Annotated in this window: 50 protein-coding genes and 2 pseudogenes (1 of these 52 running past the window's edge); 13 read left to right on the top strand and 39 right to left on the bottom strand. The window is 43.6% G+C overall.

What is annotated here, in order from left to right:
• The 7 genes from J2Z28_RS27435 to adhE form a co-directional block, all read right to left on the bottom strand.
• Positions 1–59, bottom strand: the beginning of a protein-coding gene (locus tag J2Z28_RS27435) for a cache domain-containing sensor histidine kinase (RefSeq protein WP_211085313.1). Its footprint begins 1,777 nt before the window's first position; 59 of the gene's 1,836 nt are visible here — the first part of the coding sequence; its start codon is at positions 57–59; its stop codon lies off the left edge, out of view.
• Between the two features lie 32 nt (positions 60–91).
• Positions 92–922, bottom strand: coding sequence for a carbohydrate ABC transporter permease (locus J2Z28_RS27430; protein WP_211085312.1), 831 nt, complete (start codon positions 920–922; stop codon positions 92–94).
• The gene (locus tag J2Z28_RS27425) at positions 922–1,806 is read right to left on the bottom strand and encodes a carbohydrate ABC transporter permease (protein WP_211085311.1); all 885 of its coding nucleotides are present in this window, start codon (positions 1,804–1,806) and stop codon (positions 922–924) included. The genes J2Z28_RS27430 and J2Z28_RS27425 overlap by 1 nt, the downstream gene beginning before the upstream one ends.
• Before the next feature lie 51 nt (positions 1,807–1,857).
• Positions 1,858–3,225, bottom strand: coding sequence for an ABC transporter substrate-binding protein (locus tag J2Z28_RS27420; protein ID WP_211085310.1), 1,368 nt, complete (start codon positions 3,223–3,225; stop codon positions 1,858–1,860).
• Positions 3,226–3,448: 223 nt separating this feature from the next.
• Entirely contained in the window at positions 3,449–4,201 is a 753-nt protein-coding gene (gene pflA / locus J2Z28_RS27415) for a pyruvate formate-lyase-activating protein (RefSeq protein ID WP_211085309.1), read from the bottom strand.
• An 89-nt stretch (positions 4,202–4,290) separates the two neighbouring features.
• Positions 4,291–6,549, bottom strand: a complete 2,259-nt coding sequence (pflB, locus tag J2Z28_RS27410; RefSeq protein WP_211085308.1) for a formate C-acetyltransferase — start codon at positions 6,547–6,549, stop codon at positions 4,291–4,293.
• Between the two features lie 792 nt (positions 6,550–7,341).
• Positions 7,342–9,954, bottom strand: coding sequence for a bifunctional acetaldehyde-CoA/alcohol dehydrogenase (gene adhE / locus J2Z28_RS27405; RefSeq protein ID WP_211085307.1), 2,613 nt, complete (start codon positions 9,952–9,954; stop codon positions 7,342–7,344).
• Between the two features lie 430 nt (positions 9,955–10,384).
• Between adhE and J2Z28_RS27400 the strand changes: the two genes are divergently transcribed.
• Positions 10,385–11,101, top strand: coding sequence for a Crp/Fnr family transcriptional regulator (locus J2Z28_RS27400; protein ID WP_036614443.1), 717 nt, complete (start codon positions 10,385–10,387; stop codon positions 11,099–11,101).
• A gap of 89 nt (positions 11,102–11,190) precedes the next feature.
• On the opposite strand, the gene J2Z28_RS27395 is transcribed toward J2Z28_RS27400, so the two are convergent.
• The 6 genes from J2Z28_RS27395 to J2Z28_RS27370 all read right to left on the bottom strand — a co-directional run bounded on the left by J2Z28_RS27395 (position 11,191) and on the right by J2Z28_RS27370 (position 16,688).
• Positions 11,191–11,904 (bottom strand): hypothetical protein, encoded by a 714-nt coding sequence (locus J2Z28_RS27395; RefSeq protein ID WP_017687552.1) that lies wholly within the window; start codon positions 11,902–11,904, stop codon positions 11,191–11,193.
• 197 nt (positions 11,905–12,101) lie between these two features.
• On the bottom strand, positions 12,102–12,833 hold the full coding sequence (locus J2Z28_RS27390) for a hypothetical protein (protein WP_053061615.1): 732 nt from the start codon (positions 12,831–12,833) through the stop codon (positions 12,102–12,104).
• Between the two features lie 191 nt (positions 12,834–13,024).
• Positions 13,025–13,321: a winged helix-turn-helix transcriptional regulator gene (locus J2Z28_RS27385; protein WP_074096966.1), complete on the bottom strand. Its 297-nt coding sequence runs from the start codon at positions 13,319–13,321 to the stop codon at positions 13,025–13,027.
• Positions 13,322–13,652: 331 nt separating this feature from the next.
• On the bottom strand, positions 13,653–14,381 hold the full coding sequence (locus J2Z28_RS27380; protein ID WP_017687549.1) for a ThuA domain-containing protein: 729 nt from the start codon (positions 14,379–14,381) through the stop codon (positions 13,653–13,655).
• Between the two features lie 24 nt (positions 14,382–14,405).
• A complete protein-coding gene (locus J2Z28_RS27375; RefSeq protein WP_017687548.1) occupies positions 14,406–15,374 on the bottom strand; it encodes a sugar phosphate isomerase/epimerase family protein in 969 nt (322 codons plus the stop codon).
• A 201-nt stretch (positions 15,375–15,575) separates the two neighbouring features.
• Complete coding sequence (locus J2Z28_RS27370) at positions 15,576–16,688, bottom strand: Gfo/Idh/MocA family protein (protein ID WP_211085306.1); 1,113 nt, start codon at positions 16,686–16,688, stop codon at positions 15,576–15,578.
• Positions 16,689–16,878: 190 nt separating this feature from the next.
• Between J2Z28_RS27370 and J2Z28_RS27365 the strand changes: the two genes are divergently transcribed.
• Positions 16,879–17,697, top strand: coding sequence for an AraC family transcriptional regulator (locus tag J2Z28_RS27365; protein ID WP_211085305.1), 819 nt, complete (start codon positions 16,879–16,881; stop codon positions 17,695–17,697).
• 25 nt (positions 17,698–17,722) lie between these two features.
• Here the strand turns inward: J2Z28_RS27365 and J2Z28_RS27360 are convergent, their stop codons facing one another.
• Complete coding sequence (locus J2Z28_RS27360; protein ID WP_036614451.1) at positions 17,723–18,037, bottom strand: hypothetical protein; 315 nt, start codon at positions 18,035–18,037, stop codon at positions 17,723–17,725.
• Between the two features lie 32 nt (positions 18,038–18,069).
• A complete protein-coding gene (locus J2Z28_RS27355) occupies positions 18,070–19,008 on the bottom strand; it encodes a Gfo/Idh/MocA family protein (RefSeq protein ID WP_211085304.1) in 939 nt (312 codons plus the stop codon).
• A 199-nt stretch (positions 19,009–19,207) separates the two neighbouring features.
• On the opposite strand from J2Z28_RS27355, the gene J2Z28_RS27350 reads away from it, so the two are divergent.
• Together J2Z28_RS27350 and msrA are read left to right on the top strand one after the other, a co-directional pair.
• On the top strand, positions 19,208–19,819 hold the full coding sequence (locus tag J2Z28_RS27350; protein ID WP_211085303.1) for a TVP38/TMEM64 family protein: 612 nt from the start codon (positions 19,208–19,210) through the stop codon (positions 19,817–19,819).
• A gap of 181 nt (positions 19,820–20,000) precedes the next feature.
• Entirely contained in the window at positions 20,001–20,963 is a 963-nt protein-coding gene (msrA, locus tag J2Z28_RS27345) for a peptide-methionine (S)-S-oxide reductase MsrA (RefSeq protein WP_211085302.1), read from the top strand.
• A 59-nt stretch (positions 20,964–21,022) separates the two neighbouring features.
• On the opposite strand, the gene J2Z28_RS27340 is transcribed toward msrA, so the two are convergent.
• The gene (locus tag J2Z28_RS27340; protein ID WP_076216967.1) at positions 21,023–21,823 is read right to left on the bottom strand and encodes a lipid II flippase Amj family protein; all 801 of its coding nucleotides are present in this window, start codon (positions 21,821–21,823) and stop codon (positions 21,023–21,025) included.
• Between the two features lie 427 nt (positions 21,824–22,250).
• Between J2Z28_RS27340 and J2Z28_RS27335 the strand changes: the two genes are divergently transcribed.
• Positions 22,251–22,721 (top strand): DUF2188 domain-containing protein, encoded by a 471-nt coding sequence (locus J2Z28_RS27335; protein WP_211085301.1) that lies wholly within the window; start codon positions 22,251–22,253, stop codon positions 22,719–22,721.
• Between the two features lie 184 nt (positions 22,722–22,905).
• On the opposite strand, the gene J2Z28_RS27330 is transcribed toward J2Z28_RS27335, so the two are convergent.
• Positions 22,906–23,640, bottom strand: a complete 735-nt coding sequence (locus J2Z28_RS27330) for a YitT family protein (protein WP_036614465.1) — start codon at positions 23,638–23,640, stop codon at positions 22,906–22,908.
• A 950-nt stretch (positions 23,641–24,590) separates the two neighbouring features.
• Here J2Z28_RS27330 and J2Z28_RS27325 point away from each other — a divergent pair.
• Both J2Z28_RS27325 and J2Z28_RS27320 read left to right on the top strand, forming a co-directional pair.
• A complete protein-coding gene (locus J2Z28_RS27325) occupies positions 24,591–25,628 on the top strand; it encodes a nucleotide-binding protein (RefSeq protein WP_051447360.1) in 1,038 nt (345 codons plus the stop codon).
• Entirely contained in the window at positions 25,625–25,858 is a 234-nt protein-coding gene (locus J2Z28_RS27320; protein ID WP_017687536.1) for a hypothetical protein, read from the top strand. Before J2Z28_RS27325 ends, J2Z28_RS27320 begins: the two co-directional genes overlap by 4 nt.
• Positions 25,859–26,450: 592 nt before the next feature.
• Here J2Z28_RS27320 and J2Z28_RS27315 read toward each other — a convergent pair.
• Positions 26,451–30,014: an S-layer homology domain-containing protein gene (locus tag J2Z28_RS27315; protein ID WP_211085300.1), complete on the bottom strand. Its 3,564-nt coding sequence runs from the start codon at positions 30,012–30,014 to the stop codon at positions 26,451–26,453.
• Between the two features lie 446 nt (positions 30,015–30,460).
• Here J2Z28_RS27315 and J2Z28_RS27310 point away from each other — a divergent pair, with 446 nt between their 5' ends.
• Complete coding sequence (locus J2Z28_RS27310) at positions 30,461–30,844, top strand: YhjD family protein (protein WP_211085299.1); 384 nt, start codon at positions 30,461–30,463, stop codon at positions 30,842–30,844.
• 163 nt (positions 30,845–31,007) lie between these two features.
• A complete protein-coding gene (gene cysK, locus J2Z28_RS27305) occupies positions 31,008–31,964 on the top strand; it encodes a cysteine synthase A (protein WP_211085298.1) in 957 nt (318 codons plus the stop codon).
• A gap of 489 nt (positions 31,965–32,453) precedes the next feature.
• Here cysK and J2Z28_RS27300 read toward each other — a convergent pair whose 3' ends face one another.
• Positions 32,454–34,436: an ATP-dependent DNA helicase gene (locus J2Z28_RS27300; protein WP_211085297.1), complete on the bottom strand. Its 1,983-nt coding sequence runs from the start codon at positions 34,434–34,436 to the stop codon at positions 32,454–32,456.
• A 187-nt stretch (positions 34,437–34,623) separates the two neighbouring features.
• On the opposite strand from J2Z28_RS27300, the gene J2Z28_RS27295 reads away from it, so the two are divergent.
• Positions 34,624–36,216, top strand: a complete 1,593-nt coding sequence (locus J2Z28_RS27295; RefSeq protein ID WP_211085296.1) for a catalase — start codon at positions 34,624–34,626, stop codon at positions 36,214–36,216.
• Positions 36,217–36,769: 553 nt separating this feature from the next.
• Positions 36,770–38,146, top strand: a complete 1,377-nt coding sequence (locus J2Z28_RS27290) for a right-handed parallel beta-helix repeat-containing protein (RefSeq protein WP_211085295.1) — start codon at positions 36,770–36,772, stop codon at positions 38,144–38,146.
• A 139-nt stretch (positions 38,147–38,285) separates the two neighbouring features.
• Here the strand turns inward: J2Z28_RS27290 and J2Z28_RS27285 are convergent, their stop codons facing one another.
• From J2Z28_RS27285 to J2Z28_RS27230, 12 genes are all read right to left on the bottom strand, one after another.
• Positions 38,286–38,567 (bottom strand): DUF6809 family protein, encoded by a 282-nt coding sequence (locus tag J2Z28_RS27285; RefSeq protein ID WP_053061616.1) that lies wholly within the window; start codon positions 38,565–38,567, stop codon positions 38,286–38,288.
• 523 nt (positions 38,568–39,090) lie between these two features.
• Positions 39,091–39,459, bottom strand: coding sequence for a mCpol domain-containing protein (locus J2Z28_RS27280; protein WP_211085294.1), 369 nt, complete (start codon positions 39,457–39,459; stop codon positions 39,091–39,093).
• Positions 39,452–40,078, bottom strand: a complete 627-nt coding sequence (locus J2Z28_RS27275; protein ID WP_211085293.1) for a Cap15 family cyclic dinucleotide receptor domain-containing protein — start codon at positions 40,076–40,078, stop codon at positions 39,452–39,454. The genes J2Z28_RS27280 and J2Z28_RS27275 overlap by 8 nt, the downstream gene beginning before the upstream one ends.
• A gap of 578 nt (positions 40,079–40,656) precedes the next feature.
• Positions 40,657–41,127 carry a Mov34/MPN/PAD-1 family protein gene (locus tag J2Z28_RS27270; RefSeq protein ID WP_211085292.1) on the bottom strand — a complete coding sequence of 157 codons (471 nt, stop codon included), beginning with the start codon at positions 41,125–41,127 and terminating at the stop codon, positions 40,657–40,659.
• A 12-nt stretch (positions 41,128–41,139) separates the two neighbouring features.
• A complete protein-coding gene (locus J2Z28_RS27265) occupies positions 41,140–42,897 on the bottom strand; it encodes a ThiF family adenylyltransferase (RefSeq protein ID WP_211085291.1) in 1,758 nt (585 codons plus the stop codon).
• A complete protein-coding gene (locus J2Z28_RS27260) occupies positions 42,881–43,846 on the bottom strand; it encodes a CBASS cGAMP synthase (protein ID WP_211085290.1) in 966 nt (321 codons plus the stop codon). The genes J2Z28_RS27265 and J2Z28_RS27260 overlap by 17 nt, the downstream gene beginning before the upstream one ends.
• Positions 43,846–44,835: a CBASS cGAMP-activated phospholipase gene (locus tag J2Z28_RS27255; protein ID WP_211085289.1), complete on the bottom strand. Its 990-nt coding sequence runs from the start codon at positions 44,833–44,835 to the stop codon at positions 43,846–43,848. The genes J2Z28_RS27260 and J2Z28_RS27255 overlap by 1 nt, the downstream gene beginning before the upstream one ends.
• Positions 44,836–44,950: 115 nt before the next feature.
• Entirely contained in the window at positions 44,951–45,496 is a 546-nt protein-coding gene (locus J2Z28_RS27250; protein ID WP_211085288.1) for a hypothetical protein, read from the bottom strand.
• Positions 45,497–45,552: 56 nt separating this feature from the next.
• Positions 45,553–46,452 (bottom strand): hypothetical protein, encoded by a 900-nt coding sequence (locus tag J2Z28_RS27245; protein WP_211085287.1) that lies wholly within the window; start codon positions 46,450–46,452, stop codon positions 45,553–45,555.
• 783 nt (positions 46,453–47,235) lie between these two features.
• Entirely contained in the window at positions 47,236–47,757 is a 522-nt protein-coding gene (locus J2Z28_RS27240) for a GNAT family N-acetyltransferase (protein ID WP_211085286.1), read from the bottom strand.
• Between the two features lie 249 nt (positions 47,758–48,006).
• On the bottom strand, positions 48,007–48,462 hold the full coding sequence (locus J2Z28_RS27235; protein WP_211085285.1) for a hypothetical protein: 456 nt from the start codon (positions 48,460–48,462) through the stop codon (positions 48,007–48,009).
• A 19-nt stretch (positions 48,463–48,481) separates the two neighbouring features.
• Complete coding sequence (locus tag J2Z28_RS27230; protein WP_244988565.1) at positions 48,482–49,663, bottom strand: WXG100 family type VII secretion target; 1,182 nt, start codon at positions 49,661–49,663, stop codon at positions 48,482–48,484.
• A gap of 647 nt (positions 49,664–50,310) precedes the next feature.
• Between J2Z28_RS27230 and J2Z28_RS27225 the strand changes: the two genes are divergently transcribed.
• Positions 50,311–50,874 (top strand): DUF4879 domain-containing protein, encoded by a 564-nt coding sequence (locus J2Z28_RS27225; RefSeq protein ID WP_211085284.1) that lies wholly within the window; start codon positions 50,311–50,313, stop codon positions 50,872–50,874.
• Between the two features lie 203 nt (positions 50,875–51,077).
• On the opposite strand, the gene yaaA is transcribed toward J2Z28_RS27225, so the two are convergent.
• The 4 genes from yaaA to J2Z28_RS27205 form a co-directional block, all read right to left on the bottom strand.
• Positions 51,078–51,830: a peroxide stress protein YaaA gene (gene yaaA, locus J2Z28_RS27220; protein WP_211085283.1), complete on the bottom strand. Its 753-nt coding sequence runs from the start codon at positions 51,828–51,830 to the stop codon at positions 51,078–51,080.
• A gap of 214 nt (positions 51,831–52,044) precedes the next feature.
• Positions 52,045–52,923 (bottom strand): prohibitin family protein, encoded by an 879-nt coding sequence (locus tag J2Z28_RS27215; protein WP_211085282.1) that lies wholly within the window; start codon positions 52,921–52,923, stop codon positions 52,045–52,047.
• On the bottom strand, positions 52,901–53,059 hold the full coding sequence (locus J2Z28_RS27210) for a hypothetical protein (RefSeq protein WP_165789856.1): 159 nt from the start codon (positions 53,057–53,059) through the stop codon (positions 52,901–52,903). The genes J2Z28_RS27215 and J2Z28_RS27210 overlap by 23 nt, the downstream gene beginning before the upstream one ends.
• Positions 53,060–53,602: 543 nt before the next feature.
• Entirely contained in the window at positions 53,603–54,325 is a 723-nt protein-coding gene (locus J2Z28_RS27205) for a restriction endonuclease (protein ID WP_211085281.1), read from the bottom strand.
• A 166-nt stretch (positions 54,326–54,491) separates the two neighbouring features.
• On the opposite strand from J2Z28_RS27205, the pseudogene J2Z28_RS31880 reads away from it, so the two are divergent.
• Positions 54,492–55,039 (top strand): annotated as a pseudogene (locus J2Z28_RS31880) (IS30 family transposase); the annotation flags it as partial.
• A gap of 100 nt (positions 55,040–55,139) precedes the next feature.
• On the opposite strand, the gene J2Z28_RS27200 reads toward J2Z28_RS31880, so the two are convergent.
• The 4 genes and pseudogenes from J2Z28_RS27200 to J2Z28_RS27185 all read right to left on the bottom strand — a co-directional run.
• Positions 55,140–55,547, bottom strand: coding sequence for an Imm7 family immunity protein (locus tag J2Z28_RS27200; protein WP_076216989.1), 408 nt, complete (start codon positions 55,545–55,547; stop codon positions 55,140–55,142).
• Between the two features lie 22 nt (positions 55,548–55,569).
• Positions 55,570–56,334, bottom strand: a complete 765-nt coding sequence (locus tag J2Z28_RS27195; RefSeq protein ID WP_342357559.1) for a restriction endonuclease fold toxin — start codon at positions 56,332–56,334, stop codon at positions 55,570–55,572.
• A gap of 30 nt (positions 56,335–56,364) precedes the next feature.
• Positions 56,365–56,736 (bottom strand): WXG100 family type VII secretion target, encoded by a 372-nt coding sequence (locus tag J2Z28_RS27190; protein ID WP_211085279.1) that lies wholly within the window; start codon positions 56,734–56,736, stop codon positions 56,365–56,367.
• Positions 56,737–56,828: 92 nt separating this feature from the next.
• Positions 56,829–57,671: pseudogene (locus J2Z28_RS27185) on the bottom strand (DUF5704 domain-containing protein); the annotation flags it as partial.

Genomic DNA, 57,671 nt, shown 5'->3' with positions numbered 1-57,671 from the left:
CACATCGGTACAATAATCAGCAGCAGAAATGCCAAGGCCAGCTTCATTCGCAAGTTCATATCCCGTTCTCCCTATTCACTGGTTCATGGTATTAACCTTTGACACCACCTGCAGTTACTCCTTCTATAATTTTCTCCTGGAGTATAGCGTAGATCACAAGTACAGGTACAACGCTGTATACAATACCTGCTGACATCTGTGCATAGTTCATCTGATATTGATCCCGAAACTGGACCATGCCCACTGGCAGCGTACGCAATTTATCGGTGGATAAAAAATAGTTGGCGAGCAAAAATTCGTTCCAGTTGCCGAGGAAATTAACAATAAAAACCGTAACAATGGCTGGAACTGTAAGAGGTATCACTATTTTAGCAAAGATACCCGGGGCCCTCAAGCCGTCCATGACCGCCGCTTCCTCAATCTCCCCAGGCAGAGAACGCATAAAAGCTGCCAGGATAATAATTGTAAAGGGGATCGCATTGGCCACATAGGGCACGATCAATGCCAGATGTGTATCCAATATGCCCATTTTGCGAACAAGCAGATAAATAGGCAGCATAAGTGCATTGTTAGGAATAAGCATACCCGCCAGAATCAGGCTGTACAGAAACAGACTCCATCTCCGGTGTCTCATCCGGGTTACCGCAAAAGCAAACATGGCACCGAGCGCAATCGTACACGCCGATGATAAAATCGAAATGTACAGGCTGTTCCAGAAATACGTGCCAATCTTGGCATTCACCCAGGCCTCCACGTAATTGTTAAACTCCCATGTTGTAGGCAAACCGAATGGATTCAGGGCGATTTCATTGTTATCCTGCTTGAAGGAAGAGAAAATTACAAATAAAAAGGGAAACAAAATCGCGATTAAATACAACATTAACAACACATGAGGTATACTGCTTCTTATGCTTTTTGCCATCAATATTCCACCTTCTCGCCCCGCCTCGCCACCAGCAGTTGATACACCGCAGTGAGCACAAGCGTCAGAGCAAAGATCAGCACTGCAATGGTATTGCCATAACCATATTTGAAGTTGGTAATCGCATATTTGATCATGTATGTCGCCAGAACCTCGGTGGACCCAGCGGGCCCACCTTTGGTCATGACAATCACGATGTCGGCTGCTTTCATGGCACCTGCAATGGACAACATGATCACCACTGAAATGATCGGCCGGATCAGCGGCAACGTAATTCGCATTGCACGTTGTACTGCCGTTGCCCCATCAATTGCAGCCGCTTCATCCAGATCACGGGGAATCGCCAGTATGGCCGCCAACACCATGACAATGTAAAATCCCGTCCACTGCCAGGCGTTGGTCACCAAGATCGACAACATGGCAAATCGGTTATCCGATAACCAGTAGATTGGATCGATGCCCAGCACATGAAGTATTTTGTTTAATAGTCCGATATTCGGTTCATAGATGAATCCCCATAAAATACCGATAACGGCTGTCGACATGATGGATGGTAAAAAAACAGCGGTTTTATACAGACCTTTCAGCCTTTTCACATTGGCAATCAGAAGTGAAAACAGGACGATCAGGGGTACTTGAATCAGTACCGAAAATCCGATGAAAAAGCCGTTATTCCGTGTGGAAATCCAAAAACGTTCATCGGTCAGTGCCTTCACATAATTGGATAAACCCACAAAACGTGGCTCAGCCGATACCCCATTCCAACTCGTCAGACTGTAATACAGGGAGCTACCAATAGGGTATAGAAAGAACATTACAAACAGAATTAGGGCTGGCATTACAAACAACGTATAGATTAACGGGCTGCGGAGTGAAGTATTCATGGTCAGCCTCCTTCAGTCACTTCAACGATCGCAGTTTCAACTTGAATTGGTTTATTCCACTGAGGCGTTTGCTTCCTCTTGCACCTTTTGCAACTCTTCTGCCATTTTCTCTGGGGTGGTCTGCCCACCAATCAACTTCTGGATTTGCAGATTACTAATTTCTGTCGTCACATCGGCCTGAACGAGTGCATCAAATGCCGGGAACGACGTCTTGGACGCATTAAGCACAGCCACAATTTCTTTCATCAGATCATCGGTAATGCTATCGGTCAGCACTTTCTCGTCCAGCTTCATGGCAGGCAACACACCATCTTCCACAAGGCCGCGGATCTGCATATCTTCATTGTAGAAATTTTTGATAAAAGCTTTCACTGCGTCCAGCTTCTGCGGGTCATCCGCAACTGCTGCCGAGAATCCGTATCCATTGTTCACATCACGCATCAAAGACGTCTGATCTCCTGCTCCGTTCTCTACCGGAGGCATATTGAAGAATCCAACCTTGCCAATGAGCGATTCACCGCTCTGACCTTCCTTAAATACAGATGATTTCCATGTTCCGTCATACATCAACACCGCTTCTCCGCTCGTAAATTGCGTGGTATATTCGGCATACTCAAAGCCCAGTTCACCTTTTTTGAAATAACCCTTATCCACCCATTCCTTATGTTTGGCAAAACCTTGCACAACACCCGGATCGGTCCACTTCGCTTCACCTGTTGCAAACTTTGCGGTGATCTCTGGTCCGGCATACCGGGACCACAGGTGGTTGGTTAACATAAGCGGTACCCAGCCCGCCTTAGATGCGGAAGCAAGCGGCACTTTGCCATCGGCCTTGATCTCTGCCAGTATATTGTCCAGTTCAGCCATGGTCGTTGGGGCTTTCCATCCTTTTTGTTCGAAGTACTCTTTATTATAGAAAAAACCTTCGCCCGAACCGCCAATCGGCAGTCCATATACTTTGCCTTCATACGTAAATGGCTCAAGCGATGTAAACTGGTCCTGAATGCCCAGCTCTTGCAGGATTGGGGTCAGATCAAGCAGCATACCTTCCTTGGCATAAACTTTGGAATCCGGGCTACCGAACAGTTCAAATATATCCGGCGGGTTGCCTGCCGCCATCTCTCCGCGAAGCTTTTCCTTACGATTCACATCGGATTCGACGCCATCCAGCGTAAAGGTCAGATTGGGTATCTCTCCCTCAACTTTGTCCACAACATCCTGCAGAATGGCCAGTCTTTTCTGTTTGTCGGCTCCCACCTGCGTGTGGCGGAGAAGCATTTCAACCGGTTCCTTACTTGTTTCCTCCACAGGTGTATTGCCTGCGCCTTGCTGTGGCTCGTTACTTGAGCTTGCACATCCCGCCAAAGTCCATGAAGTGATAAGCAATAATGAAAGTAGTAATGTCATTCTTTTTTTCATCTGGTTGACCCTCCTCAAGATATTGAGCATTTGGCTTTACACTCTGATTATAAAAAGCCGGAGCTTACATCGTAAGGATGACAATTCATCAATGGAGGGATAAAATCCTTCACTGGACCCATAATATTACATTTACAATGGATAACAGCAAAAAAACAGCCCCTGCGAAACATGTTCGCAAGGACTGCTTGGTTGATTATTTTTATTATATATAAAGGTCAGATTACTTACCTGAACAAGCCACGCCAGCCGTTTCCTGGCGACCTTGTTCGATCAGGCGATACGCCCGCTCCACTTCTTCTTCACTTGGTGAAGGAACTCCATCCAGTGGATATACTTTACCGAGCGCCTCCCATTTGTAGATCCCCATCTGATGGTATGGAAGAATTTCGAACTTCTCGACACCATTTAATGTTCCAATAAACCGTCCGAGGTTAAGCAGATCCTCTTCCTCGTTATGAATGCCAGGAACATACACGTGGCGTATCCACATTTTCCGACCTTGATCCGATAACCACTTGGCCGTTTTCAACGTTCTCTCGTTGGATTTGCCTGTCAGCTTGATATGTTTCGCGTCATCAATATGCTTGAGGTCCAGCAGAACCAGGTCTGTGTGATCCAACAGATCGTGAATCCGTTCCGGTTCGTTAAACCCGTTGCTATCCAGTGTCGTATGCAATCCCCAGCGCCGCTTCACTTCCTTGAAGATTTCGGCTACAAAGTGAGCCTGTAACGTTGGTTCTCCACCAGATATCGTGAGCCCGCCTCCGGAGCTGCGGTAGTAAGACAGGTAAGGCTCAATTTCAGCCAGTACCTCCTCAAGCGTCATTTCTTTTCCGCCATCCAGCGCCCATGTATCAGGGTTGTGGCAATACTGACACTTCAGTAGACATCCTTGCATAAAAAGCACAAAGCGGATGCCTGGGCCGTCAACCGTCCCGAAAGTTTCGAGTGAATGAATATGTCCGTTAACCATGCTGCCTCTTCCTTTCTGTATCCGCATCCGCTGTGCGTTTAATATGATTTGGAATGCCTAGCTCTAGCGGTCTTCTACTTGCAAATTATTTACATCGAACCATGGAACGTACGGTTGATGACATCCAACTGTTGTTCACGAGTCAATTTAATGAAGTTAACGGCATATCCGGATACCCGTATAGTCAGTTGTGGATAGTTTTCCGGGTGATCCATCGCATCAATCAGTTGCTGACGATCAAATACGTTAACGTTCAGGTGATGAGCGTTTTGACCGAAGTAACCATCCATCATCGCAGTCAGATTGGATTTACGTGTAGTCTCCTCTTTACCCAATGCTTTTGGCACGATGGAGAAGGTATTGGAAATCCCGTCAAGACTGTGTTCATAAGGCAATTTGGCTACCGAGCCAAGGGATGCCAGTGCACCTTTTTTGTCACGACCATGCATTGGGTTTGCACCTGGAGCAAATGGTTCACCTGCTTTACGACCATCCGGTGTAGTCCCTGTTTTTTTACCATATACCACGTTGGAAGTGATCGTCAGAACGGATTGTGTTGGAACTGCGTTACGGTAAGCTTTGTGCTTGCGAATCATGCCCATGAAGTTCTCGACCAGTTCAACAGCAATGCTGTCTACGCTGTCTTCATTGTTACCGTAACAAGGGAAGTCTCCTTCGATTTCGAAATCAACAGCGATGCCTTGTTCGTTACGAATTGGTTTTACTTTGGCATATTTAATTGCACTCAGTGAATCTGCTGTAACCGACAGACCAGCGATACCACAAGCCATCGTACGTACAATATCACGGTCATGTAATGCCATTTCGATACGCTCATAGCTGTATTTATCGTGCATGTAGTGAATGACGTTGAGGGTGTTCATATACAGCTTAGCCAGCCACTCCATCATTGGTTTGAAGCGTTTCATAACCTCATTGTAATCCAGCACTTCGCTAGTGATGGCAGGATACTCAGGTCCAACTTGTGCTCCGGATTTCTCGTCACGACCACCGTTGATCGCATACAGGAGAGCTTTTGCCAGGTTGGCACGAGCGCCGAAGAATTGCATTTGTTTCCCGATCTTCATAGCCGACACACAGCAAGCAATACCGTAATCGTCACCGTAGATTGGACGCATCAGATCATCATTTTCATACTGGATTGAGCTGGTTTCGATGGATACTTTACTGCAATAATCTTTGAAAGCTTCTGGAAGTTTCGTGGACCAGAGAACAGTCAAGTTCGGTTCTGGTGCAGGACCCAAGTTGTGCAGTGTATGCAGGAACCGGAAGCTGTTTTTGGTTACACGTGTTTCACCATTCACGGACATACCACCGATGGACTCAGTCACCCATGTTGGATCTCCACTGAACAGTTCGTTGTAATCCGGTGTACGCAGGAATTTGACAATCCGCAGTTTCATTACAAAATGGTCAACCAATTCCTGAGCCTGTTCTTCGGACAGAATCCCTTCTTGCAGGTCACGTTCAATGTAGATATCCAGGAAAGAAGATACACGTCCCAGTGACATCGCAGCACCGTTCTGTTCTTTGATCGCAGCGAGATAACCGAAGTACAACCATTGGAACGCTTCTTTTGCTGTTGTCGCTGGCAAGGACATATCGAACCCGTGCATATCGCCCAATTGTTTCAATTCTTGCAATGCACGAATCTGTTCAGACAATTCTTCCCGCAGACGAATGACATCTTCATCAATAACATCAACTTCGAGTGCATTCAGTTCACCTTTTTTGTTACGAATCAGGAAGTCTACCCCGTACAAAGCTACACGACGATAGTCACCGATGATCCGGCCACGGCCGTAAGCATCTGGCAGACCTGTAATAATTCCTGCTTTACGCGCTGCACGCATGTCGGAAGTATAAGCATCGAATACACCCTGGTTGTGTGTTTTGCGAATGTTTGTAAATATATCAATGACGCCCTGTGGCATTTCAAAGCCATATGCCTCACATGCGTCAATCATCATGCGAATTCCGCCTGTTGGTTGAATGGAACGTTTGAACGGAGCATCGGTCTGAACGCCGACAATCTGCTCTTTGGATTGATCCAGATAACCGGGTTGGTGAGAAACAATAGTTCCTGGTGTGTTCACATCAACATCAAGGACACCGCCATTATCCCGTTCTTTTTTGGTCAGATCAGATACGATCTCCCACAATTCTTTGGTATTCTGAGTTGCACCTGCGAGAAATGCTTCGTCGCCGTAATACGGAGACAAGTTGTGTGCCAGAAAATCATTCACATCTACGGATTTGGTCCATGTTCCTTTGGTAAAGTTTCTCCAACCTGTTTGTTGTTTGACATCTTTTTCAATCACCGACATCGTAATCCCTCCACTAATTTGGATTTCTGGACACATAACATCTTGCTTCATTCGTAGCATTGTGTGCCCAGAGCCGCGCTTAATGTGAATTGTTTCACATAAACCGGAACATGTTCTCTCTACTTGGGAACCGGAACCGCGGGATGAATGTTTTTCTTACATTTTCAGTATACGACTTGGGGCTTTCATCATCTGTGATTTTTGTCACAAAGCCAGTGAACTAACTCACTCCACCTGCGCTGTGTCCTATTGAACCCTATTTAGTTTCACACTTAGCCACTGCGCGGGCAGAACAACTTCCGATCGCTGTTATCCCCGGATTTTTTCAATTTTATATGTCAAAGGGGAAAATCCGGGGATAAAGGCGAACGCTCCGCTTCTTCAGTTTTTTCTGCCCTCTCCGTTATTGTGTGAACATCTGGCTCAAACAGCCACCTCACGGATTCCGTGTAACCTCTATAAAACCCTTTGCTCCTCTATGCTCGGAGCAAATCAAATCTTAGATTAAATCCTGAAAAACAGGTGCTTCGCTCTTCTGTTTTTCTGCCCACTCCGTTATTGTGTGAACATCTGGCTCAAACGGCCACATCACGGATTCCGTGTAACCTCTATAGAACCCTTTGCTCCTCTATGCTCGGAGCATACCAAATCTTAGAATAAACCCTGAAAAACAGATGCTTTGCTCTTCTGTTTCTCTGCCCTCTTCTTTATTGTGTGAAAGACGGCAATCGGGGCTCCCCTCTCGGGGAACCCTGATCTTCTTGCCGTAAGGCACGCTTCGTTCTAAATTTGTTATTCAAACTTTCCGTAGAAAGCGTTGCGGTATACATCAGCCAGTTCAGTTACCAGCGGCAACTTCGGATTGGCAGTTGTACATTGGTCTTCGAAGGCACGGTCTGCCAGATAATCTACATGTGCTTCAAAGTCTTTTGCATCAAATCCAATTTCCTGGAACGATTCTTCAATGCCCAAGATTTTGTTCAGGTTACGGATGGCATTGATAAGACTGGTTACCCCTTCTTCTGTCGTGCGAGCAGGCAATCCCAAGATGCGGGCGATTTCGGCATATCGCTCATCCGCTACAAAGTGTGAATATTTCGGGAACGATGCAAATTTGGTCGGTTTTTTTGCGTTGTAACGAATAACGTGCGGCATCAGGATTGCATTGGTGCGTCCGTGTGCGGTGTGATACTGACCGCCCCATTTGTGCGCCAAGCTGTGGTTAATGCCCAGGAATGCATTGGCAAACGCCATACCTGCAATCGTGGAAGCATTATGCATTTTTTCACGTGCCAGTTTATCGCCTTGCAGCGCAGATTGCTCCAGGTATTGGAACACCAGTTGGATTGCTTTGATCGCAAGTCCATCCGTGTAATCATTCGCCATGACAGACACATAAGCTTCAATCGCATGCGTCAATACGTCCATACCTGTATCGGCAACCGCTGTTTTAGGCAGGGAGTATACAAACTCCGGATCGACAATCGCTACGTCTGGTGTCAGCTCATAATCGGCCAATGGATATTTGGTGTTACCTTGATTTTTATCTGTGATAACCGCGAACGATGTCACTTCAGAACCTGTACCGGATGTGGTTGGGATCGCTACAAATTTCGCTTTTACGCCGAGACGTGGATATTTGTAGATCCGTTTGCGGATATCCATGAATTTCTGTTTCAGATCGTTAAAGTCCGTGTCCGGATACTCATAGAACAACCACATGGCTTTGGCAGCATCCATCGGTGATCCACCACCGAGTGCGATAATGCAGTCCGGTTGGAAGCGGCGCATCATTTCTGTTCCGCGATCTACCGTCGTTGTGGACGGATCGGGCTCTACATCGGAGAATACTTCGATCGCTACCGGCATTTGACGTTGACGCAGATAGTGTTCTACCTTTTCAACATATCCAAGCTTCACCATCATGGCATCCGTAATAATTGCCACACGTGTGATGTCAGGCATTTTGGCAAGATACTGTGTTGCCCCTTTTTCGAAGTAGACTTTGTTCGGCACTTTGAACCATTGCATATTCACGGTACGGCGAGCCACCCTTTTCACATTGATTAAGTTCACAGCGGTTACGTTGGAAGAAGTCGAGTTACGTCCGTATGATCCGCATCCCAGTGTCAACGACGGCATGTTTGTGTTGTAGATATCCCCGATGGCACCGTGTGTGGATGGTGAGTTCACAATAATCCGTCCTGTTTGCAGACGATCTGCGAATTTGCCGATCACTTCTTCATTTGTTGAGTGGATAACCGAGGAGTGACCCATGCCGCCAAAAGCAACCACTTCTGCTGCACGTTCAATTCCCTCTGCTGCCGTTTTAACTTTGTAACAAGCCAGCACCGGGCTTAATTTCTCAGCCGACAATGGGAATTTTGTACCTACTCCTTCAATCTCGGCCACGAGAATTTTGGTGCCTGCTGGAACTTCAATACCGCACAATTTTGCAATGCTTACCGCAGATTGACCAACAATCGCCGGGTTCACCGCACATTTCTCGGCATTAATCGCACCTGCTGTCAATTTTGCTGCTTCATCTTTGTTAACAAAGTAACAGCCATTTGCGATCATTTTTTTCTTCACTTGATCAAAGATCGGTTCTTCAATGATGACCGCTTGCTCGGAAGCACAGATCATGCCGTTATCGAAAGACTTGGACAGGATCAAATCCGTCACTGCCTGATTGATATCCGCGCTTTTCTCGATAAAGCAAGGAACGTTACCCGGTCCTACGCCCAGTGCAGGTTTACCACAGCTGTACGCTGCACGTACCATGCCTGATCCGCCTGTTGCCAGAATGAGAGCCACATCATTGTGATTCATCAGTTCGTTTGTACGATCCATGGAAGGATCATCAATCCACTGAATACAATCCGCTGGTGCACCATGTTTCACAGCCGCTTCCAGTAGGATTTTAGCAGCTTCCCGGCTACAATTCTGTGCAGATGGGTGGAAACCAAAGATGATCGGGTTACGCGTCTTGATGGAAATCAATGCTTTAAACATCGTCGTTGATGTTGGGTTCGTGACGGGTGTAATACCCATGATGATGCCGACCGGCTCCGCAATTTTCTGGAAGCTTTCATACTCGTTATCTTCAATCACACCTACGGTTTTATCATACTTGATGCTGTGGTACACATATTCTGTTGCAAATATATTTTTGGTGATTTTATCCTCATACACTCCGCGGCCTGTTTCTTCTACGGCCATCTTGGCGAGCATCATGTGTTTATCCAGACCCGCAAGCGCCATCGCTTGCACAATCCGGTCAATCTGCTTCTGGTCCATCTTCATGAATGCGGCGTGTGCTTTATTCGCTTTGTCGATTAACGTTTGAATATACTGACCTGCTGTCGGTTCTTTTGCTGGGGCGACTTCGTTCTTTACAGCCATCTCCCTCATCCTCCTAAAGGTTCGTATTAGTTTGTCTCTCTCGTTTACATTCACATCGTAACATGACAATAAACTTAATTATGTGATTTTTTTCACAAAGTATAACAAATTTAATTTAAGTTTTGTAGTGTCCTTCATACGACCATTTTCACTTCCTATTTAAAATATAGGGCTGTAAAATTCATCCTCTCCATCGAAAGTGAATTTTATCACAATGTTTGAAATTTCGTCATTTTTGCCCCCTTTCCTTCCCCCTCAAACGGTAAGATTAGGTATATACTGAACTTAAAAATTGAACCACCGCAATTTGTACCGTCCTTCCTCCCGGCCGAGATGACCCTGATCAGGACGGCAACGGTTTGCGGCGAACCTCGGAGGCTACTGCTTACTACAGAAGGTCGTCCGATGGACATAAAGGGGAGATAGACTTATGAGAGAACTAACAACTGTACTGGAAAAGCGCGGTAATACTAACTGTTTCTCGGAAGCAAATTTCAACCATCTGCTGGTTACCATGAAAGATAGAACCTATCCGGAAGGTACACATCTGTACTGGGAAGGCGACATCTCTGACAAACTTTATTATATGAAACGGGGCCGTGCCCAGATCACCAAATCCACGGATGAAGGCAAGGAACTGATCATGTACATGTATCAATCCGGTGATATGATTGGGCAGGCTGATCCCTTCTTTGGCTCTAAACACAGCTTCTCAGCGGAAGTATTGGAGGACAGTGAGATCGGTGTACTGGAGCATAAAGACCTGGAGATGTTAATCTGCCAGCATTGTGACTTCGCGATCGATTTTATGAAATGGATGGGCATCCACCACCGGTTGACACAGACCAAATTCCGGGATCTCATGTTATATGGCAAACCGGGTGCACTTTGCTCCACCCTCATTCGGTTGTCGAATTCGTATGGTGAGCCTCATGGAGAGCATGTCATTATTCACAAAAAAATTACCCACACGGACCTGTCCAATATGATTGGAGCCACTCGTGAAAGTGTAAACCGCATGTTAAGCGACCTACGTAAGAAAGATGGGATTGAATATGACAATGGCATGATTGTCATCAAAGATCTGAAGATGCTGCAAGGGATCTGTCACTGTGAGCTTTGCCCGAACGAGATCTGTCGTATTTAATATTTGACTATGCTAATCGGAAATTGCTTATATATATTTAATGAAAAAAAGCCCAGTTCTCTAAAAAGAGATTGGGCTTCTTGGTATACTTAGGATGCATTGGTCAATTCAAGCTTTACCGCATCACGTGGATTCAATTTCATGTCCAGACCATTTTCCATTAATTCTTTGTCATTCACCATAATGACCCACCGCTCATTCATACGAGGCGTGACATTCTCGACCGAAACGACAAATTTGTTATTCTCCGACATTCTTACAATGCCGCTGGACTTCAACACATCACGAACTGTGCACTCCTGAACGTAGACGCCGGCATATTGACGATTAAGGGTTGGCATAATGTTTCCACCGCTAACCTTGAGTAACGTTGTCTGATATGCAACGCCATCCCCCCCACTGTCAGCGGCTTTCACGTAAATGATCACTTCATCTTTGGCATGAAGCTCCATGTCCCAATCTTCCTGTTCAATATCCTTGCCGTTTAATTTGACAGCCCAGCTCAGCGAAGAATCCAGAGAAACTTCACCCACGGATTGAATCCGCTTGCCATCTGCCGTAAAATCAACCAGTCCGCTATTGAGTAATGCTTTTTTGAGTGTCAAACCCTCACTAAAATCTCGCTTAATGGACTTTGTTGCATCAGGCAAAAACGTACTGCCATCTACAGCCACTGTGATTGTATTCGCTGTTTCTGTCTCTTTGACAATTGGCTGCTCAGAAGGCTGTGTCTCACTACAACCAGCCAAGATCGCCAGTAGGAGCAAACATACACCTATGTAACCGGGGATTTTCTTCATCATGTAGGTAACACCACCCTGCGTAAAATCATTCACCCTGTTGTCCATAACCTCTATTATGGCACAACTTTCGGCAAAAAAAAGTGTCAAAGCCGTTACTTTTATAGGGTACCGCCTCCAAATAAGGCTTGTACAAGAAAGAGAGCCTGCACACAGGCTCTCCAATCTATATCATTTTTATGTTCTCATTGGTTACGTTATCATTGGACACTAGCCTGCATGTATGTCCGTCCTCCATCTCCATCTTTCAGATATGGATTAAGCCCGAAGAACTGCTCCTCAGATACATATACACCTGTCAGCAATCGCCCTTCAAGCAATCCACCATCCACCTGTACGCAAAATGTAGGTGCATCTACATACTCCTGATACAACGGAATCTGACCATATTGTTGATGTACCTTGAATACCTTGCCTTGCTCATGCAAAGGCCGTTCCGAGAAATAGGTAGGCACAATATAACGGGCAATGACATCCAGTTCCTGCACGCTATAAAAGGGTTCATCACCAAGCCATGGTGCAAACATTCGAATCTTCTCATATTGAGACCAGACAACCGCCTGAATCAGCATTTCTGCCTGAACCAATCGACCTTCTCCCACATCCAGAACCAATTGCTTTCCATGGATTGTTTCTTCCATCTGAGACATCGTTGAATCAGGTTGTCCCAGCTCACATCCGATACACTTCCAGCCCCTGGACGTTTGAATCCATTTTTGCAGCACCGCCGGAGCTAATTTCGGACCATCGCTGTTCACAGAATGCGTATTCACTTCGGCAAAATCATCTTTAACCGAACGCGAATATGCTGTGCGCTTAAACAACTCCGCAGCTTTTTTGTAGATTAGATGTACCTGAATGGATGCGCTCTCAAGTTCCGCAATATCTTTTTTGCCGTAGCGTACTTTACGGGATAAGCTTTCTTCTCTCATGACAAGTGGGCCTCCTTCGCTCCGGCCGTCTGTGGCCATTTTCTATAGATTATACTACAACTCATGACAACATGTGCATAGCCCAAGAGAAAAACGCCGATCAACATAATACTTAAGACAAAAACCCCTGATTTCCACGGAAATCAGGAGTCTATGTCACTCATGCAACGAAAGTGGGTGATGCTTATGCGTTAGTCAACCCACTGCTCAGCCCAGTCTTGAATTTGATTCATGACAGGCTGGAGCGCTCTACCTTTATCCGTCAGTTCATATTCAATACGAACTGGCGTCTCGGGATAGACGTGACGAACCAGAATACCTTCACTCTCCAGATCTTTCATCCGTTCGGATAACATCTTATCACTCATGGATGGAATCAGATTGGAGATATCCTTGAATCGCTTCGAACCACTCATCAATGTTTGAATAATTAAACCATTCCAGCGCTTGCCCAAAAAAGAAAACGCCGTCTCAAAACGCGGACACATCCGCAAGTCTTGACCTTCCACATTAATCACCTCTTTAGAGATCACTCAAATCAACTTACATTTTGTTAGTATATTTCATAATAACATATTTAAGCTTCAAAGAAAACGCCTGCAACTAAAAAGTTTAAATTTTAGAAGCATATCATCCAAAATGGATCATACATCCCAGTATACATTACACGCTACGTCGTCACCATGGGAAATATCGTATAACTTCGCCATAGTACTATCTTACCCAAAAAGAACCCAGCTGCCACAGTCATCAATGACTCGGAGAAGGGTTCTTTTTGAATAAAACTTATAATTTCCATTACACGATTGAGTTAGTGAATTAGACCAGCACGCCACCAAATGGTCTTACAGGTTCGCTCTTGCCAAATTCCGGCTTAAAGCTGCGGGCAGGATATGCCCATTTCACAGCATTGCTGATCACTCTTAATATTTCCGGTTTGTAATAGGTCGGATACGTCTCATGACCTGGTCGGAAATAAAAGATTTTACCTTCACCACGCCGGAACGTACATCCGCTCCGGAATACTTCCCCACCCTGGAAGTTGCTCACAAACACCAGTTCATCCGGTACTGGAATATCGAAGAATTCACCGTACATCTCTTCTTTTTCCAATACAATCTTGCCTTCGATGCCATCCGCAATCGGATGAGATGGGTTAACACACCATACAATTTCCTGCTCGTCAGCTACACGCCACTTCAGATCGCAGCTTGTTCCCATCAGCGCTTTGAATGGTTTGGAGAAATGACCTGAATGGAGCACAATCATCCCCATGCCGTTCAGCACTCGCTGCGCAACCTTCTGTGAGATCTCATCGCTTACGCGATCATGTGCCATATGTCCCCACCATATGAGCACATCTGTGGAATTCAGCACTTCATCACTTAATCCGTGTTCAGGCTGATCCAGTGTAGCTGTACGAATAGCAAAGCCTTCGCCGCCAAGTCCGTCAGCCAGTGCTCGATGCAGACCATCCGGGTAGACTTCCCTTACTTCATCGTGAATTTTCTCATGGACAAATTCATTCCAAATGGTGACGTTGATCATATTCAATTTCCCCCTAGTGTAGCTCTAAACCCACCACATGTCGCCCAGCGGTTCTTCGATCAATACTTGCTGGAGATTTTGCACGGCTTTAGAGAATCCTTCTTCAACCGACATCAGACCGTCTTCGTGCTCAATACTTACTACATAATCATATCCGACCAGACGCAAGGCACTCATAATATCTGCCCAAGTCTTGTTATCATGTCCATAACCAACCGAGCGGAACTGCCAAGCACGATCCAGCATATTGGTATAGTCCTGCATATCCGTTACACCGTGTTTGTTCACGTTTACCGGATCAATTGTTGTATCTTTTGCATGGAAGTGATGGATGGCTCCTTCACGTCCCAAGATGTGAATTGCCTGAACCGGATCAATACCTTGCCACCACATGTGACTTGGGTCCAGATTGGCTCCGATCACTTCACCTGCTGCTTCACGCAATCTCAGCAAGGTAGCTGGAGTATGAACGGAGAATCCACCGTGCAGCTCCAATCCAACTTTTACGTTACGATCTGCTGCAAATTTACCCCACTCTGTCCAGTAAGGGATCACTTTGTTCTCCCACTGCCACTTCAGGATCTCCTGGAAGTCATTTGGCCATGGTGCAACAGGCCAGTTCGGATATTTAGCATCCTCATGGTCTCCCGGACAACCGGAGAATGTATTCACTACAGGTACTTCCAGCTTCTCAGCCAGTTCTACCGATTTAACAAAATCATCGTGAAATCCTTTGGCAATATCCTTTTGCGGATGTAGCGGGTTACCGTGACAGCTGAGTGCACTGATCGTCAAACCGCGTGATTCCACTGCATTTTTGAAGTTTTTCAATGCTGTAGGATTGCTTAACAACTCATCTGGCTTACAATGTGCATTGCCTGGATGTCCGCCTGTTCCGATCTCTACTGCTTTTAATCCCTTGGATGCTACATAATCCAGAGCATCCTCCAATTTACGTCCTCCGAATAGTACCAAAAATACGCCGAGTTTCAAGTGCGATTCCTCCCTGGATTAGATATCGTATGATTGCTGAATTCATGAATATTGAACTGTATACCATTACCGTTCAGATCACATGCCTGTTTGATTAGTGTGGAAAATCGAGAGTGTTTCTATCCTGAAATTGAACGTAAGAATACTGGTTATTCTGCTTCACTCGTAAGAGCATCAAGCTTCGAACACTTATTACTCAGACTAGTGGGATTCCACGGTTTCAATCTCAGTTTGAACTGTGCGAGTTACTGCAAAAGAATCATAGCTGCTCTCCAGATGTATGTGCTTGCCTTCGAGTGAAGAACGCTGGAATGAATGCATGGCTTCCAGAACGTGATAAGCAAGCTTGCCACTGGCTTTGTGTTCCCGTCCGGCACGAATGGATTCAACCATTTCGGTTACGCCGATGCCTCGTTCGTTTTGTCCACTTTCGAAGACTGGTTTGACCGTCTCCCAAGTGTCTTGACCGTATCTGCGAACCTTCACTTCCCCGTTAAAATAATTGGGGTCCGGTACACTAAGCGTACCTTCTGTACCATAGATTTCAATACGTGGCAGATCCGAAGCTCCGCGAATATCGAAACTGGTAATCATGGTTGCAATGGCACCTTCTGCAAAATCAATGGTTCCTGCCAAGTGGGTAGGCGTCTCTACTTGCAGCGCTGTACCTTCCTTTGGCCCAGAGCCAATCTTGCGATCTGCAATCTGTATCCCTGCCGAGGCACTGATTCTGCGAATCGATCCAAGCAGCGTAATCAGAGCGGTCAGGTAGTAGGGTCCCATATCAAACATCGGTCCGCCACCTGCGACATAAAAGAACTCCGGATTAGGATGCCAAGCTTCTGGTCCTCCACCCATAAAGAATGAAGTCGCTGCAACCGGCTTGCCAATGAGCCCATCCTCAATGGCTTTACGAGCTGTCTGTATGCCTGAACCAAGGAAGGTATCCGGTGCAGAACCAACATACAATCCCTTTTCCTCAGCCAACTCAACAACCTTGCGACCATCCTCAAGAGAAATTGCCAGCGGCTTCTCGGCATACACATGTTTGCCTGCTTCGAGTGCAGCCAGATCGGTCATGGCGTGACTTCCAGGAACCGTAAGGTTCAACACAAGTTCAATTTCGTTATTTTGCAGCAACTCATCTACATTGTAAACGTTTGCGATATTAAATTCATCTGCCCGTTCCTGAGCGCGTTCACGAATCAAATCCGCAACAGCCACGACTTCAATGACCGGGTTGTTTTTGAGATTTTCCAAGTAGATGGCGCTGATGTTACCACACCCGATGATGCCTGCTTTCATTTTCTCCACTGTGATGTTCATCTCCTTACGCATGGTGAAAATCTGCGTTTGAATGGTTGAGATACATATGTTTTGTTGGATGTTTCCTGTTCCTTAAATCTAATACTATGGTATTCCGTTTCAGCTTCAATTAAAATGAATAATATGATTGAAACATGAACTATCTGGTCATAATTTTCAAATTGCAAGGAGTATGCCCATGCCGACAGACCAAACCTGCCAAGTTCTTACAGCAGGCTTTTCATTTCATCGTAAACCCTACGCTATGGTGCAGCCTGAAGGGGTGAAGAACTACCTGTTAAGACTGCAAACAGACGGACGTTGCCGTGCACGCATAGACGGGGACATGTCCCTGGTGGATGCGGGCGATCTGCTTCTTTTTGATCCTGACGAACCCTATGAGCTGAGAATAGACAATGAAACCAATCCGATGGGAGAACGACTGGTGGAGAGTGGCGACTATCACATCTTCTTTAATGGTTCCTGGGTGGATGAGTGGTGGAAACGTCACACACGGCCGACCCGAATTAAAGTCGAACTGACGGAAAGCCTCTTGGTCCTGTTTCGACAGCTCGTACTGGAGCAACGCCGCATCTCCAATCCTTATCCGGAAATTTCAAGTTATTATATGCGGATTTTATGTCTCGAAGTGGATCGTCTACTCTCGGAGCATCCGACGATAACCAATACCAATTACGTGGCTTATGAGATCAAAAACTACATTGAAGAAAACGCTTCCTCTTTATTCAAGCTCGATGATGTGGCAACACATATTGGCATCAGTGTCTCACGGGGTGTTCATCTCTTCAAAGAAGCGTTTGGCAAAAGCATCATGCAATACACGCTTGACGTAAGGCTGAATATGGCCAGGGAACGGATTATTTTCAGTCCAATGACCCTGGAGCAAGTGTCTGAGTCTTCCGGCTTTAACAACTACACCTATTTTCATCGGGTATTCCGTTCCCGGTTCGGCATGTCCCCGAAGGAATTCCGCGTCATTCACCGGGAACAGATGTAATCATACCAGTATACGTAAGTTGAACTTATTTGCGCGCGGCTATGGCCTCGGATACAACCATCGCCAGATCTTCATTTCCAAACATGGACAACACGCCAAGTACCGTATCATCCGGGATCTCACCGGCTTCCTCCTTGGATACAATCAGCTTCTGCACCTGCTGCAAACGCTCGTTGCTCTGCTGATTCGGGTAGGCTTGCCGGTACATCTCTTCCGGGTCCAAACCATTATTGACACACCACTGGGCAAATACGAGGATCATCATCTCTTCTTCCTGTTTATAGGTTTCTACAACAGCTTCCTCGATCTGTTTATTACGTTCCTTTTCATATTCATCCATGACTTGTATTCCTCCGTATGTGTATTCTGCAATTATTTGCGAATCAATTGTTCCGCCAGTTCATGACTTTCCATGACATGACTTGCACTGATCAGGCAATCATCAGGTGAGTCCAGACAAGCCAGGAAATTATCAACTGCTCCGCTAAAACCTCTGCGTGTTAACACGGTGTCCCAGCTCCCGAACGTTTCTTTGGTTTCCAGACTCCCCTGTTCCATGCAGCTGATCGTGTCCATGTTCACCACTTCAACAGATCGTCCACCACCATGCAATTCGATCTTCTCCAGATCTGCCCCAGCTTCACGCACCATATCGAATCGACCGTAGGCTGTTCTGCCCAGCTTGGCCGTTCCGGTTGCATGCAGCAGTCTGTCCAGATCATTCTTCCGAATCCATTGATGAAGCAACTCCACATTATGATCCGAGTACCACAACATCAGATCCAGCATATGGATGAGATCATCATAGATGGTTTCCGCCGCAGGACGATCCTGAATGCCTGTACGATGTTTGGTCACTGTCAAGGATTCAAAACCTTTTCCACCCTGCATCCATTCTTTCGCTTTTTGGTACATCGGTGCGAATCTGCGGTTGAAGCCCACTGCCAGCAACAGCCCTTGTGCCTCGGCAAAAGCAGTCATCTCTTCCGACTCCCGAATCGTATAGGATAACGGTTTGTCTACGTACACGGCTAATCCCTGTTCCAGACATTGCATGACAATGTCAAAGTGCGCTTCCGTTGCTGTATGTACAAACACCGCATCCAAGTCCCAGGACAACAGTTCTTTCAGATCCGTTGTTCCCCGTTCTAATCGATACGCCTCCTGAACGGCTTTGACCGGCTCCGGAGATCGGTTCATAATGCCTACAATCTCCACGTTCGGATGAGCTGTTAACAGCGGCAAATATACTTTACGTGCAATATCGCCGAGGCCGATAATTGCAACTCGTTTACGTTGGGTTGTTTCCATGATGATCATTCCACCTTCAGTTCGGTTCTATATTTCCACGTCCTATAGTGTAACCCTTCGGACAGCAACTTGCCAGTGATTGCAGCACACTTCGCACGAATTGTTCAGACAATGGGCGAACGTGGTAAACTTAGGAGGAACAGCAGTACAGATCGGGACACGACCAGACCTGCCTGATCTGAAAGGAGCGTTTGGGATTTTGCGAAAATGGTTATGGCTTCTGTTATATGTTTTACTTGCAGGAGTCACGTTTATTTACAGATATGAACTGCTGGCCTGGACCGATCTTCATCAGTCCATTCCGCTGTTACTCGCCATGGCAACCTTGTTTGCTCTTGTGCCTGTAATTCCTTATAAGTTTGTTATTATCGCCTTTGGTTACAGTTACGGTACCACCACGGCAGCCTGGATATGCTGGCTTGGCACAACACTTGCTGCCATGCTCGTTTATGGCGGAGCAAGAACGATCTTTAGACATCAGGCGAGATCGTACCTCGAACGCATTCGGGGTCTAAACCGTTTTACCACATGGATGGAAGCACATCCGTTCATGGGTGTCATGTCGATGCGACTGTTGCCGATCGTGCCTCAGATGGCCGTTAATATCTACGCAGGTATAACGTACACGCCATTCTGGGTCTTCATGCTTGCCACGGCCATTGGGAAAATGCCAGCGATTTTTGTATTTGCCTATACAGGTGCACAGGCTGAAACCTCAATCTGGCTGAGCCTGGGAATCCTTGCCGGATATCTGGTGTTCATGACCATTGTATTGCTCTTATTTCGCTTTCGGTCACGCAACAAAGCCTGAATTCAGAATTCGCAAAGCGTTCAGATCCAGCTTGTTTTCATTCCGGCTTGGTTGGCTTGCCAATTCAGGATATAATAGAAGAGCAAGCCTAATGCTTGTGTAACAAGTTTTAATAAAACGGTAGATTGCTGGAGCTCGAACACGAGCGCTAAATCTTCATCAGAAATGGAGTGACTATAGCATGGAACAACATTCAAGTGAGTTAGCAACTTTTGCAGGCGGATGCTTCTGGTGTATGGTATCCCCCTTTGAAGAACTGCCCGGTATTCATAAGATCGTATCGGGTTATACAGGAGGACATACCGAGAATCCAACATATGAAGAAGTCTGCTCGGAGACAACAGGACATGTAGAAGCTGTGCAAATTACGTTTGACCCTGCCATCTTCCCTTATAAGAAACTGGTTGAACTGTTCTGGCAGCAGATTGATCCTACGGATACAGGCGGGCAATTCCATGACCGTGGATCTTCCTATCAGACGGCCATCTTCTATCATAGCGAAGAACAGCGCCAGATTGCGGAAACTTCCAAAGCGGAGCTGGGACAAAGCGGACGTTTTGACAAACCAATCTTCACTCCGATTTTGCCAGCCAAACCGTTCTATGAAGCGGAAGAACATCACCAAAATTATCACCGGAAGAACCCTGCCCATTACAAACGCTACAGCAAAGGTTCTGGACGTGTAGATTTCATCGAACGCAACTGGACCGGTAACGTGGATAAAGACGGGCTGAAAGAGCGTTTGACGCCGCTTCAATATGAAGTTACGCAGAACAGCGCGACCGAGCCTGCATTCCATAACGAATTCTGGGATCACCACGGTGATGGTATCTATGTGGACATCGTATCTGGCGAGCCATTGTTCAGTTCTACTGACAAATACGACTCCGGCTGCGGCTGGCCGAGCTTCACACGTCCATTGCGTGACCACAACGTGAAGGAAAAAACCGATCTCAGCCACTTCATGATTCGTACCGAAGTGAGAAGTCGTGAGGGCGATTCCCATCTGGGTCACCTGTTCAACGATGGTCCTGCCGAAGCAGGTGGAATGCGTTATTGCATCAACTCTGCGGCACTTCGTTTTGTACCCAAAGAAGACATGGATAAAGAAGGATACGGTGAGTACGCCGTCCTTTTCCAATAAGTTTTAATACTAAAAGAGCAGTGGGATGATCCCGCTGCTCTTTTTGTTGTACATTACAACTACATCATACTTACAATCCAACCGATCCAGTACGCAAATGGAATTAATAACAACTGTGCCAACAGTGTACCGAATAAACGGGATACGAGCATGCAGCCATAAATCTGATTCATGCGATCCAAACGGATCTCGCCACGTAATGATCGGTCACTGAGCAGGGAAATCCGCGGATCAATCAGGATGGTTAACAAAATAGTCGCTATTCCGTTAATTAGCCCGGTTGATTGGGATGCAGCTACAGCCTGCCCTGGGTAAAGATAAGCTGCGTACAAGCTGGACAGGACACCAGTGGTATAGATTGCGGTTACCGCTACATTCAGCAGCATTAACCGTCTTGGCATCCCATGCTGTACCAATCGTTTGGCCATCTTCCAGGATGGCGGGGTGATGTAATACGTTGCATTTCTAATCTTACTTCGCTTCAGCATACCGCGAACCATCGCAGGGATGGAACCGGCTGCTTCAAAATGTACAACCATTCTTGATGAGAGCTTCACCATGGTTGGAAAACACAATATGGCTAATGCCGTTCCTATCGTTGCCGCACCCATTAACCAATGTAGCTGTGCTGCAAAGTGTGGATTGGCTCCCCGTGTTGCGGTATCCACCAGATTACCTACCATCGGGCCCTGGGCCATATTCGAGGTTCGAGAAACCAACAGCAAGATACCCGCGAGTGAAATGGCTAGCGCGATTCTGCGGGTGCGTAAACCACCAAGGCGGAGCGCGTAAGACAAGCTGTCTGCAGCATGAATCAGCATGGTGAACAACATAGGGATTGCCAGGCTAAGACTAAACATATGTATGTACTCCTTTATCTTCCTTTTATTGAACTTATTCCTTCCATGGACAGCATTATACTCCTCTGGCTTGCAAAAGTATAGGAACGAGATCCTTCAATATAGTTGAACTAAAGAATATTTACACTGGACACTCCGATGACAGAACAACCTTCCGATCGCTGTTATCCCCAGATTTTTTTGATTCCTTTTATAAAGGGGGAAATCCGGGGATAAAGGCGAGTTTTTGCTTACGAAGTTGCTTTCCACAGAAAGCTCTTAGCTCCTCTTCTTCAGGTACTTTCTGTCCTCTCCGTTTTGTGTAAATGTTTATTTCAATTTATATAGATCATCGGTAAATGCACTTACGACCTCGGATGTTCATCGTTTATCCCTCCCCTCAAAGGGTAATATACAACTAATCCATCATTGTACAGGAGGGGTTCATATGCCTTGGAATAAACAGGATTATCCGGTATCCATGAAAAACCTGGAACCACGTGTTAGACATAAAGCAATTGAGATTGCCAATGCTCTGCTCGATGACGGGTATGAGGAAGGACGCTCGATTGCCATAGCGACAGCTAAGGCGGAAGAATGGGATGAAAATCATCCCGCACCGGAAAGTTCGAAATCGGACTCCACATCTTCTTCCGATAATTCCAACCCTAAAAAGTCGTCTTCCACGGAACGTCGTCATTCTGAGCCCGTATCTTCGTCCAAAAGTCATGACAACATCCATGTAGTGCCTACCGACTCTGGCTGGGCGATCAAGGAAGAAGGAAAGTCTAGCTATCTGTCCACATTTGATACTAAGGCAGAAGCTGTAGATAAGGCCAAAGAACTGAGCAGCAAACAAAATATTCGAGCGATTATCCATAATCAGGATGGTCAGATTGCTTCTTCGATCAAGTCTTGAATGAATCGGATGACATCGGAAAATGGCCGTTCACACAGTTCAGCGAATATAAAATCATTCCACGAGCAAAAACAACAAAATCCCTTTTGCTGCTGAAGAGCAGTCAAAAGGGATTTTGTATGAACTTTAACTATCAAGACCTGAATATGATGCATACAGGTTATGGTTGTTCTGAAACGTATGGTTAATTGGATACACCTCTAGCCACCGTAGTCCGTTGTGAAATAGCAGCAGCGTTAACTGCCTTGGCTGCAGCCGATGGCATCGGCAATTTCACAGCCGAAGTTGTAACCACGGTTCCGCGAGCCGGAACACTAACGACGTACGTGATGACTTTGCTGGCAATCCATACGGCCAGAATCGTATATAAAGTTTCTTTTACCGGAAGAAAGAAAAGCGACAATCCCAATACAAAAGCATCGCTGACAAAGAAAACTGTTCCCAGCTTCCATCCCTTCCAGCGGCTAACCAGCACGGCGAGAATATCGTCTCCACCTGTCGCTCCACCGAATCGAAGCACGATCCCAGCGCCTACCCCTGTCAATATACCGGATAGAACGGCCGGAATCCACAGATTTCCGTTAAACGACAATACCAGTGTGGAGTATCGTTCAAAGCCGTCATAGAATAGGGAAAATGCACCGACGCCAAGCAATGCCTGAATCATGAATTTCCAGCCTTTGAGGAACCAAGCCAGGATCATGACCGGAATGTCCAGTAACAACATACCGATAGCAGGTGATAAGCCTGTTGCGTATTTTCCGAGCAGGGCCAGACCAACAAATCCGCCCTCCGATAAATGATTCTGAAAGTTAATGTGATAATAAGCAAAAGCTAAAATAAATGTACCGAGTAGCATAATGGCGAATTTGATCGCCTCTGTTTTAACGTGTTGTAAGGTTAACGATGTTCTCTTCATTCAGGTTCCCTCGCAGTTTGTAGGTTGGTTTTTTATACCGACCGTACCCTGCAAAAGGTAAGCCTGGAAGAAATCATCGTGTACGTCCTTCGAATATTCATTCCAATCCCCTCTTTCGCAGAGTCAGCCGTTTTTTTGAAACCGGTTGGTGTACTCTACAAGGGGCGCTATGTGTATGAGAGATCGTAACGTTTCCAGATCGTCCTTGGGGAGATTGTCCTTCGGGAACTCATGGTATCCTGATCCTTTCTGTTCTGTTGTGGTTAGCTGTGCTCAGTTAAACTGAAAAATAACTACAATGCATAAGCTTGAACATTTAATTGTACACTTACACTTGGATTACAGTACCCTCTTTCGATCGCGGTTATCCCCGGATTTTTGGAATTCCATTTTCCCTCTGGGGAAAATCCGGTGATCGCTTATGCTTCCGAAGCTGCTTTCATTCAAAAAGCTTTCAGTCGAACGCTTCGCTTCTACAGATGGGTTCTGCACTCTTCGTTCCTGTGTAAATTGTAAATCCAACTTACACCAGTTGCAAGTTCATTCAGTTTAAACACCAAAGCTAACTTGCTTGTTCTTCTATTATATAACACCAACGTGACCGGGTCTAAACAGTAGACCCCTCAAAAACAGGCATAAAGCAGCCTTTGGACTGCTCCAGCAGTCATACGGCAACACCAGGATAAGCAATGCTTGCTAATGGTGCAACCTGCTCCTTTATTCTATGACCAAAGCTTCCAAAAATAACTGTCAGTCACCCAACTGTGACAAATTGGGGCCTTTTTTTATTTTCTTGCGCTTTTTGAAGGAATCATTTTCCTTTCACACATACACTATAGCAAACGTAATCGGCTTATTCTTTGTCCAGTTCAGACGTTTCCAGACTTACTCTGCTGTTTATGGTATAATATAACAATTGAATCCCACTACCGTTTAAGCGAGGCGGATTGATGAAAACGTTAAAGCCAAGAGTCTTTATTGGCTGCTCGCTGGAAGCGAAGCCGATTGCAGCCGCAGTACACGAAAACTTACGTTTTTCAGCCGAAGTTACCCCTTGGTATTCCGGGGTTTTTAATCCAAGCAGCTATACCATGGACGATCTGGAAGTAGAGGTCCGTACGACTGACTTTGCCATTTTTATTTTTCATCCGGATGATATATCCAAAATTCGCGGGAAGTACTACGCGTCGGTCCGGGATAATACAATGCTGGAAATGGGTCTGTTTATGGGTCGTCTGGGACGAAAACGTATTTTTTTCATTCTTCCTGAGGATATTACAGACATCAAGGACACAACCAAAGTCGAAGGATTGCGTATGCCCACAGATCTGCTGGGATTAAATCCACTCGTATATGAAATCCGTTCTGACGGAAAGTGGGCACCAGCCGTGTCCGTGGCATGTTCCAAAATCGCAGACAGTATTGAGGAACAAGGACGCTGGAGTGATCCAGAATTGGAGAACATCATTGAGAAGCATAAACGCACTGAGGGAGAAGCGAGGTTACAACTGCTTAAGTTGCTGCGGTTCTTTAGGGAATTGCTGCGTACCCGCAAAGCAGATGCCAAGATGCTGGAGCGAATGAGCGATGCCCTGCGTACTGCCTTTGTCTCTCATCCTCCATTCGCTGTACGTGGCACAGCCATATACCGTACAGATGACAGTGGTTACATTGAGCAATTATGTGGTAATGTTGGAGAACCGGGGAGAAAGTATGACTTGTCCGCTAACGACGACAAACAACCGGATGATCCCAAGCGCATCCTGGTGATTGATTCTTACCGGGAGAATAAAATCAAGATTAACCTGTATGATGATTACCTTGAGAAAGAGTATCTGCTATGCTATCCTGTAGCCAAGAGGTATGTTATCACCGTTCACATTATTGGACATATTGAAGCGGATGAGGCGGTATTTCAGCAGATTGACCTACAGAATCGTCAACTGTTCAACGCCATCAACGATTTGTTAGGAGGCGAACCGGAATGAAACCGGAAACGAAAAAAATAAGCAAGCGCTGGGGCAGCGAAAAAAAGGTACGCCTCAGTTCTGCGCCCGAATCATCACGACCGGTTCCGGAACCCAAGGAAGAAGATCGTTTCCACAAGCCGGCCGTACCGCTAACTACCATTGGGCCCTCCCTGAAGGGCAAGGAAAGACCTTATAAGGTCATCCTTGAAAAAGAGGCGTTCTACGAAAAGCCTCAATATCTTGCTTAATTGCTGAACACATCATCAAACCTGCCGCTGAATCGGCAGTATTCCATAGGCCCCGCCGCCCAAGGCAGGGGCTTTTTTGTTGCTCATTTTCGCTAAAAATAAAACTGCTTCTACTCGTTGACTGGTGCCATCGTGTTAAGGCAATTCATCCTGACTCATTATTGTAATTGATTGCTTAATTTATTGCTTGTAATTACTTCTGTAGCAGACTGCACTGCATAAGACTTATTTGGTTTATGGCCTTAGGTTTCCTGCAAAACCCATAAATTATACCTAATTTTGGAGTGAGCTTGTCCTGATTGTTGCTTTCAGTAAATTAAAGAAGACGAGGAATGATCGTAATAGTTCACGTCTTTCCTGCTACTTGCTATTTCCAATTATAATACAAGAACATATGTTCTGTAAATAAAAAATAGTTTTCTAAAATTCATTTTGGGAATAATTTATTTTGACCTAAAATAAGTTCAATAAGAGTTGAGTTGAGTTGAGTTGAATAGAATTTATTTTCTTTCATAAAACAAAACAGGCAACGCATAACCTCGCGCTGCCTGTTTCATTAGTCATTAATTTCGTACATATAAGTTGGGGCTGTCTAAATCAGACCAGACTGTTGAAGCAATCTGCGTATAATCACAGCTGTTTCGGCACGGGTAATCGATTGATTCGGAGCAATGGTATCTTTTCCACGTCCGGACACCAGTCCGGCGGAGATGCTCGATGCTACTGCATCCTTCGCCCAACTTGCTACTTGCTCAGCATCTGCGTAATCAGACCATTGCTGAACGTTCCCGGCAGACGCTGCTGGTTCCATTCCAATCACAGTCATAGCCCGTGCTATGAGCGCCATCCCTTCCTGACGAGTAATCTGTGCCTGTGGACGGAATGTTCCATCTTCATATCCATCGATTAGGCCATAGCTGGACGCTGTGTTCACAGCACCCGCGAACCACTTGCTTCCATTCACGTCTTTGAAAGAGCTAACCCGTTCTCCAGGTTTTAATCCTAATCCACGTACCAGTATGGCAGCGAACTCTGCACGTGTAACTCCACGGTTCGGTTCAAAGGTTGTATCCGTGATGCCCTCGATAACCATACGAGAACCCATATCATTCACTTCGGTCTCGGCCCAGTGTTGGGCTACATCAGTGAAGGTATGCGGGTGCCAGATAACGGCATACACACTGTTGGTCAAGCTGTTAATCTGTGCATGGTATATCCCATTGACTTGTGTAATTTTTGTGGGTATATGGCGCACATTTCCTTCTGCATCCACTACAACACCTGTGGTGATCTGGTTAGGATCAACGTTCGCTGGTAATGCAATTGTACGTGATACATAACTATTGAACTTATCCACGCTCACGGATTTGCCATTCAAGGTGGCTGTTACTTTGAAATCAACTGGTGATCCCAGAAGAGTATATCCATTTTGCTGAGCTGCTGATTGTGCTGTCTGTATGACTGCTTCTGTTGGCTGTGAAATTTCGATTCCCAGTTTGATGTTCTCCAAGGAATTGTCAGAATTCATACCCAGTTGCTGCGCGAGCTTCTCAATATTAACCTGCTGTGCAGGTAACGTGTAAGAGGCAATATCCGTTTGAAGCACCAATACGGCTTGTTTGTCAGCCATGAGTTTGACTGTCTGGCCCGTCAGTTCACCAATAACCAGATCTCCTTGGCTATTACCCGTCACAGGGATCGTGACAATCGCGTTGTTCCCCTCGGTTTGAAGTTTTTGTGCAATGAGAACTGCGTCCACTGTAAGGGTTACAACTTTTCGCCCGTTCACTTCAGTAGTGGCTAAGCTTCCAGCGTTCTCGGCTTTACCGTTCACGAGCACCTTAGCCCCTGTGGATGGCGGAGTTACGACGGGATTAGTCACTGGTGTATTTGTGCTGTTTCCACCAGAACTGGAACCACCTGAGTTTCCATTGCCACCCGAACCACCTGAACTATCACTATTGCGCTTGATGTTCAGCGTATATGTTTTCTTGCTTATTCCGTCCAATGCAGTCACTTCAATCGTAATTGTATTCATACCACTGACTAATTGCACGATTGTACTATTACTATTCACACCATTAATTTTCACTGTGGTTCCAGTTTGATCGGGTTTAACGCTGATTTCAGTCGTGCTAACGGAACTACTGACCGTCGCTTCATAAATCTCTACATCTGGATTGAATGTTGGAGTTAATGTGATCGAAGATAGAGTTATTTCACTCAACTTGGCATTGGTGATGTCAATTCGATTGATGTTAAGTTTATAGTCGTTACTAGTGCCGTCCTCCGCCTGAACATTAATGTTTACAAGATTTGAGCCGTATACTAGATCCGTAACGGTATAGGTGTATATACCATCTGTCACCGTCTCATCCGTAGCCCCTGTTACCATTACGCCTTGTCCTTCATTTGCTTTGCTTAAGGAGAAACTCACACTTGTCACGTCAGATTCAAGATCTACGCGATAATCGAGTTCATCCGCAGAGAAGTCCGGTGTCAGATGCCCTGAACTTATCGTCAGAGTGGAGAGTGTTGCTGTTGACGACTTCCACTTCGCATATAGCGTAATATTTTGCGTCAGACTCGTATTGAAATCAAAAGCCTGAAGCAATTGGCTATCCTGATACCAGCCCGAGAACGTATATCCTGCTTTTTCTGGAGTATCAGGATTTACAGCCGAGCTATTGTAGTTCACCTTTTGATTGTCAATCTCGGTTCCGCCGTTGGATTCAAAACTAATATTTACATATAGCGGTTGCCACTGTGCATACAACGTAACATCACTATCATTCATGGAGAATGTATCCGCTGCGCTGTAGCTGGTTCCGCTACCATCTGCTGCTGTATTCCATCCGGTGAATTGATAATCTTCCCGGTCCAGTTCTCCAGTGCTATCTAACACAGTTACTGTTGCATCTTTTTGATACTTGTTGTTGTCGATGGGAACACTTCCTGTGATCCCGCCATTGGCGTTGTAAGTCACTGAATGTTCTGTAGAAAGTGTCATGACCGTCAGCTTGTAATTTTTATTTCCGTCCGCATAAGCAACGTAGGGATTTCCATTTGGACCAAATGCGAGTGAAGTTTCATTGATTTGGCCAGCGGAAAATGGTTTTCCCCCAACCACGGTCCATTGAGTCCCGTCCAATTTCATCATTACACCCTGCGGCTCCATGCTAAAATTAACTAGATTTTTGAAAGCTACATAAGGGATACCTTGCGGATCAAAAGCCAGAGACATACTATTTAGTGTTCCTGTTGAGAATCCCTCAGTCCCTACCACTTTCCACTGGCTACCATTCAGTTTCATTACAGTTGCTTTATAACTCTTAGAACCGTCTTGAAATGCAACATAAGGTACATTGTTCGGACCAAATGCTAGGGACGGGTAAGATGCTGAGTCTGCTGTAAATGCTGCATTTCCTACATTTTTCCATGAACCACCTGCAAACTGCATGACAGTCAATTTATTATTTGTTGAATCTTTAAAAGCAAAATATGGAATTCCGTTAGCATCAAAAATAAGTTTGGACATCTCTAGTGCAACACCTGTCGTAAAGCCGGCAGTTCCAACGGTCTCCCACTGATTTCCATTCAATTTTTTTACCGTCACTTTAGTACTTGCAGCATGATCCCGGTAACCAACGTAAGGGGTATCATCAGGACTAAAAGCAAGTGTAACGTAAACTGCAGCTCCTGCAGAAAAACCAGCACTACCCACAATCTCCCATTGTTCTCCGCTAAATTTCATAACTGTTGCTTTACTTCCATTATCACCATCCTGATAAGCTGCGTATGGAGTATTATGAGAATCAAATGCAAGCGATGAAGTGTTATGTATCTCGCCCGTAGAGAAACCGGCAGGCCCCACGTATTGCCATGCTCCAGAAACATATTTTAGAACCGTTGCTTTCCCGCCTTTGGTTCCATCCTTAAATACGGTGTACGGTGTACCCTCCCGATCAAAAACCAACGTAATATTCTCCGCCTGCCCTGATGTAAATCCAACTCCACCCACATCTGTCCACGTTCCACTTGCCGCATAAGCACGATCTGCACCTAATGCCTGAAACCCTGGAAATCCTCCAAAAGTTAAAGCAGCCACAATCAGCATCGTCATCACTTTTTTAAACCTCAGTAATCTTTTATTCATCACCATCGTCCTTCCATTCATCATATAACATCCTTGTCCCTCGCGACTTCATCTCCGTCTAAACCTTACAAATCTACTTAAGAGCTACTCAACTACTATGGCTCGTATATCCATCAGACGTACATCCATCGAAATATGTATTTTTAAAAGATTTAGCACTCCTTTCGATCTGGTTTGAAATTTTAAAGATATTATAACGAGCTACTATAAACAAACTCTAAACACGGGGAGTACATTCTCCTTGTATGTTCTGCATTCCGACAAGTTGAAATTGCCTACGAGCCTTATTTCACAAGGGCTTTTAAGTGATTCAACCTGCCTTTAAGAGAGAATGTAAATATTTTCAGGTTGAAACCTGCATGGCTCAGGATTATGCTGACTATACTATAAACAGGAACGTTTGTTCCTAATTAGAACGATATATTTATGGCTAAGGAAGTGAACATATGACATCCTCAACTTCCGCCCCATCCCCTGCGGATGAAGACCATCGTCTGATCAAAGGTCTGGTTGTGCGCACGCTTTTGCTGGATGTACTTGAACGAGATATTCACACACTGGATACGCTGCTGTTGAAGATGCCTGAAGTCTACATTCTGTCGCTGACCCGCATTCAGAACAATGTGCTCAAGGAGATGTTGGCCCTTCGTAAACAGATGAGAACCCGCGGTGTCAAAGTACTGGAAGAGAAACGGGAAGCCGAGGGTATCGAAACTCTGTATATGTGCAGAGGGTATTGGCAACGGTTCTATATGCTGTGGACATTCGCACGCAATGAAGTCAAAAAAGAACTCAGTCGGCATCTGGAGATGGACTTGGCGCAGACTTGATATAACTTTGACAATATTGAACCCGGGCCCCAGCAAAACAAGTTGACCACGGAAGGTTACGTTCATTAAGATGGAGAAGAGATATCCAACCATTCCAATAAGGCATGAATTGATTTCAACCGGATATACTCTCAACGTCTTATCAATCAAGGAGTTGTACTTCATGGATTTGAATACACATTCGATTAAACAAACACCCGCACATACAGGCATTGCCGCAGATGTAACAGAACTGATCGGCCAGACACCTGCCGTTAAACTGAACAGACTCACAGGCAGCAACTCTGCTGATGTATACGTGAAACTGGAATACTTCAACCCAAGTGGCAGCGTCAAAGACCGTGCCGCCTACAACCTGATCGTTCAGGCTGAACTTGCGGGACACTTGGTCCCTGGTGCTACCATTATTGAACCGACGAGCGGCAATACCGGGATTGGTCTTGCGATGAATGCCGCCGCCAAAGGATATAAAGCCATTCTGATTATGCCGGACAATATGTCCAAGGAGCGCATCAACATTCTGAAAGCCTATGGCGCAGATGTGGTGCTCACCCCTGCTGCGGAGCGGATGCCTGGTGCGATTCGCAAAGCGAAAGAACTTCAAGCAGACATTCCGGGAAGTTTCATTCCGCAGCAGTTCGAAAATCAGGCAAACCCGGACATTCACCGGATTACGACAGCTCCCGAGATTATGCAGCAGATGAAAGGTAGTCTGGACGCCTTCATCGCTACAGCGGGAACCGGCGGAACCATTACCGGGACGGGAGAAGAGCTGCGCAAGCAGTTACCCGATATCCGCATCTATGCGGTGGAGCCCAAAGGTTCTCCGGTGTTGTCCGGTGGCGAGCCCGGACCACACAAGCTCGTCGGTACAAGTCCGGGGTTCATTCCGGACATCCTGAATACCGACGTGTGGGATGCCATCATCCAGGTGTCCGATGAGGACGCACTGGATACGATGCGGCAGCTTGCTGCCCGGGAAGGGCTGTTGCTCGGCCCTTCCTCCGGGGCTTCGGTGTGGGCCTCCCTTCGCATCGCGAAGGAACTGGGGCCGGGGCACCGAGTGCTCTGCATTGCGCCGGATACCGGGGAACGGTATCTGAGCATGGGTATTTTTTAACACAGCATAAATCTGTACACATCAAAAAGGGGCTTTCATGTCCCATAAGTCATGAGCATGACAGAGGCCCTCCCTTATTAGCGCTCATTGGTCATTGGTTCTAATGAACCTGACACACGCTATTCGCTCCTATTTGCGTAGGTCTGACGTGTAACGAATCACAGCGACGTTATTTCTCCAAATTCGGTCGATTTACAGGCTTAAGAGCTATTTTCGGCGGGATAACGTTACTGAGATTCGTTAGAATTTACATCTCTTCATTATCACCCTAATAAGGTGCGGTAGGTTCGTTAGAATGTTGGAGCGATTGGTAGCGAGGAGCGAGGGAAAACCCCTCGAAAAAAAGGGAAGCGAAGTACATTGAAGGAACCATCAAAACAAAAAAAGCTCTTGCTCACATACGGATGGTGAATCCGCAGAGAACAAGAACTTATTTTGGCAAGAAACCTTATCATCAAAATTAAAGCAAGAATATTTAACGTAAGCTGGTTAGTGTGTCAGGGTTGTCCATTTCACACCTTCGGGAAGCAGGGCCGCAATGCGGTCTTTGGCTTCCTTTTTGGTATACAGCGATTCATCGAGAATGACCGCAGAACCGGAATCGGTGCTTGTCCGAATCAGACGTCCAAGACCTTGCTTCACACGCAAGAGCATATACGGAAGATCGATCTCTTCGTATGGTGCTGCCGACGCACTGCGTTTTGCATTGAAGACAGGGTCCTGTGGTGGATACGGAAGCGACCAGATCATGACATTGGATAATGACGGGCCTGGAACGTCCAGTCCTTCCCACAGATTAACGGAGCACAACACACTCTCCTCATCCTGCTGGAACGCCGCGATCAGATCACTGATCTCCCGGTCGCCCTCATACATAAAGCGCAAACCTTCTGCTTCAGGTACATGAACGATGTCCTGCTTGAACGCGCGTAGCTCTTCCATCGTACGGAACAGAACCAGCGCACGTCCTCCACTCTCCTGAAGTAACGACACCGCGTCACGCAAGCGATTTTCGTTCTCCGGGTGACCCGGCACAGCTTCGGCGGTAATCTTCATCTTCATTTTGTCCGCATAATCATACGGGGAAGCCACCGAGAATGATACAAAATCATCAATGCCCAGGCTGTCCGCCACATAACGGAATGAACTATCCACAGATAACGTGGCGGAGGAGAACACGATTGGAATACCTGTGTTGAACACACGCTCGTTCAGCATTTCCTTCACGGTGCGCGGCATTATCGATAAGGTCGTCTCATCCTCGCTCTCTTCCGCCCAACAGATGTAACCATCTTCCTTACGGAACAAAGCAAGTGCAGACTGAATCATGTCCAGATGTTCTTCCACGACACGCATCTGGTAACCATCCAGCGAGAACAATCCGCTCTCAAATACCAATTCTTCGCCGATTGCATCCAGCACACTCGTCAGACGTTCAATCTCACGTAGCAGTGGCGGCTCTACCCGAACTTCTTTCCGTTCCGAACCAGGGATCGCGACCGTATACGTATCCAGCAACGCAAACAGTCGCTCACTGCTCTCAATCGCTTCATCCACACACTCCGCGAGGGATTCACGAATCTCTCCTTCTAACAGGCGAGTGACGAGTTCCTCGAAAATGCGGTGTTTCAGCTTGTAGCTCAGTGCGTTCAGGGCTGCTTCTTCCAGCAAATGTCCTTCATCAAATACAACTGAACTGTGATCAGGCAGGAGTGGCAGTTGGCCCTCGCGTTTGCGCGCATCATAGGTCCACACATGCTCCATGTAATAATCATGGGAACAGATGATGATGTCTTTGGAACGACGGTAATGGTCACGCGACAGCGTCAGGCCGCAGCGTTGTCTTTTAGGACAAACAAAACAATCCTGGAACGGATCCCAGTTGATTTTGTTCCACTGACGATCATTTAGATGTGGATACTGTTTGCGGTCACCATACGGATGGAAGGCCTGAAGTGTACCCGGCGTATTCACAAAATCTGGCAGACTCTCATGCACTTCTTCAATAACAGGCGCATCTTCATCCGCAAATCGCATCGCACTTAGTTTGTTCAGACAGACGTATTGATCCGGTGACTTGCCCAGACGTGCGTCCACTTCCAAGTCCAGATGTGCAGCCAGCTTCGCAATATCTCCACCGGGCTTCACAAGCTGTTCAATCAAGGACTCATCGGCACAGGCGATCACTGCCGGTTTGCCCGTATAACGTGCATAACAGACCGCGTAGAGCAGATAGACTAACGTCTTGCCTGTTCCGACACCGGCCTCCGCCATAATGGTCTTTTTATCTCCATAGGCCCGTTCGAGCTGGTACGCCATAAAAATCTGTTCATCCCGCACCTCGAAGCCGAACTCTGGCAAAATATCGTAAAAAACATCGGCAACCCATTCCCCGAGACGGGATACAAAAGGTTCAGCCGGATCATATGCAAAAGGATAACGTTGTGTAGACAATCCTAGGTCAGCCTCCATTCTTAGACGCGGTCCTCTTTCATTTTCCGTTCAAAAAAGGCCGCAGGGCAAAAGTTAATTATCTCACGCGATGAAGCGGGTGACAAGCTTTTTTTACGAGATTATTTGCGAGGTTTAATGTATAGAACCAATTTTCAGGGAAAATATATACAGGAATCCACTTTAAGGAAAGGCGGTGCTCCACTCCATGAATCATCAGTCTTCACAATCAGAGCATTCCTCAGACAAAGACCCTGAGACATTAACGGATCGACAAGGTCATCCCATTACGGACAATCAGAATGTACGAACCGTTGGCAGCCGGGGACCGACTACGCTGGAGAACTATCATTTTCTCGAAAAAATTACTCACTTCGACCGTGAACGTATTCCGGAACGTGTGGTCCATGCCCGTGGTGCTGGTGCTCATGGCGTATTTGAAGCGTATGGAACGGCCGGGGATGAACCGGTATCGAAGTACACACGTGCACGTCTATTTCAGGAAAAAGGCAAACTAACGCCCGTGTTCGTTCGCTTCTCTACCGTTATACATGGTGGACATTCACCGGAGACCCTGCGGGACCCGCGCGGATTTGCTGTAAAATTCTATACCGAAGATGGCAACTGGGATCTGGTGGGTAACAATCTGAAAATCTTTTTCATTCGTGACCCGCTCAAATTCCCGGATATGGTACACGCCTTCAAGCCAGACCCGTTGACCAATGCACAGGATATGGAGCGGTTTTTCGATTTTGTCTCGCTGAGCCCTGAAGCTACCCATATGGTGACATTCCTCTTCTCTCCATGGGGCATTCCAGCGAATTATCGGCAGATGCAAGGCTCGGGTGTCAATACATATAAGTGGGTCAATCAGGAAGGCACGGGCGTACTCATCAAATACCACTGGGAACCGCTCAATCAAGGGATACGCAACCTGCTGCAAAAAGACGCGAGCGAGATTCAAGGACAGAACTTCAATCATGCGACATTGGACCTGTATCACGCCATTGAACAAGGGGAGTATCCCGAATGGGAGCTGTGCGTTCAAGTGATGGAGGACGGCGAGCATCCGGAGTTGGATTTCGACCCGCTGGACCCGACCAAGTTGTGGCCGCAGGAGCAGTTTCCTTTTCTACCTGTGGGTAAAATGACGCTGAATCGTAATCCCGAGGATTATTTCAATGAAGTGGAGCAAGCAGCGTTTGGCACAGGTGTATTGGTAGACGGGCTGGATTTCTCAGATGACAAGTTGCTGCAGGGACGCACCTTCTCTTATTCAGATACCCAGCGTCACCGGGTGGGTGCAAACTACCTGCAATTGCCTGTGAATGCGCCGAAAAATCGGGTGGCGACCAATCAGAGCGGCGGGCAGATGCAGTATCAAGTGGATCGGGCGCCGGGTCAAAATCCGCATGTGAACTATGAGCCTTCATCGCTCGGTGGACTAAAGGAAGCGGCGCCACGTGGTAAGGAGCATGAACCATTGGTGGAGGGCAGGCTAGTGCGTGAGAAGATCGAACGTACGAATGATTTTGGTCAAGCCGGTGATACGTACCGGGCGTTCGAAGATTGGGAGCGGGATGAGCTGATCAGCAACATGGTCGGGGCTTTGGCGCAATGCAAACCGGATATCCGGGAGCGTATGATCTCTTACTTCACCCAAGCGGATGCGGATTACGGTCGGCGCGTCTCTGAAGGGTTGGCCTCTGTTCAAACCGATGATAGTGCGACAGTCCAACCGAAACATGAACCAAGCGTGGAGCAAGCGAAGAAACAGAGTCGTGAGACGGACGGATATTAAGGTGGATGGACAGCGTTTGGATCGCTGAGTCTGACACTGTTGGTACATTTGGGTATTTTGAGTAAGCAGATTACGTTCTGAATTAAACATAGCCCTGATCGTCAAGTTGCCCGTTGCAGCTGCTATCAGGGCTTTTTCATGACTAGCTTGAGTGTAATCTCCACTTCAGGATGCATGCAACTATGTATTTTAAATTAAAAGAAGTTCATATGAGTGGATCGAAGGTAAGACTTGTGCTCGTGGGATGGAAAAGCGTACTTCTCTACGTTCATTTCAGATGATTCTTCGTTAAATGAGAGCTATCACCCAATGGAAAGATTACATAATTCACGTGATATTACAGGCATTGGAAGCTTGCAGGCCTGACCTGCCTGCATGTACCTCCATCTGATCAGATGATTATTGATGATAACGCTTACAACATTTACCATAAAGTTGTGTCCTAGAGATTACATCTAACCAGCCGGCATGACCTATCTCATAGGTAACGGTCTGGTACACGGCTACCACATGCTCTTCATTCTATTCCCAATTAACCAAGGAGGCTTACGTAATGAAATTATTCCCATCCACATCCACTCATGTATCTGCACGATCTGCACGTTCTCTGAAGGAACGCTCCCTCAAATCCAAAATGGCCCAGATCTGTCTGAGCGCCGCGTTCCCTCTATTATTGATTGGTGGTGGGTCGGTTGGTGCGGCAGAACTGATCGAGAGCAATTTGCAAAATCCCTCTGAATCGGTGGCGACTTCGAATATCGCACTTGCTGCGGGTGATCTGTATGTGTCTCCTAACGGTTCAGCCAGCAATCCGGGTACGATCAACAGCCCTACGTCACTCGCTAACGCATTGACCCAGATCGCCCCAGGCAAGACCATCTATCTACGCGGCGGTAACTATAACTTCTCCCAGACCATTACCATTGAACGTGGCAACAGCGGCACATCGAGCCAACGTAAAAACCTGGTGGCGTATGGAGCGGAGAAACCGGTCTTTGATTTCTCGGCTCAAGCCTTCGCTTCCACCAATCGTGGACTGCAAATGTTCGGAGACTACTGGTTTGTCAAAGGACTTGAAGTGAAGGGTGCAGGCGATAACGGCATCTTCATCGGAGGCAGCTACAACCGTCTGGAGCAGATCGAAGCTCATCACAACCGGGATACGGGTATTCAAATGGGACGTTATGCTTCCACAGCCGCCAAGAGTGAATGGCCTGCATATAATGAAGTGATTCGTTCCTACTCCCACAACAACTATGACCCGGATGACGGCGAGGATGCAGACGGTTTTGCGGCCAAACTGACCGTTGGCCCAGGTAATGTCTTCGACGGTTGTATTGCCGCCTATAACGTGGACGATGGCTGGGATCTCTATAGCAAAACGGACACAGGCGCCATCGGCGCGGTTACGATCCGCAACAGCATCGCCTACGCGAACGGGGCAACCGCAGACGGTACTTCTACCTCTAACAGTGATGGCAACGGCTTCAAGCTGGGCGGTGAGAAGATTGCAGTGAATCATATTGTGGAGAACAGCATTGCGTTTAATAATAAAAAGCACGGCTTCACTTACAACAGCAATCCCGGTTCGATCCAGATGAAAAATAACACCTCCTGGAACAATGGGCAAAGCAACTTTGCCTTTGATGTAGGCACCCACATCTTCACCAACAACCTGTCCTTCCAAGGCGGCGCCAGTGACAAAACAAGCGGAACCGACGTCAGCAGCACTAACGTCTGGTGGAAGAACAAAAAAAGCGAGAACGCCAAAGGCCTGCTCGCCAGCGCAGCCGACTTTGTCTCCCTCGTGCCTTCGGTAACACGTAGCGCGGACGGAACACCTGTATTGGGCAATTTCCTGAAGCTTGCAGGTGGTAGTGATCTGATCGGCTCGGGTACGCCATCGGGTAAGAATATTGGTGCGCGGTAAGTGGTAAGTACTAAGATAAAAGAATAATTTAAAAGCAAGATCCCCTCCCCCATGCCAGCCTGATCGGTGGTAATGGAGGAGGGGATTTTTGAATTGCTGTGTATTGTTTACTTTCTTCTAGGTTGAAAGATACTCACACTCACGTTTTGCCTAAAACCTCAATGATGAGTCTACCGCCTGTGCGAAAACCTTGTTCGAATGCCGCTTCCACATACATGGACGTGGATTGTCCGATCAAGTCTATCAGTTGCTCCAAGGCATCGTATTGATTCTCGGTAAGCTGTGTTTTGTAACCCTTCATGAGGTCTGATATTTGACGATTGATCTCCTGATATTCGGAGTGCTCAGGATGAATCGACTCGTCCAACCGCAGGTTTCCGTGAAACAAATCTTCGATCAGGTTTGACATGTTATCCTTCATGGTAAGGTCACCTCAGGAAGATTGTAACTCAAGGGATGAGGTGAGATAGAATTTTAGCGGGAAATGCGCTAAAGAAATTACTTTAAGATTCAAATGTTGTTTTATCAGGAAAATATCCATTTTCACTATACAGACTTCTTGCCAATCTTTGAACCGCCATATTGAGATAAAACTTCGATTTGTGTTGGCCTTTAATACTAGTTTCACTTCTTGAATTTATCCTTAATTTATTTAGTTCACTCTTTCCATGACTTGTTCATTTGGAGCAAAACCATAGTTAACCTTCTCAACTATATTGATCGTTCTATAGAGGTACTGTAAACAGACCTGCTTAGATTTAGCATTAACTTGCTTCATCATTATAAAAACACATCCATGGGGTGGACATAAGATTGTTGGTGACGGAGATCATTGAAATTATCTAACATTTTTGCGATTGGGTTCATGATCTGATTTTTTGGTGCTGTTTATTCTGTAACATCTACCCAATAATCCCGAATTTCTTTCTATGCGAAAAATCAAATTACTTAACAACAATATTTTTCCCCGAAATTTTCGCTATTCTTAAGTTGACTAGACAATCTATAATAGATTTTCCTATTCCCGTGCTTAATGTTTCATTGCTTAAATTTTGGAATGTTAATCTAATGAAATTGGCATACTTCTCTATCTCCAAAATATTTTTACAATTAGTACCAATAAGTATGTCGTCACAGCCACTCATTAGTAATACATAATCTTCATGACTTTTTATTATTTCTCTTAGGTTTAACATCGAACTTTGAATAGTGTCATGAATTTCTTGAGCTTTATTTATTTTTCCAGTTAATAAATTATGTTCTATTTTATTCCCTATATTATCAGCATCAAATCTAATATAGAATTCATACATTAGAACTGCCTCCTTTATGCAATTTATTTTTGATTTGCTCAAATGTGGAATAATGTTGATTTTCAAAATGCTTCAAACTTATAACCCCGGAAGTTTTATTTCTAGTCCAATACTTCCCGTTAAGTGTCTTTCCTTCATCATTTAAAACTATCAACTCAGCAACTCCTTGCCTTAGATCTTCTTCTGAGCTTAACAAATCAGAATCATAAAAGTAGGCTAAAATAATCTCATCTTCTTTTTCTTTGAATTCTATTTTTTCAATATAAGATTTACCGCAATATTTATTTGTGAATGTTTTAATGTGAAGATTTAAAAACTTCTGTTTAACAACAATATAAAAATCCATTTCATCCACAGTATTACCATTATCGTCTAACCAATCACTTTTAAGTGACCCTACCCATGTACCATTTAAGTTCGGTACTTTAAATAATAAGTTAAATACAGGTAGTTTCCATGCAAATTTAAAATATAAAAACCAAATAAAACCAACAACAGTGAATGAAGGACTGATTGATTTCAAAGCATTCCCTTCCATAAAATACATTACAGTAGAAAAGACTACTATAAAAATTAGAATTGATGTCTTTATTGTTTTATTTAGCATAGTTACGTTCATATTAGTCTCCGGTTTCTATTTGTATTTTTTAGTTATGTTAAGTATACACTTTAATAAATTCATTTTTAAATACTCCTAAAGACTTTACAAACAAAAAACATACCTAAGTAAGAAGGTAAGATATCTCTTCAAACAGCCAACTGTAAGCCTTTCTATAAAGATATCACCTATTTCACTTTTTCCAGACTAGTGAATCGAAATCACGTGTTTCATAATTGGATTTATTTTCACGTGTTCCATACTCACTTTTATCGGAATGTGTGATTGCAAGAATTAGTAATCTTCAAAACTTTAATTTTGCTCAGTTTAATGATGTTTAATTTAATGATTTACCATTTGCGCTTGAAATAAAATCGCCGTATTCTTGAGGTCTCCCACTACCTTAGTTGCACACTGCTAAAAGAAATATACTTAATATATCGTAGTTTTAATCTATGATAGCTAATTTCATCTCATTTCGGAATACTACAATAAATCTTGTAACAAAAACTTTCGGAACATTCAAAAGACCTCATCTATACTACGAAGAGGTCCCCTCTCTTAATTTGTTTGATAACATTTCTATAAAATGAAGATACTTAATCAACATTTCTGACAAAAAGACTTTTTAAAACGTCTCCCTTTTTCTGAACAGCTACATAATAATTAGAAATACCAACAATAATTAGAAACAAAAAATCTATTTCCATATTTGTGTCTCTCAACATATTTATTATCAGTCGCTTGTCTGTGCATGAGGGTGTTGGAACTTCTTCGGGGTGAGTATGCCATTCACCCAGGTATACAATCTCACCTCCAGAATCTTTCCATGATTGTTCTACAATCTTCTGGGCACGTCGAACATTTCTATAAAAATAATAACGCCCTGATTTATCAGAACCATTTGGTTCGCTTGCCATTTCGATAATTATTTTATTTCTGTAAACTCTCCCTAACAAAATCCCACCTGACTCACTTTTCCACTTATCATTTTGACGATATATATTAAATATCTCTTCTACTGATTGAGAAATCTGCACATCATAATCCTCAAATATATAACTTAGCATTGTTGCAGAACCTCATTTTTCTATATATTCGCTGATCAATTTATGCATAACAACGCTATAATCCTTAACATCTGACCAGATGTCATTTACATTGCGTCCAGTTGTTATCTGTGAACTTATTTTACCCACCCACGTAAACAACATATTATCTTTTATTTTACCTTCCAATATTTCTTGGACGAAAAACATAAGTTCGTGGATAAATCGCTTCACTTCGATAACGCTATAAGGGACATAAGTACTTTGGCAACCTGCTTCACGAATAGCATATTGACCCGGATTATCTAATACAGTTTCTCTAAATTGATGCATATCATCAAACAGATCCCTAAAACAACCAGGATTCATAGGATTTATGAAGACCGCGTGAGCTGCAGCCAAATAAGGCTCCACCCAGACATAGAGCAACGGTTTATCAATAATACCTAGCCTTTGAAGTTCATCTATCCTAAGCTCGGTTGGCAAATTAGCAGTAGCCACGATTGTTAAATCACAACCATTTAGAATGGTCTCGTTACTTCGTAATATGTTTAATATATTACCATGGTATGCGTTATATCTAATATAAGGTAGCCGAGAAGAAATGCTTTTACCTACAGCATCAACTTTATTTTCACCTACATATGTTGCACCACAAAGATGCCTTGCTATATTTTCAAATGTTAATAAGTCTTTATCAATAAACATAAATTGATCAACACCCAAATCGCACAAGTTATTTGCAATTTGGCTTCCTATTGATCCACAACCAATGATCCCAACTTTTGTTAGTCCTGATTGAACTCCATCTCCCCCTCGTGTAACAAGTCTTTCCTTTTCGACCCGTACAACTGAGTAATGCTTTAAAACTGCATCTTTAAAAAAATTCATTTCAATTCGTGCATTCCTATATCCAGTTCGAAATCCATCTATTGATCTTTCTAATTTCCGTTTACTTTGGTGTGCCGCACGATTTATCTGTTTTGGCTCCTGATGCTCCCATGCTCCAAGCACCCGTCCATTAGAAGTTTCAACAGAAAAAAGGATCATAGATGGTCTTTTACACTGATCTAAAAATTGAATGAAAGGTGTGACTATCTCTGGAGAATATTCTTGTATTCTCTTCATTAATTGTCCGTTTGTTCTAGGAAAGGGAGGGACACCAATAGATCTCACAGGAAAATAATACGCTTTTCTGGTTGTCGATTCGGATTTACCCCCAGCCTGAGATACCCATCTGATTCCTTCTGGAACCGAATCTACAGCCAATAACCTCTTACCTAAATTAGGGAATTCACATTCTATTACATTTACTTCTCGAGCAGAAACATTGACTTGTATTAGTGATAAAATATTCTCAGAAGAATTCTCAGCCCAATAAGCATTGATTTCGTCGAAAAAGTCGCTAATATTCTCCTTCTTTAATCCCTGTTGAATTATATTAAATGCCCGTTCAATAACTGCATCTATAACCCCAATAGGGTTTTCTGGGTTAGGATGTGCCTCCTCTGAGTCAAATACACATAATGTGTGTTCATTATCCAAATGAGGAATTGGATAAATTCTTGCATAGTATGGATCAGGAATTTTTACAACTGGAAATGAATCAGGATAATGAAGTGGTATTGCCAAATCGATTGCTACATTATTTTGATGAATACGATAAACGTGTGAAAAATTGTGATTGTCAAAATTCTTTGCTTCTTCGGCTCCATATTCTTTAAGCAGATGAAGTGTTACTACATGTAACACTTCATCATAATATGTTTCTAAACTAAGCTGATCGTCCATGATTACCTAAAATTGCTGGTGCCGTCGACTTGAAAACTGCTTTTGCTTCTGAATCCGGAGCCTCGTATTCAGGAAAGCGTGAGCCAAAGACAGTAATCCATTTTTTTGAAGCACTAGTTTTGTCTGACTCTGCGATCGCTTGGTCACCTTTTTTAATAAGGCTATCAAGTTTATTTAAAAAATTATTTTTCTTTGTTTCAGACCAATCATTAATGAGTTCCTCATCAGGAAAAACAGGGCGGACCAAAGAAAATGATTCATCCAATTCCTTTTTGATAGCTCTCACTGTTTCAATGAAAGCCTTATCATCATCATTAGGATGGTCAGAAACAAAATGATTGGCAGCTAAAATCGTGAGTACCATTCCACTTGGAAGCTTCGTATCTCCTTCTTTGAAGTCTTTCCATCCCTTAAGGTAACGAACGACACGCTTAAGTTGATCTCCCTTGGAAGAAACTTCATCGTTAAACCATTTTGTTAGTTTTTTTGGATCGCTATCAATCCATCCTTCCGATTTATGTGCTAATTTCGGATGGTCTCCTTTCATCACATAAATAGGCAGATCAACATGGTAGTTTGCTTTATAGATAACACGAACACATGTATTTTTATCTTCTGGTGGTGTCGAGGTATGACCTTTAACCGCATTAACGATCCAATTATGCACTTTTGTTGGTGTTGACCAATCCTCTTCATCTTTAGACTTAAGATGCTCAAGATACACCCCATCATCTACATCATATTCTCCATCAATGGGTACAATCGTCGTATTCATCATGTACGATCCTTGCCCATAAAACTTAGGAACGGTTAGTTGTAATTCATCCTTAAAATATTTTCTTATCTTTTCTCTAATAGCATTTCTAGATTTTCTGAGTTCTTCTTTTTTATCCGAAGTCAGGTAGATCGTTGTATGGTATTCAGTAAATAAATCATGACAAATTGTCATTAGGCGGTTGCCTCCTTTGATGTTTTATCAAAAAATTGCATTACTTCACTCTTATTAATCCATTCTGCGGACATATCTTTTCCCTTATCTAGCAGGATCTGAATAGACGAAGGGTGTGCCATATCCAGTTCAATCTTTTTTTGTTCCTGCTTTGTTAACTGAGCGCTCGGAATACGAACATATTCCCCTCCACAAGAGTCAATAAGATATTTGACATGAAAATGTGTTGCAACACTCTGAGAGTCTATCATTAAAGAAATTAATTCATCCTTCCATCCCCAAAATGGTCTGCGTAATTTTTTTGTAATTGGAACAGTTGTACCTTCATGCAGTGAGGAAATTGATAGTAGGCGATAATCATCGCAACCAATATGCACCTTATTGGCTAAAAATTCTTGAACACCATAAAGAGATGGATTATTTGCGAATAATCCCCCATCAACAAACTGTTGTCCGCCCTCCTTCGTGTCAAGTTGGACTATAGGAAAATAAGTTGGTGCAGCGGAGGTGGCTAGCGCTATTTCACTGAGCAATCGTTCGCTATCTCTAGTATACTTAGGAATATAATCTGACTTAAAAACGTAAGGTTTACCGGTTGTAATATTAACCGCAGGTATCAAAACATGAGTAAGACAATCCCCAACCCTTTTTTCTTGAAAAACCTCTGATATTGCAGACTTTAATTCATCACTGGTATACTTTGATAAAAAAAGAACCGATTTAAGAGAATGAAATTTCCGCACGAATCTATTCTTATATGGAAAAATATCAGGTCCTTTGTCCGTGTAAAATTTAACAATATCTGAAGCTGGGATACCAGCTGCAAGTGCTAAGGCAATGATTCCTCCCGTCGAGGTTCCACAAATAAGGTTAAAATGTTCATGAATAGGACCATATCTCTGCTCAAACCGCTCCAAGATAACAGCGGAGTAAAGCCCCTTTATTCCTCCCCCATCAATTGAAAGAATTTTATACTTTGAATCTAACAAGTCCCCCACTCCCTTTCGTGCATTAATTAAAGAAGTCATTTACTTTTTTTAAAAAAACTATGCTCTAATCTGATTCACAAATTGAGATGAACCAGATCTAAAAAAAATAAATCAATTATAAAATTGATTTATATATGTACTGCTTCCCACCGGAGGGTGATGATACTTCTTCTTTATTAACAAGACCTAACATCACCAATGTCTTTAAACGATTGTTGCAGCTAGTTACCGTAATATTCAATTTCGCAGCAAGTGTTGGAGTATCAGCTTGTCCTAGTTCAATTACCTTAGCTAGTGTTTGTTGCAATGTATCACTGAACTTTCCAATTAATTTCCATTCGTCATTATCAATAAGAAACAGACTACACAATTCTGCTTTGTATAATGCTGCATCGACATTCTCTTCTACAAATGTGCTTAATCCAGTGAGAACAAGATGACTGCCTTTTAATTCTCCGGCTAATCTCAGAATCAGTATTGATACAATTTCGCTTGCACAAGAAAAATCAATTCGATTCACGCCATTAAAATTGAGCAGTAAAACATTTTCAGATTGTTTTATGAATGAATCCACAATCTTATCTCGTACTGATTTACCGAGTTCTCGTCCCCACAAGCTGTCTCCGAATGTCTGAGCAATATTAACTTCAAAGCGTTCCATACTTCATTCTCCTTCATCTGCTTACGTGAAACAGTAAAATCAATATATCAAGTGTTTCACTGACTTGTCAAGTGTTGTCCTTCAAGATTAAAACCAATGTTAGTTCCATAGAGAGTCCAAGGCACTCGTGTTTCTACTTTTGATCGCTCATTGTTCTCTGAATGTACGCCGAATAAACCTGAATTAGATTGAATAAAAAGAGAGGCTTTTCTTTTCTGTGCTCCTTGATATAAACGATGTAGTCCATTACCACGCGTAATGTCATCTTGATGCCGGGACAAGCCCTTTGTTAACACTTCTCTTAACACTCTTTCATCTGTCATTGAAGCGATTCCCTTTACGCCGGACTGTATTAGACTTTCACGTATACCGATTCCGGTATCACCAATTGCCCAAGATAAAAAAGGAACTCCTTTTTTGCTGACGTAAGCTTGAATGCAAACTATTCCCTTTTGTTTTGTTTTACTATGTTGACATACATTTTGTATCATTTCAGAAACAAACGTGGTTAAATTGTTTATTTCATACTCAGTAAAATTATGGTTTTTCATCCAACTTTCAAACTCGTTATTGATTTGCATTATATCTTTCTCAGAATCAAAATATTTAAGTACTCCCATGTTTTCGTTTTTCCTTAAGAAGTTCATTATATTCACTTTAGAACGTTCGACTGTTATAAAATCATCAATAAGTGAATCAAGTCCTGCACGATTCATGTATGAACCAGCTTCACCTTCTGGAAGTTTAATTATTATTTGGAAACCATATGTGTTAAAAATGTGTCTACCTATACTAAGTAGCGTCACCATTCCAAACGGATCAATAAATGTAATCTCACTTAAATCTAACCTTAAAGAACCTTCATCTTCTATTCTGTATTGGTATCTATTAATCAGTTGACATACGTCAAAAAAATTACCAAGAGTGTACTTAGGGGGAAACTTGATAGAGACCATAAGATCATCTTCTTTTCTAGATATTTTAACCATTTGTTAAGTTAACTTATTATGCGGAAACTACTTCACATGAGCAACAAACCTTTTTAGTTTAACATGAACATTTTTTTATCAAGAAGCCCAGTTTCAAACTCTTTAAAGCACTTCTGAATAATGACAGTGTAGCTTCTGCTTCCACTCGATCAGGTAGCATCTTGATAACCTCGATATATCTTCGTTCACTTCCCATCTAAATTAGCACGTCTCAAATGATGCCTTATCTTAGGTAAGATATTATCTTCGAATTCCTTTTCCGATTATAAACACATAAATCGGGTAATCATCATCTACATTAAATAATCAAACTGAGACAAGCTGGCATCTTTAGGAACAATGATACATCGAAAAAATTGTCAAGTAGCATTGTATGCTTAAATTAAGCCTCACTTGTTGTTTTCACCAAATGATATAATCAATATATTTTTTTCTTTACAATTGACGGATTGTAATATGAAGTGCGACACCCTGCTGGAAATAAATAAAATGAAGTATTAACTCTTAATTACCGTAGATATCCTCAATGTGCCCGATTTGGCATAGTGATACGTTAGGATCTAGACCTAAATCTTCGTGATAATAAAAATCAGTACTTGGGCTACTAATGCTGTGAATATGGAAAATCAATAAGGATACATTGTCCCCTTTATATGACCTATGATTAATATTCAGCGTTGTATAAAAAACTCTCCTTCATTTGTATACGTCTTATTGTTATAAAAATAGAGAGCTGCGCCAGATTGGTCATTAAAATAGTGGTTTATTCATCCATCTATAATTGATAAATTTTAACATTTGCCCATTCAATTCAAATTCTTTATCATTAGTTTCTGTATGCTCGAATCCGTTTTGCTCTAAAACTTTTTGAGATGCTATATTGTTGGTGGTTGTTTTTGCCTTAATTTCTTTTATATCTAAATCAACTATTGTACTGAGTAATAATTTTAATGCTTTTTTAGCAACACCTTTTCCAGTGTGAATTTGTCCCACTCTATAGCCGAGAAATCCTATTTTATTGAAATCATCAATATTAACTATATTTATTCTTCCAAGAATAGAATTATTTTCATCTTTTATTAAATAAAAAAAGGAAAGTCCTTTAGCTTGTTCATCAAGCAGAGATTCATTCTTTGCTTTAAAAACCTCAGGCTTGTAATAATCATTTCCTCGAGACGGTACCATTTCCTCGAAAAAAGTTCTGTTTCCAACTTCAAATTCATACAAGCTTTCAATATCTGTTTCTTTTAACCTCTCGATTACTACATTCATGAATTCTTTCCTCCAATCAATTTTAATGCTAAATACTCCAAAACTTCTTCTGTAAACTATAATCTGAACCACGATTTGAATTCAATTGCTCGATCAGTTCTTGTTGGTTGTTTTTTTGCTGCATCACATCTATTCACCCTGACGTTTTTCTGTTTTTCTGGAATTTTTGAAAAGAGCAACAGAAAAATCTTCAAACTCAACATTAATCGTTTCTAATAAACGAACAGCATGGTCGACTCTCATTTGCGATTATTGACTCTCAACCTCACAGATCTCAGTATATTTTTTGTTTATCCACTCTAATGCTAATTCCGCTTCTTCTTTCAAAATAACACCTCGCTGGTTTTTATACTGAAAGTTCTCTTTTGCCCATAGCAATAGTATCTTTACATATTCTAATGTCTCAATTTCACATGTACTGTCCTCTTCATCTTCTTCTGCAAAGATATCTTCAAAAGTTGTAAAAGACTTGTCAGATTTTATTAAGTTCACATTCCCTCCACCCTCGTATAACGTTATTTCCCCTTTAAATAATTCGATTAAGTTTCCGATCTCTTCCTGGATCGTGGCGAAGTCTCCAAATATATCCGATCCCAAAGAATTACTAATCAGATAACCATTCTTTAATGATGAATCAATGCCTAAGTCCACGATAACTTCGTTGAAATCTTCTTTATATTCGATTGTATACCTGTATTTAATCATGTTCGTATCTCCAATCTTCTTAATACAACGGATAAGCCGATGTGATTTTCTCATTTTTTATAACAAATTCGATAGTCACTCCTGTACTGGAAGTCCCTCTATATCTATTATTTTTGAAAAGAACTTTGTTATCGAAAGCTATATTTATCTCATCAATTACTTGTTGTGGTGTCCAATCTTTCGAAAAAAACGTGGTCTTCGCTTTTTTTAGTATTCCATCTACCTCTACATTGGCTCTATACACACCATACTCATTAGGAGGATCAATATTTCCAACAACTTTCCCTTTGGTATTTGGCATACCTTCATAATGAAATCCAACCGCTTGTCCCTTTATTATTTCACCCTCGAAGATATGATTCAATGCATTACTTGTAGTTCCTTTTTTAAAAACCTCAGTATTCTTTAATTCATTGATTTTCCAACTACTCTGGTACGCATTCGCTTTCCTTGCTTCAGCCGCTTCCAAATTCTTTTTAATCTTCGCCACTGCTGGATGAGAAGAAGGCAACCGAAAAGGCCCTTTGCCACCCGGCATACTCCCGCGAACCATCTGAAATGCCATAAATAGCTGGCTGAACTTCAGAGAAGTCAACATCATCTGAGCATACTTATCGGATACAGGCTCGCCTGTGAAGGGATGAATTCCATTTTCAAAAGCTTTGATCTGCATCGCATAAATATCTTCCCCTGGCGCTTCAGCATCCGTAGCTTGCATCCGATTAAAATCCAAATGCCCCTGATCCTTCTTATATGCCTGAAGGGCTGCCTGATCCGTAACACCATTCTCATTCACAGGCATCCACATCAGCTTCCCAAACATATTGACTTGTGCCATCCGGTAGCCCTTATCATCCGAACCGGCATAATATCTTGAGGTCTCCATCATTACTCCCGCACCTAGAGCACCAACAGCACTGCCAAGACTCACTTTTTCAGCATCGACATTCTCAAATCGCGTGGCAATATCCTTTAATTCCTTAGAGGTGTTCACCATACTTTCCAGCGCCCTCTGCAATAAAGGACGTGACCGTACAAACTCATCATAAAAACGCTCCTGCGTCACACCTAGCCACATCTGCTGAAGGAACATGATCTGTCTTGTGAGATCCTCCCGTATATGTTCCAATTGTTGTCTCGCCTGATCCACCTGATTCGATACGTGATGTAACTGTTCAGGGGTAACTTTAATGGTATTCATCCATTTTCACCGCTCATCTAATATATGATAAAACTATGTTAGCAGAAGTTTAATGGCAATTATATCCGGCTAACCTCCTGATTTCACTGCATGAATCCACGCTCAGAATGATTTATATCCGTCCCTCAGCCCCATACGATCTCTATGTAGGTGTATACATGTTCCAGAGGGTTTTCCTTTTACGACTACAGGATACTGTGGCATTTTACTACGACAAGCCGAAAACTTTAACAAATCATAGTATTAATGAAGAAACTTGACTCGTGCGGATGATTAGGTGTACTATATGTTTGTATAAATGGAATATATTACAATTTAAATATTTATTTTGGAATCTTATATTATCAAGATGGGTATCAGAGCCTAACATAACTAAGATATCAATGCGTATAAATGAGTTTTACATTTTGTCTGCAACACATAATCATTGGCAGGCATTCATTTTACATATACATTCCTACTTCATAGAGTTTTCTAGCCTGTAGAGTTCTACCTCCTTAATTTCTTTTTCAGTAAAGAAAAATGGGGAAGAACCATCTTTAAAAGAGAGGAGGGCATGAGGCTTTAAGCTGCAAGCAGGTCTATTTGTCGTAACCGCATGTTTTTGTTAAAGAATACCCATAAAAAGAAAGGTGGAATTTATTGCTATGAGAAAATTGATTAGTTTAGCTCTTATTCTTGTTCTAGTGCTTTCATTTAATGTAGCTGCTTATGCAGATGGTGATGTGACTCAAGCCAAACCTATGACAAAGGAAGAAATTATTAACTCCAAAGAATTCCGTGAAGCTGTGAAAGCGGCTAAGGCTGAATTTGAATCGCAGAAGGCTGATAATGCGGGTGGTCCAGTTCTGTTTGCGCCTGCTCCGAAAGTATCTCACATTAATGTATATGGTGTCGTATCTCCTAATGGCGGTCAAGAAATTTACGGCTTCAATAACAACCCGCTCTCCACGACCAATGATCACGGTGGTGCTTGGATTCAGTGTATTACTTTCCAGATCGGTTATGACAGCAGTCACTACGGCAAACTCGCCGGTAATACAATGACTAACAACTGGTCTGAAGCTATTGATCTGGACGGCGACCGTGTCGTAGATGCTTGGGCCTATTCTTGGGTTTATGAAGCGCCTACTACAGGGGGACAATTTGTAGGTACAGTCTATTCCATTAATATTCCAACACAGTGGACCGCTTGGATTAATGTTCGTTAACCTGAAGGATGTAATATGAACATTGGAGGAATTCGCTATCCTGGTTCTATCCTGAGGAATACGGAAAGTAAGCCCAAAAGCTCATCAGCTTTGGACATGGATTTAATTCTTGATCAGGCGCAGGGATATACATCCCCTGCGTCTTTTCTCATTGTGACCTTAAAGGGCCGAATTTGTATAGGAATCCACCGTTGCACAGCAGGCTACTTGCCCTCTGCTTGTATGAATACATAAGTACTTTCGTCGGATCGTTCTTCTGAAAAAGCGAAATTCAACCGATCAAAGTTTTTTACGTCCTTCACATCTGTAATCCTATGTTCTGCCATATAACGTACCATTTCACCTCTGGCCATCTTGGCCCAGGTTGCCTTTTCAACAAGCTTCCCATTGACCATTTGTCCGAATACACATGTAATGAACCGGGTTTCCTCACTCAGAAACGGCAGAATATTTTTGCTATACTCTTTCGAAGCTAGATTCAGAATGTAGTTGCTTTCAGACTGAAGCTGATCTGCGAGTTTGCTACCCCAGAATTGATAGAGCGTTTTAAAGCCTGGACCTTGCAGCTTGCCCTGCATCTCCAACCGATAAGGGGTAACCCCATCCAAAGGCCGCAACATGCCATAAAAACCGGATAATATGCGTAAATGCTGCTGAAGATACTCTAATTCCTCATTTTGAAAAACACCCGGAGCCATATATTGATACTGAATACCCTCATAGGCATAGATGGCTGGTGTAAGATTTTCCTTTATATTCATATTCCGAATCCGCTCCACGTTCTGTTCGGCGATTGCATCGTTACACTTCCACATCGCTTTGAGTTCGTCATAGGATAACTCTTGAAGCAAACGCAATAGCTGTTCTGACTCGTTTATAAACTGCGGCATCTGTGAGATAGCCATAAGATCGGTATCAATCTTCATCTTTTTAGCTGGTGATATGATAATTCTCATCGTGCTAATCCATCCTTAATCTACCGTTGTTTTTGTCGTTATCCATTGTACAGGATTGGACAGGCGAATCCAATGCCAAGGCTTAACTAAATCCCTCATAGTACCTTTGAAAAGACTCAAAATGAACAAGTCAGCCCACGATTGGACCGGCTTGTTCATTAGAATTCAACACATTCAATTGGTGAGAAAGCTAGGCGTGCAACTCAAACCGCTATTAGGGAGATACGCTCCCCGTGCCGCTATTTTGCTCTGTTTTTGTAGTCGGCAATTGAATCATTGGCGTATTTGACCCACTTACATATGGAAGTGCTCCATCCCATTTCTTGATGGTTTCATATTCAACGAGTTGACTCGATAAAGATTGTTGAAGCTCTTTGTTTGCTTTAGCTTGACCTTCTGCTTCGATCAATAGTTTGTCTGCATTACCTTGCGCTTCCACGCGCTTACGATCTGCTTCTTTCTTGGCGATCTCAAGTTCAGTCGTTTTACGTTCCAGTTCTTGAGAAGCTTCGACACGCTTATCGATTGCTTCCTGAGTCTTAGCATCAGGTTGAGGAACACCTACAGTAACGTTGGATACAATAAAGCCTAAATCTTTAACGTCATCAGAAAAACGTTGTTGCACGTCTACTCCTGCTTCGGATGACTTTTCACCATAAACATCAATGACTGTAAACTTGGAAATCCCCTTACGAGCTGCGTCACGGAAACGTGTTTTGAGATATGTATCCTCAATTTCTTGAATGCTAATTGGCCCAAATGTATTGAATATAGAAGATACTTTACTTGGTTCTACTTGGTAGTTGTAGGCAAAATCGATTGTGATGTTTTTCCCGTCAGAAGTAGCAATTTGAATATCTCTGTATTCCACCGTTTGAATTCGGATCGGATATTTCGTCACTTTATCAAACGCTCCAACGAGTTTCCACCCTTGACTCAGTGTGCTATCTTTTACGCCTCCATTTGGTGAATAAACGACCCCAACATATCCATTAGGAATTCGTGTTAAAAAGAAGGTCACCATTAGCACTCCCACAATAATAACTAATGCAACCGCAATTGCCCCTACCCTAAACGTCTTTGAATTTTTCATCACCATTCTCCTCTTGTTTGAATTTATTGTATTTCTTCAAAATTCTACTACCTATTTTATTGAATAGCGGGAACATTAATGACCATAGAATAAATGCTAGGATAAAAATTAAAATGATTCCCCCAATAAATGGCATATCCGTCCTCCCCTCTATGGATGTAACCGAGTACAAATTTATAAATGGTAACTAATTATATCCTCATTTATATATACTTTGTAAATTCGTATTCGGTTTCAAGGATATTCAACGTCACTTCATATAGACCTCTGTAGGTACATACATATTCCGATTAAGACAACCTTAGTCTTACAAAAAAAAAAAAGAGCCATCAAATGGTTGATGGCATTTTACGAGTGTGTGCCCTATACGAACCAAAATTTACAAACCATTTTACAGCAGGCTACTGTCCCTCTTGAATATATAAATACATAAGTACTCTCTGCCGACTTCTCTTCTGAAAAAACTTTCACGATCCAGAAGTAATCTAGCTCAACTTCATCGCTCAACAAGGAATACATTCCAGCTTGCAAATCTTAAAATGAGAAAAGCCAAAAATAGCATCCAGGACGCCCACATTGTTGGATGTATTTTTAGTTTAACTTCAAAAATAAACATAATGTTGAAGTTATTCACTATACTTCAATGTGTTTCTCTATTGTAAAATCTCGCTCCCTATAGTCATTTCATTGGTGCAGTGTGACGACATTTAGGGAAACTATTGCATCCAAAAAAATCCCCTCTTGAACCGGAACGTTTAACAAGATTGTTCCCACATTCTGGACAAGTGTTTTGGTTTATAGGTATTTCAGAGAAAGCCTCTATAGTAACAACTCCCCGATCTTTCATGGCTAGCACCATCTCAATTAAAATCTCTCTGTTTATTAATCTCACTTTGTTGGACTTTGCAAGTTCATACGCAGCTGAAGTGTACTCACTATTAGAAACAACCCATGCTTCATCTGTTCCATAATGCGCAATAGAGGACTGTGCTTCTTGGACCGCCTTGATCCCTACATTTTTACTGTAGCGTTTCGCTTGAACTGCAATTCGCTTTCCCTCTTTGACTAAGATTAAGTCAGCTCCAAAATCACCAATTGCTTTCGTAACCTCGGCCTTATAGCCTTGAGAACGAAAAAGATGCCCAAGATACTGTTCGAATTGGAATCCATCCATTTGATCAATCTCTGCGATTCCCGACCTCTTTAAACGCTTCATTCGTTTACGTTGAAGACTAACCATTAATGAAATCACACCTATAACTCCAAGAACTCCAACACATATTGAAACTTTCCATGAATTTGTTAATGAATATGTACCCGCAGTGCCTCCCAACATAGCCAAGCCAGCTAGTCCCTGAAAAAGTTCTGCTTCCTGTTTCGCCTTACTTTTTCTTCTTGCCATATCTCTTCCTCCAAACCTACTTTATACATTCTTAAAAAAGGAAATAGATAAATATTCAATTTATAATCCATCTTCAGATTCCTGCAAAAATCTTACCAAAATCATATTTTGATAAATGTCTAATGCTTCTCCGATAAATTTCCAGATACTTTGGCTGCTTCACTAGAAAAAACTGAGGGTATCGTGGTCTCCAGAACGAATCACCGAACGTTACCGTGCTGATAGTCTGCCTGTATTCTCCTTAAAACCATCTATCGCTGGATCTATACAGGACGTCCCGTTCACGTCACATTAAAGGTCCTTCGGCACAAGGGAAGGCGTCAGAAACCAGCAGAACTCACGGTAAATCTAAGATTGCCAGAACCATTTCGGATCGTCCATAAGAAGTACGCTCCCGTGAAACATTTGGATATTCGGAACTGGATACCATCGTATCAGGTCGTGGGAAAAGTAAAGGCTGCGTAGCCACACTCAATGAAAATAAAAACGAGTTTATACACTATTATTCCCTGCCAAATCGTACCCCATTTTCCATGGAGATAGCTCTTGGTGTCTATCTCACATTACCCCAGAGGGACATTCCTCACGGTTATAGCTGACCGAGGCATGGAGTTTGCTTTTGCTTGCTATGCCAATCTAGAAACCACCCATGGCCTGTACTTTTATTTTGCTGATCCGTATTCATCCTGGCAACATGGATTCAACAAAAATGCTCGGGTTTGGAGATCTCTCACGAATCTTTCACAGAGGAACTGTCGAACTTGTTTGACAATTCATCAAATATAAAGAAATAACTTCCTACCCTATCTTAATTTTAAAATTCAGAATCATCAGCTACCACTGGTATTAATGGAGATAAGAATGGATCGTACTTCTGTTCCAAGCGCCCTCTCGAAAGAACGTATACACTGAATTCATTAAAATATTCAGGATGCTCATCATTAAATACATAGAGCATCCCATAAGAACCAGGCGCGATACTCCCTACATTCTTCATTATTTCTACAGGAGTAAACTTTAGTGAAGGCTCGCGATTCCATAGTCCTGTCATCCAAAGATGATATTGTCCGTTTATCGCTTTCACATCTAACACATCTACACTCGGCTTTAAACTTTCGATATAATTTTTAACCGTTTCAAAAACAATGTTTACTCTTTCATTACTTGTCTCACCATCACCAGTATTTTCTAAAATGACAGCCCAACCATGATATTGATACATAATTTCACCTCTCAAATTTTCTTTAAAATGGCGAGATATCGATGATAATCTCAACCTCGTATCTTTTCTCATATTCTCTTAATTGCCTAATTACTTTATCAGCAGGTGCTCTCTCAAAATGAAAGTATGCTTTTCTCCCCGTTTCAATAGCAGCCTCAATAGTTGCCTTTGCCTGTTCCCTAAATTGAGAACTCAGACTATTCATCGAAGTCTTAGTCTGACCAATATACATGTCAGACACGGTATCAAACTCTCGGCCTTTGGGGTCATTATTAAAAATCATTCGAGACTGTCCACCAAGTTTTTTTGCAAGCAAATCCGCACCTGCATCTTCTTTGCTCGCCTGTTTTAGCCCACCTGAATACTGAGTGTAGACACCTTTACCTTTAATTAGTTTAGAATTGTCATGAGCGACTCCAGCAACACCACTGTTTGTTGACTTATCTCTCTTCACCTTCGCTTCCCGAATCGTTTGCTTCACTTTGTCCAATGCTGTACTGGTTCCGCGACCTTTATATGGACCTTTGCTGCCTTTCGCACTTCCAACGACCAGCCCGATCCCGCCTACGATTTGGCTCCATTTCAGAGATGCGATCATCATCTTGGCGTAAGAGTCCGTGACAGGCTCTCCCGTAAACGGGTTAACCCGCAACTCCAGTGCTTCAATCTGTAATTGGATCAAATCCTGATCTATTGGTTCGACAGGACCAGGGCCTTGATTCAAGGTACTAATATCTAAATTACCCTTATCCTTTTCAAACGCCTGAAGGGCTGCCTGATCTGTCACGCCCTTCTCATTAACCGGTAGCCACATATGCTACTGAGAATTATACACCATTCGATATCCTTTATTGCTAGGACTATTCGTTGCTTTCACGCCAATCGACATCGTAGCTACGGTACCTGCCACTGCTGCCCCGCTCATCTCATCTGCCTGTTGAAAACGGACACCAATGTCTCGAAGTTCCTTCGCGATGTGGGTCAAATGCTCCAGCGTTTCGATCATGCGGGGCTGGGTTTCTTCAAATCGTTCTAAAAACCGTTCTCGCACCATCCCGGACCACATTGATTCCATCCAGCGGATCAATCGAACCAGTTCCTCGCGTGTATCTCCCATTCGCGCGCGAGTCCGTTCAACCTCTCGTGAGGCTTCAAACAAACGCTCCGGGGTTACTTGTATTCTACTCATCGCGTTCTCCATCTGTCCATTGCCGGACTCTATGTCTTCCTTATCTCAACCTATTGTGTTCTAAACGTTCGGCATATTTCGTGCTTGTTTTATTAATGTGGCACCTGTGCACTGAAATCATCTCGGCTGGAACGATCGGCATGGTAGAACACCACATCTCCGTCCCTTAAAGTGAACGAGTTGCCGTAGCTATCTTCGACTTGACGCTGAAATCCTTCCAGCAACCATTGGTTCATCAGCGGTGCATGGATATATTGCAGATGCGGAGCCCCTAGGTTCCCTTCCTGGATCGACTCTAAATTAAAGTTGACCACGATATAACCATTTTTCAGGAAGATCGGTGACTTTGCATCCAAACCACCATGGGTACGCCCATACTCGGCCAGATTGGTTCCTGCTTGAACCACGTAAGGCTCGGCGGGTAGACTATACTCTCCATACCACTGCTGAATGGCCGCATTTGCACGAAGTACATCCGCACTTGCGTTCGTCGGAATATTCGTTTTGGGTCCGATAAACGTACGTAATTGCTCCGGCATCAGCAATAGACTGTATCCGCCTACAGGGGTTTTCATTTTCGTAAATTTATCCCGGTAATACTCCTGATACGTACGTTCACTCATCATCCCTGGATGAATTTCGCCATAGCGATTATATTTATAGGTCGCCGTATCTCGTAGCTGTTCCGAAGGTACTTGACGTAACCGATCATTGAGAATGACAAACCGCTTGACTTGATCCTCTGCTGAACCAATACGAATAAAACTTCGCTGGTTCGTCGAGTAATACAGATCTACCGGCACGCGTGTTTTCCCGTCTTTGCTGACAAAATCAAAGGTTGGAGTCAGGCGAATGCCGTCTCTGGACCCGAACATATTGCCCTTGGTTTTGAAATCAAACTTAAAGTGATATCCCGTCTTCACAGCCACATTCTG

The sequence above is a fragment of the Paenibacillus xylanexedens genome (genome assembly GCF_017874615.1).
GTDB lineage: Bacteria > Bacillota > Bacilli > Paenibacillales > Paenibacillaceae > Paenibacillus > Paenibacillus xylanexedens.
The sequence above is the reverse complement of the archived record's forward strand: the minus strand, read 5'-3'. Positions and strand labels throughout refer to the sequence as shown.

Excerpts from the sequence above, each read along its gene's own strand:
- J2Z28_RS27430 (WP_211085312.1), bottom strand. The coding sequence starts at position 922 with ATGGCAAAAAGCATAAGAAGCAGTATACCTCATGTGTTGTTAATGTTG.
- J2Z28_RS27425 (WP_211085311.1), bottom strand. The coding sequence starts at position 1,806 with ATGAATACTTCACTCCGCAGCCCGTTAATCTATACGTTGTTTGTAATG.
- J2Z28_RS27420 (WP_211085310.1), bottom strand. The coding sequence starts at position 3,225 with ATGAAAAAAAGAATGACATTACTACTTTCATTATTGCTTATCACTTCA.
- pflA (WP_211085309.1), bottom strand. The coding sequence starts at position 4,201 with ATGGTTAACGGACATATTCATTCACTCGAAACTTTCGGGACGGTTGAC.
- pflB (WP_211085308.1), bottom strand. The coding sequence starts at position 6,549 with ATGTCGGTGATTGAAAAAGATGTCAAACAACAAACAGGTTGGAGAAAC.
- adhE (WP_211085307.1), bottom strand. The coding sequence starts at position 9,954 with ATGGCTGTAAAGAACGAAGTCGCCCCAGCAAAAGAACCGACAGCAGGT.
- J2Z28_RS27400 (WP_036614443.1), top strand. The coding sequence starts at position 10,385 with ATGAGAGAACTAACAACTGTACTGGAAAAGCGCGGTAATACTAACTGT.
- J2Z28_RS27395 (WP_017687552.1), bottom strand. The coding sequence starts at position 11,904 with ATGATGAAGAAAATCCCCGGTTACATAGGTGTATGTTTGCTCCTACTG.
- J2Z28_RS27390 (WP_053061615.1), bottom strand. The coding sequence starts at position 12,833 with ATGAGAGAAGAAAGCTTATCCCGTAAAGTACGCTACGGCAAAAAAGAT.
- J2Z28_RS27385 (WP_074096966.1), bottom strand. The coding sequence starts at position 13,321 with ATGTGTCCGCGTTTTGAGACGGCGTTTTCTTTTTTGGGCAAGCGCTGG.
- J2Z28_RS27380 (WP_017687549.1), bottom strand. The coding sequence starts at position 14,381 with ATGATCAACGTCACCATTTGGAATGAATTTGTCCATGAGAAAATTCAC.
- J2Z28_RS27365 (WP_211085305.1), top strand. The coding sequence starts at position 16,879 with ATGCCGACAGACCAAACCTGCCAAGTTCTTACAGCAGGCTTTTCATTT.
- J2Z28_RS27360 (WP_036614451.1), bottom strand. The coding sequence starts at position 18,037 with ATGGATGAATATGAAAAGGAACGTAATAAACAGATCGAGGAAGCTGTT.
- J2Z28_RS27355 (WP_211085304.1), bottom strand. The coding sequence starts at position 19,008 with ATGGAAACAACCCAACGTAAACGAGTTGCAATTATCGGCCTCGGCGAT.
- msrA (WP_211085302.1), top strand. The coding sequence starts at position 20,001 with ATGGAACAACATTCAAGTGAGTTAGCAACTTTTGCAGGCGGATGCTTC.
- J2Z28_RS27340 (WP_076216967.1), bottom strand. The coding sequence starts at position 21,823 with ATGTTTAGTCTTAGCCTGGCAATCCCTATGTTGTTCACCATGCTGATT.
- J2Z28_RS27335 (WP_211085301.1), top strand. The coding sequence starts at position 22,251 with ATGCCTTGGAATAAACAGGATTATCCGGTATCCATGAAAAACCTGGAA.
- J2Z28_RS27330 (WP_036614465.1), bottom strand. The coding sequence starts at position 23,640 with ATGAAGAGAACATCGTTAACCTTACAACACGTTAAAACAGAGGCGATC.
- J2Z28_RS27325 (WP_051447360.1), top strand. The coding sequence starts at position 24,591 with ATGAAAACGTTAAAGCCAAGAGTCTTTATTGGCTGCTCGCTGGAAGCG.
- J2Z28_RS27320 (WP_017687536.1), top strand. The coding sequence starts at position 25,625 with ATGAAACCGGAAACGAAAAAAATAAGCAAGCGCTGGGGCAGCGAAAAA.
- J2Z28_RS27315 (WP_211085300.1), bottom strand. The coding sequence starts at position 30,014 with ATGAATAAAAGATTACTGAGGTTTAAAAAAGTGATGACGATGCTGATT.
- J2Z28_RS27310 (WP_211085299.1), top strand. The coding sequence starts at position 30,461 with ATGACATCCTCAACTTCCGCCCCATCCCCTGCGGATGAAGACCATCGT.
- cysK (WP_211085298.1), top strand. The coding sequence starts at position 31,008 with ATGGATTTGAATACACATTCGATTAAACAAACACCCGCACATACAGGC.
- J2Z28_RS27300 (WP_211085297.1), bottom strand. The coding sequence starts at position 34,436 with ATGGAGGCTGACCTAGGATTGTCTACACAACGTTATCCTTTTGCATAT.
- J2Z28_RS27295 (WP_211085296.1), top strand. The coding sequence starts at position 34,624 with ATGAATCATCAGTCTTCACAATCAGAGCATTCCTCAGACAAAGACCCT.
- J2Z28_RS27290 (WP_211085295.1), top strand. The coding sequence starts at position 36,770 with ATGAAATTATTCCCATCCACATCCACTCATGTATCTGCACGATCTGCA.
- J2Z28_RS27285 (WP_053061616.1), bottom strand. The coding sequence starts at position 38,567 with ATGAAGGATAACATGTCAAACCTGATCGAAGATTTGTTTCACGGAAAC.
- J2Z28_RS27280 (WP_211085294.1), bottom strand. The coding sequence starts at position 39,459 with ATGTATGAATTCTATATTAGATTTGATGCTGATAATATAGGGAATAAA.
- J2Z28_RS27275 (WP_211085293.1), bottom strand. The coding sequence starts at position 40,078 with ATGAACGTAACTATGCTAAATAAAACAATAAAGACATCAATTCTAATT.
- J2Z28_RS27270 (WP_211085292.1), bottom strand. The coding sequence starts at position 41,127 with ATGCTAAGTTATATATTTGAGGATTATGATGTGCAGATTTCTCAATCA.
- J2Z28_RS27265 (WP_211085291.1), bottom strand. The coding sequence starts at position 42,897 with ATGGACGATCAGCTTAGTTTAGAAACATATTATGATGAAGTGTTACAT.
- J2Z28_RS27260 (WP_211085290.1), bottom strand. The coding sequence starts at position 43,846 with ATGACAATTTGTCATGATTTATTTACTGAATACCATACAACGATCTAC.
- J2Z28_RS27250 (WP_211085288.1), bottom strand. The coding sequence starts at position 45,496 with ATGGAACGCTTTGAAGTTAATATTGCTCAGACATTCGGAGACAGCTTG.
- J2Z28_RS27245 (WP_211085287.1), bottom strand. The coding sequence starts at position 46,452 with ATGGTCTCTATCAAGTTTCCCCCTAAGTACACTCTTGGTAATTTTTTT.
- J2Z28_RS27240 (WP_211085286.1), bottom strand. The coding sequence starts at position 47,757 with ATGAATGTAGTAATCGAGAGGTTAAAAGAAACAGATATTGAAAGCTTG.
- J2Z28_RS27235 (WP_211085285.1), bottom strand. The coding sequence starts at position 48,462 with ATGATTAAATACAGGTATACAATCGAATATAAAGAAGATTTCAACGAA.
- J2Z28_RS27230 (WP_244988565.1), bottom strand. The coding sequence starts at position 49,663 with ATGAATACCATTAAAGTTACCCCTGAACAGTTACATCACGTATCGAAT.
- J2Z28_RS27225 (WP_211085284.1), top strand. The coding sequence starts at position 50,311 with ATGAGAAAATTGATTAGTTTAGCTCTTATTCTTGTTCTAGTGCTTTCA.
- yaaA (WP_211085283.1), bottom strand. The coding sequence starts at position 51,830 with ATGAGAATTATCATATCACCAGCTAAAAAGATGAAGATTGATACCGAT.
- J2Z28_RS27215 (WP_211085282.1), bottom strand. The coding sequence starts at position 52,923 with ATGAAAAATTCAAAGACGTTTAGGGTAGGGGCAATTGCGGTTGCATTA.
- J2Z28_RS27210 (WP_165789856.1), bottom strand. The coding sequence starts at position 53,059 with ATGCCATTTATTGGGGGAATCATTTTAATTTTTATCCTAGCATTTATT.
- J2Z28_RS27205 (WP_211085281.1), bottom strand. The coding sequence starts at position 54,325 with ATGGCAAGAAGAAAAAGTAAGGCGAAACAGGAAGCAGAACTTTTTCAG.
- J2Z28_RS27200 (WP_076216989.1), bottom strand. The coding sequence starts at position 55,547 with ATGTATCAATATCATGGTTGGGCTGTCATTTTAGAAAATACTGGTGAT.
- J2Z28_RS27190 (WP_211085279.1), bottom strand. The coding sequence starts at position 56,736 with ATGAGTAGAATACAAGTAACCCCGGAGCGTTTGTTTGAAGCCTCACGA.